This window comes from Allobosea sp. P2_B12 (assembly GCF_056404835.1).
In genome coordinates this window covers 112053-168106 of sequence record NZ_JBFUDG010000010.1, presented here as the reverse complement: position 1 = coordinate 168106, position 56054 = coordinate 112053, and the positions used below count along the sequence as shown (strand labels likewise).

Sequence of the window (56054 nt, the reverse complement as noted above, 5' to 3'; positions counted from 1 at the left end):
TTCTGACGAGAACCGGTCAGATGTGCAGCGAGGAGCGGCAGGAGTTCATCCTGCTGTCCGACACGCTCGGTTTCTCGATGCTTGTCGATGCCATCAACAACCGCCGCCCAGCCGGTGCCACCGAGAATACGGTGCTCGGCCCCTTTCATGTCTCCGGCGCGCCCGTCCGCCGGATGGGTGACAGCATTACGCTCGACGGCAAGGGCGAAAGTTGCCTCTACGAGGGCCGGGTCCTCGACCTCGACGGCAATCCGATCGAGGCCGCGCGGATAGATGTCTGGTCGGACAATCCCGACGGCTTCTATGACGTGCAGCAGCCCGATGTCCAACCGAAGTGGAACAACCGCGGCATCTTCACCACGGGCCCGGATGGGGCGTACCGGTTCATTGGAATCAAGCCGGTTTCCTATCCGATCCCGAATGACGGGCCGGTTGGCCAAATGCTCGGCCATCTGGGGCGCCATCCCTACCGGCCCGCCCACATGCATTTCATCGTTTCGGCCGATGGCTATCAGAAGGTCATGACGCATACCTTTGTCGGCGGCGACCCCTATCTCGATTCCGATGCCGTATTCGGGGTCAAGGAGACGCTCATCGCTCCTTTCGAGCGCGTCTCCAATGGAGGCGCCCTCTGGCGTTCGCCGTTCGATTTCGTGTTGACGCGCTCCTAGCGCATGCGCTGCCGCAGGGCGCGACGGCATCGTGCGAGCCCGCCGCGTCATCTGCAAGTTACCCGACCAAGCCGCGTCGGCCGCGCTCCGATCAAAGCCTTGATTTGAGCCGGACGGGTAGTTTTCAGCTGAAGTCCATTGTCGCGTTCAGGGTTAGGGCAACCGCCACCCTCAGCTCGCGTGCTTTATCGAAGGAAGATGCGCCCGGCGCGGCGATGATCCGCGCTGGGCGCTTCGCACTCTCGCTACTTGCTGCTGTACTCGGTCACGAGCGAGCGCGCGTCCTTCAGGAGCGTCTCGCCATCCGCGCCTTTGGCTTTTACGTCCTTCAACCACTCGGCGATCACCGGTTCGGTGGCGCTGATCCACCGCTGGTACTCCTCGTCCGACAGCGACGTGAAGGTATTGCCGCGCGCCTTCGCGAGCTGGCGTGCCGGCTCGATCGTGCTGTCCCAGACCTGGCCGGCCTGCCTAGACAGCACCGCGCCGCTGTTTCGGTCGATGATGGCGCGCAGATCGGCCGAAAGGGAGTCGTATCGCGGCCGGTTCATCGCGAGGATGAAGATGGCGTTGCTCAGCTTCGCCCGGCCGGGCGGTGTCTCGGTATGCTTAGTGGCGATTTCCTCGAGCTTGAGTGTCGGCATCACTTCCCAAGGCGTGGAAAGCCCGTCGATCACATTCTTCGCGAGCGATTCCGGAACCTGCGGTATCGGCATCTGAATCGGGACGGCGCCGAGGGCAGCCAGGGCCTTGGCGCCGATGCGGCTTGGAGCGCGCAGCTTCAACCCCCTCAGGTCCTCCATCGTCTTGATAACTTTCGCGATGGTGTGGACGTGACTACCGTCATGGACGTGAGCTGCGAGCAGGTGCAGGCCGCGGTACTCGTCGAGCGCGTGGCGTTGCACATATTCCCAGAACGCCTCGCTGCTGCCGGCCGAATTCTTCGTCATGAACGGAAGCTCGAACACTTCGGACTTCAGGAAGCGCCCAGCCTGATAGGTCGGCAGCGTCCAGACGATGTCCGCAATGCCATCCTTCGCCTGGTCGAAGAGCTGGGGCGGTGAACCTCCTAGCTGCATGCTGGGATAGATCTGGCACTTCAGGCGGCCATCGGACTCCGCCGAGAGCTTGGCGCACCAGGGCTCGATCAACTGCTTCTGTACAGTCGAGTTGGACGGGAGGAAGTGATGCACCTTCAATGTCACGGTCTGCGCCTGCGCCAGGCCGCTCAAGGTTGCGACGGCCAGCCCGAAGGACGCGGCCAGTAGTGAACTACGGCGTAACATCTGTTTGTTCTCTCCCAGGTTAGCCGGCGTATCGCACGAGAAAGAGCGAGATCGCCGGGAACAGTACGAGCGCCACGATGCGGATGAGGTCGGACGCCAAGAACGGAATGACTCCCTTGAACGTCTCTGAGAGCGGGACGTCCTTGGCCATCCGGTTGATGATGTAGACATTCAGGCCCACGGGTGGATGGATCAGGCCGATCTCGACGACCGTCAGCGCCAGGATTCCGAACCATACGGATTTGTCGGCGGGCGACAGTCCAAAGAAGTCCAACCCCATCACCACAGGATAGAAAATCGGAATGGTCAGGAGGATCATCGCGAGCGAGTCCATGACGCACCCAAGGAAGAGGTAAATCAGCAGGATGCCAGCCATCACCAGCAACGGGGGCAGGCCACTTGCGGAGACTGTGGACGCCAGCTCCGCTGGGAGTTGCGAGACCGCAAGAGCCGTGTTCATCATGTCGGCACCGAGCAGGATCAGCATGATCATCGCGGTCGACTGGGCCGTGCCGAGCAGGCTGTCGGCGAAGGCGCGCCAGCCGAATCCGCCCTTTGCCACGGCGATCGCTCCGCATGCCGCGGCTCCCACAGCGGCGGCCTCGGTGGCGTTTGTCCAGCCGGCATAGATGCCGAAGATGACGATCACGAAGACAAGCAGGATAGGGATGACACCAAGCAGGCTGCTCAGGCGATACGACCAGCTCGCCTTCGGTCCCGCTGGACCGGCTTCCGGATCGCGGCTGACGATGATGCGCACGACGGTCATGTAGCCGAGCGTCGCCAATAAGCCCGGCACGACCGCAGCGGTGAAAAGCTTGCCGATCGATTCCTGGGTCAGGATCGCATAGATGACGAGCGGGATGGACGGCGGAATGAGGATGCCGAGCGTGCCGCCGGCGGCCAGCGCGCCGGTGGCGAGGCTGCCCTTGTAACCGTGGCGCCTGAGCTCCGGCAGAGCCACCTGTCCCATCGTTGCCGCTGTTGCGACCGACGAGCCGCAGATCGCGCCGAAGCCGGCGCAGGCGCCGATCGCCGCATAGGCGATGCCGCCGCGGCGATGGCCGATGAATGCGCCGACGAAATTGAACAGCCCGCGACTGAGACCGCCCTGGGTGGCGAACTGCCCCATCAGCAGGAACAAGGGAATGACCGCCAGATCGTAGTTGGAGAGGCGCGCATAGGCGAGGTTCTTCAGCGAAGCGAGAAAAACCGTCCAGTTCCAGTCGATGAGATAGCAGTAGCCTGCGGCGCCTGCCGTGAACATCGCGATGCCGATCGGTGTTCGCGCTGCGATGAGAACGAGCAGGCCAACGAAAACAAGATACCCGATGCTGGTGTGGCTCACGCGCCGCTCCTATCGTCGCAAACGAACGGCCGGACGGCCATGTAGACGCCGGCAACGGCCTGCAAGACGAAGCCGGGGACGACAAACGCCTGGGACAACCAGATGGGCCATGAGAGCAGCGCCGAGGTCTCGCCGGCTTCGTGCAGCGCCACCGCTCCGACTGCCGTTCGCCAGGCAATCAGAGCCGCAACGAGCCCGAGCAGCAGAGAGCCGAACGCGTCGAATCTTCGCGACCATGCCGGACCGAACTGGTCGGCAACGATGCCGACGCGCACATCACCGTTGGACAGGTGGCAGAAGGCGAAAAAGCAAGCGAGCGCGGGCGCCGCCAGCAACTGCACAATCTCGACATCGCCGACGATCGGCGAGGCCCAGAGTTTGCGGCCGATCAGCGACGCCAGAGACATGGAAACGACCGTCACCATCACGAGGCCGCCGATGATGGCCAGGCCTTGCGAGACTCTGAAGATCAGCCGCCCGAATGGGTCGAAATGGTGGAATGCCGGCTCGTGCGCTTCCATGCGCGCTCTCCCTACGCGTGTTGGTTCGGATTTTTAAGGGCAACCAGGTCGCGCATGCGGACCAGTTTGAGCAGTGTCTCGGTAACCGGCACGCTTCGGCCAAGCCGAACCGCTTCCGCGACGACGGCACCGTTGATCGCCTCGATTTCGGTTCTTCTGCCGGCGAGAATGTCCTGCAGCATCGAGGGCCGATGTGAGCGGTGTGACTGGAACGCGTGTTGCAGCATCGTCGCCACCTTCTGTTGGTCGGCTCCGAGCCCTTTCGCCCGGGCAACCCCGACGACTTCATCTGCTACGGTGCCTGCGAGGCTACGCCCGTTTGCATCGTCGCCGATCTCGCCGACCGTCAGCCCGGTCATCGCTGCGACCGAGTTCATCGCGGCATTGAAGGCAACCTTTTCCCAGATCGCGGCTTCCACGTTTGGGTCGGCCGTGCCGCGCAGTGTCGCACGATTGAGTACGTCTGCGATTGCGCGGACTGCGGGCTCGTCCCGGCCGCTCATGTGCCAGATCCGGATCTCTCCCTGGCCGACGCTGCGAACATGCGCCGGTCCGACCGAATCCACGGCCCAGTTGGTCATCCCGACGACGATCCGATCCGAATCGACATATCGGGCGAGAAGCGCGGCATTGCCGAGGCCGTTCTGAAAGGTCAAAAGATGGCTGGCGGGGCCCAGCAGATGGCGGCAGCTTGCGATGGCCGGTTCGGTATGGGCGGCTTTCGTCAGGATGATCAGCAAGTCGAAAGGCTGCGTCAGATCGCTTGCGAGACTGGCGGGAACGGTAATTTCCAGCGTCACCTGGTCGCTCTCTAGGCGCAGGCCCGCGTCGTTGATGGCGCTCACCCGGGCTGGATCGTTGTCGATCAGCGTCGTGGCGTAGCCGGCATGGGCCAGCCGCGCGCCGACGAAGCTGCCGAGTGCGCCTGCCCCGATGACCGCAATGCGCTCCGGTGCCATTGCTTGCGGCTGTTCGGCGGTATCCGGGTGAGGTTGAGACGTCACGCTGATGCGCCTGCGAACGCGTCGTCGAGAAAGGCGTGTGTCAACAGATAGCTCGTGCGCGTCGCCGCGGCTTCATACTTGGCGATCCCGGGCACATCGGCGTCGGGATCGGTGAAGGCATGGATCACGCCGCCGAAGACCATCAGTTGCCATCGGGCGCCAGCGTCCTGCATCTCGGCTTCAAATACATCGCGCTGCGCTTTGGGTGCGATGGGGTCCTCCGAGCCGTGCAACGCCAGGATCGATGCGACGAGGTCGCCACGGCTTGCCGGCAGGGATGAGGTGAGGTCGCCATGGATCGAGACGACCGCAGTGATGTCGGCACCGCTTCTTGCAAGTTCGAGCACGCTTTTGCCGCCCAGGCAGAACCCGATGGCAGCCCGCCGTTTCGGGTCGCCGACACCGAGCGAAGCGGCTTCCTCGGTCGCGACCCGGAGAGCTGCTGCCATGCGGCGGCGGTGCTCTTTCGGATCGTCCTTTAGCGCTTCGGCCAGTGGGCCAGCCTCCGCCACCGATTTCGGGCGACGGTCGCGGCCGTAAAGATCCGCGACGAAGATCGCGTAGCGATCTCCTGCAATCAGCTTGGCTTGCTCAACAGCCTCTTCGGACACTCCCATCCAGTTCGGAGCCATCACCACGATCGGCCGGTGAGCAGCGGATGAGGCGTTGAATACGAGCTTGCCGAGATAAGGCTGGCCGTCGATCTCGTACGGACAATCGTTCACATGCATCGCGGGGCCTTTCAGAGGAGAGCGGACGGCGCGGCTTCCGCCTGCCTCAGCCGGGTCGGAAGCGCTTCCCAGATCTCGCCGGCGTCGAAGGCGCTGAAGAAGATGCGATTGCTGGAGGTCGCCATGATGCAACGCACACCGCCACCCGCGGTAGGCAGCGGGAATTCGGTGATCGTGGAGCCGTCGGCCGATGCGCGACCGATACAGCTCGTTGCATTCTCGGTGAACCAGAGGTCGCCGGCTGTCGTCGTGACGATGCCGCGAAGCGAGGCCTCTGGGCTCGGCACGGCATATTCCGTCATTTCGCCGTTGCAACCGATGCGCAGCAGCGCATTCGCATCGGTGAGCACGGCCCAAATCGAGCCGTCAGGATGGCAGGCGAGGGCGCGCGGCGCGCTGCTCAGACTTGGCGTCCGATATTCGCGCAAGGTGCCGTCGAGGTTCAATCGGCCGATTTTGCCGGCGCCGACCTCGCTGAACCAGATCTCGCCGTCGCGAACCACCAGCGAAAGCGGGCGGCTGGTCGTTTCGAGATGTGCGGCCTGTACGACCTCGCCGTCCGGCGTGACGTAAGAGATGCGTCCGGCCTCCACCTCCGAGAACCAGACATTGCCGTCCGGTCCAAGGATCAGGCCGGTCGGCCCGGAATGAGCCGGGAGGGGAAACTCCGTGATTGCACCCTCTAGGGTGATGCGGCCGATCGCGTCGCTCCCCTGTTGCGCAAACCATAGCGCGCCATCGCCGCCAACGGTGATGCCCACAGGAAACGCGCGCGGGTTCGGTAATTTAAACTCGACGATCTCGCCTGATCTCAGGTCAAAGCGGCCAATGGCCGAAGCCTGACTCTGGCAAAACCAGAGACCTTCATCAGGTCCTTCCACGATGATATAGGGGCCACTCGCATCGGTAGGTGGCCGATAGACGCGAAAGCCGGAAGCGAAATCCGAAGCAGCCGTGCCCGACTTGACCAGAGTGCCGGCGCTGGTCGATCCAATCACATCCATGAGCATGTTCCCGGTGAATGCGGCGTGCCGCAGCAGGATGTCGCGAGCCAGATGGCCTAATGCTCAGCGCCGTAGAGTTGTACGGTGCCTCGATCGACTGGTATGTCGAGAAGGTAGGGGCCCTCTTCTGCGAGGGCTTCGCGCAGTTGCCCGGGAAGGCTCGCGGCGTCGCTGACGCGAGCGGCGCGACAGCCGAGAGAACCCGCAAGGGCAACGAAATCGATGCCGGGCAGGTCGATGCCGGGGGGAGCGGAAATCTGCATGCTGCGGCTGAAGGCGCGCATGGCACCGTAGCCGGCATTGTTCAGAACCAGGAATGTGATCGGGAGGCGGTGCTGCGCTGCCGTCCAGAGCGACTGGATAGAATACATGGCCGAGCCGTCGCCGACGAGACAGACAATCCGCCGCCCGGGCCGGGCCAGTGCAACTCCGATCGAGGCCGGCAGGCTGTAGCCCAATCCTCCGCTCGCCATCGTGTAGAAGCTGTCGGCGCCGGCCATCGGCAGATAGCGTTGGATCGCAGGGCGGTGCGATGGTGCCTCTTCGACGACGATGGCGTCTTCGGGGAGCAGTCCCGACAGCAGGTCGAGCGCAAAGGCTCCGGGGATCGGATCTGCCGGTGCGGGAGCCGGAGGCACGAGGCGCGCCGGGGGCGGTTCCCTGCTGCTCGGTGCGAGCTGCTCCAGCAGCGCTGCCAGCGAGGGGCGCAGCGCGCCGATGATGCTTTGGGCTCCATAGGCGACCGCCGCCTCGGTCGGGTCGTCGGTCAGTTGCCAGATCGTCGTTCCGTCGTGGATCACCGCGCAATGACCCTCGACATGGAAGGTGAAGACCGGCGCTCCGAAGACGACGATCAGGTCGTAGGGTTCCAGTGCCGCCGACAGCGGCTCGGGCGCCGCCTGGAGAAAGCCTGAGAATAGCCTGTGCCGCTCGGGGAAGCTTGCCCGGCTGGACATCGGGCTTGCCCAAACCGCGGCGTTGGCGCGCTCGGCCAGCGCGACCATCGTCTCGACGGCTCGAGCGCGATCGACTGCAGGACCGACGACGAAGGCGGGTCGCCTGCTGGCGCTGATCGCTTCAGAGAGCCTGACTGTCGCTTCGGCGTCCGGCCCGAAATCATAGGCGATGGAACGCGCCGGAAATGGCGAAGTGGCGTGCGACCAGTCATCCGAGGGCACCGATACGAAAGTCGGCCCGCGAGGATGCTGCATTGCCGTATAGTATGCGCGCGCTATTGCGGCTGGCACATCCTCGGGCCGTGCGGGTTCGGCGCTCCATTTCACGTAGGGCTTCGGAAATTCAGCCGCTTGCTCGGCATAGAGATAGGGCTGCAGCGACAGCAGGCTGCGGGCTTGCTGGCCTGCCGTGACGACGAGCGGCGTCTTGTTGCGGAATGCGGTGAACAGGTTGCCCAGCGCGTGTCCGAGACCAGCTGCCGAGTGGAGGTTCACGAAGGCTGCGTTGCCGGTGGCCTGAGCATAGCCATCGGCCATGCCGACGACGCAGGATTCCTGCAAGCCAAGGACGTAGGGAAGTTCGTCCGGCCATTCGCGCAAAAAGTTGAGTTCCGTGGATCCCGGATTGCCGAAGACCCGGTCGATCTTCAGCGAGCGCAACAGATCGAGCGTTGCCTCTCTGACGGAAAGACGCACGCTTGCGGTTGAGTTTCTGCTGTTCATGCTGTGATGTCCGGCACTGATCGACAGCTGTCGAATGTTCGGGTTGCGTCCGTTTGCCCGGCCCCGGTCAAAGGGAAGATAGGCATTCCGGGGCGTGGCGTTCCGGGGCGGAGGCCGTGCGCTGCGGCGCGCCTCAGAACGGGTAATGCTTCGGGGCGGTCTCGATGGTGATCCAGCGCAGCTCGGTGAATTCGTTCACGCCTGCCTTGCCGCCGAAGCGCCCATAGCCGCTACCCTTGGTCCCGCCGAATGGCATCTGTGCCTCGTCATGGACCGTGGCGCCGTTGATGTGGCAGATGCCGCTTTCGATGCGCTTGGCGACCGACAAGGCACGAGCGATATCGCGGCTGAAAACGGATGCCGCGAGGCCGTATTCGGTGTCGTTAGCGACCTTGATGGCCTCCTCTACGCCATTGACCCGAATGACGGAGACGGAGGGACCGAAGGACTCCTCACCATAGATCCGCATTGCCGGCGTTACGTTGTCGAGAACCGTTGCGGGCATAATGGTCCCAGCGACGGGACCGCCGGCGACGCGCGTAGCGCCCAGACGTATCGCATCGTCGACGAGCTCCTCGGCGCGGCGAGCGGCATCCAGCCCGATCATCGAGCCGATGACAACGTTTCCAGTTCTCGGGTCGCCGTGCGGAAGAGACTGCGCTTTCGCTGCCAGCTTGCGCACAAATTCGTCGGCGACACTTGCATCGACCACCACCTTCTCGGTCGACATGCAGACTTGGCCCTGGTTGATAAAAGCGCCGAATGCGGTTGCGTTCACGGCGGCATCCAGGTCTGCGTCGTCGAGCACCACCAGCGGCGCCTTGCCGCCGAGCTCAAGAAGGACCGGCTTGAGATGCCGCCCGGCGGTCTCGGCAATCAGCCTCCCGACGCGCGTCGAGCCTGTGAAATTGACCCGCCTGACCGCAGGATGCGCGATCAAAGCCTCGACGATCTCGGCAGCATCGGCCGGCGCGTTTGTGATCACGGTGATCGCGCCCTCAGGCACGCCTGCCTCACGGAGGACCTCGCCGATCAGACGATGCGTGCCCGGGCAAAGTTCGGAAGCCTTGAGAATGACCGTGTTGCCGCAAGCGAGCGGCATCGCAACAGCTCGAACGCCGAGAATGATTGGCGCGTTCCAAGGCGCAATACCGAGGCAGACGCCAGCCGGTTGCCGGACGGCCAGGGCCAGGCAGCCCTTTTCGTCGGACGGGATGACTTCGCCGGTTATCTGCGTCGTCATCGCAGCGGCCTCACGAAGAATGCCGGCAGCGAGCTTGGCATTGAACTTGGCCCAGATCGCGGTGGTGCCGATCTCCGCGACCATGGTCCGGACGAATTCATCCTGCCGCGCCTCTAAGAGATCAGCCGCCTTTAGCAGAAGCATGCGCCGCTGGCTTGGCCCAAGGCTGGACCAACCGGCCAAGGCTGCCTGAGCGGCCTCGACGGCGGCAATCGCCTCCGCCACCGTAGCCGCCACGGCGCGCGTCGCCACCTCGCCGGTCAGGGGGTCTAGGCGATCGAAGGTCCGCGCTGGTCCGGCGTCGATTTCGCGCTTGCGGATTGCAATCTCAGCTTCCATCAAAGTCTCTCCCTTCTGATTTTTTTCACACCCCGGGTGACCAGCCGTCGCAATGATCGGGAGCGCGCATTCGCCGATCAGCCGCAAGCCGGGCCCAAGGGCCTTTCCGAAAAAAGGAAGGTAACCTGACTAAAATGTCAAGCGTGGTGCAGGCATCATTGGCCGACACGTCGGCCAATGGCCCGCCGACCACGGTTCGCAGTCGCTACAATCGGTGGCCGCAGCGCCGAATCTGGCAACGCATCATTGAGACGACAGAGGCGGTCGGCCCCCGTGCCGACGGAACTTTCATCGACAGCACCTGCGTGAAGACGGATCGCTCGGCTCAAGGCTAAAAAGGGGGCCGCACGCAAGTAATTGGGACGTCGCGCGGGGCCGACAAGGCCTATGATGCCGACAGGCTGGGCAACTGGCTGAAGCGCACCAAGATCAGAGCCATCATCCCGTCTACCCCTGCGCGAAGAACGTCCTTATCCGCTCGACCGAAAGGCCCAATCGCCGATGCAATCTCATCGAACGGATGTTCTGCGAGTTCGAGAACTGGCGACGCATCGCAACCCGATTTGATCGCCTCGCATAGAACTACCCCTCTCAGGCTTGGCCTTGGCGGCCGTCGTATCAAAGTGGATCTGATTGAGTCCTCAAGCTAATTTTGTTGACTGGCCAAATGCCGTCCGGCGATGAAGCCGAACGTCATGGCGGGGCCGAGATTGATTCCGCCGGCCGGATAGTGACCGCCCATCACACTCGCCATGTCGGTACCGGCCGCGTAGAGGCCTTGGATTGGCGCATCGGATGCACTGAGCACCCGCGCGCTGCCATCTGTCTCGAGCCCCGCGAACGTACCGAAGCTGCCGGGCAGGACCTTGACCGCATAGAACGGCCCTTGATCGATTGGAGCGACGCAAGGGTTCGGCTTGTTGGTGGCATCGCCCTGAAGTCGGTTGTAGGGCGTAGAGCCCCGGCCGAACTCAGGGTCAGCTCCTTCTCGCGCGTGTTTGTTGAATTCTGCGAGGGTTTTTTCGAGACCCGTGGGATCGATGCCACAGGCCTTTGCGAGCTCGGCGATCGTCGCACCGACCTTGATGTAGCCGGACCTGGTGTAGGGCTCGACCGGCAGCGGTCTCGGTCGGGCGATGCCCAGCCCATACCGGCGCTGGAAAGCGCGCGTGCAGACCAGCCAGGATGCGACCTCCTCTCCATCCGGCACGGCTGCGAGCATGGCGGCGACATAATCGTGGTAGCCATCGCCCTCGTTACAGAAGCGTCTGCCGTTGCCGAGCACCCCAATGATCCCCGGCTTGCCGCGCTCGATGATGTGGGGAAAGCGACCAGTCGTGCCATCGGGAAAGGGAACGAGCGAGACCGGGCACCAGGCACCGGGCGCAGCGAGCATGGTGTCGACGGTACCGCCAGCCGACTCGCCCAGCCGCAAACCGTCGCCCGTCGCGGATGGAACGGCAAGCGTCCAATGCTGCCCATCGGCCGGAAAGGTGTCGCGGCGCCGCGCGGCATCGTGCGGGAACCCGCCGGCTGCGAGCACGACACCACGGCGCGCCCTGACTTCAAGCTCGCCGTCCCGTCTGTTCAAGATCGCGCCTCGAACTACACCGCCGTCGATCAACAGCCTGGTCGCGGGGGACGCTTCACGCAGATCCACACCGAGATCGGCGGCTGACCGGAGCAGCCGGCCGACGAGCGCCAGGCCGTTGCGGAGCTGCATGCCCCTGCCGTGGACGGCGAGGTCGATGGCGTGCCGGCCGAAGCGCCGGGCGACATGAACCAGAGCTCTCGGCGATCGCGTCACGTTCATGAAGGCGGCCAGGTCCGAACCGGCCTGGATGGTCATGCCCAGGAAGGTCGTCTCCCGCATTGGATGGCGAAGCCGCTTGATAAGATCCCCCAGGCGACGGGCGTCATACGGAGCGGCGATGACCGAGCGCCCTCCCGTCCCAGCGCCTGGAACAGCGCCGTAGGTGTCGCATATCCTGTTGCCGTCTTCGAATTGCAGAGCGGTGTTCTCCGCGAAGAAGGCCACCATCTCCGGCCCGGCGGTGAGGAAGGCCTCGACGCGCGCCTCGTCGAATTTATGGCCGAGGACATTCCGAAGATAGGTTCTTGGTGCGTCGATGTCCTCGACGATGCCGGCACGTTTGGCCAGCGGGTTGAGCGGCGCCCACATCCACCCGCCCGACCACGCGGTGGTGCCTCCGAAGACCGGCTCCTTCTCGGCCACGATGACCTTGAGACCATGCCAGGCAGCTGTGACAGCGGCAGACAGGCCGCCGGCACCGGAGCCGATCACCAGAACATCGCACTCTTCTACGTTCATAATATCAGGCCTGCGCCAGCTGTTCCTGGAAGAAGGTCTCGGCGTTCTTGGCCGCAGCCATAAGCCGCGCCTCGACCGACCAGGCAGCCTCGGCCGCGACGGGCGTTTCGATCACAAGCGGCGTGCTGTCAGGCAAGAGCTCAAGAATCTCGCCGAGCGGTATAATCCCGTCACCCAAATGAAGCCGTGAGGTGCGTGCCTCGACAGCCAGCTCTTCGAGCGCGGGAGAGCGGTCGGGGGCATCGCACAACTGGGCGTAAGCCATGCGGTGGGCCGGAATCTTGGCGAGATCGGCCGGCGCCGTCCTCGCGCGCTGGATGTGCAGCAGGTCGAGGATGAGGCCGGCATTGGATCGACCGGCCGCCTCGATCATAGAGAGGGCCTCGTCATATGTCCGGATGTCGCGGTAGAGCATGAACTCGACGCCGACATGGAGGTTAAACTGCGCCGCCTCGTCGCAGAGGCGGCCGAACAGATCGATGCGCTGCGCGGGGTCCAGAAACACGGTGTTGCCGATGAATTCGGTGCCGATGGACGAAATATGGGTCGCGCCCAGTTCTGCTCCGGCGGCGAGAGCCGGGCGCATCCGCTCGAAATCCGTCTGCGGGGACAGGATGAAGGCTTCGATGTCGAAAACGCGCATATCATGGGCGGCCAATGCCGCCTTCACCGCCCTCATCATGTCGGGGTGGCCGACCACCTCGTGCTGAAGCGGTTGCGCCGTCGCGCTCATCATCAGCAGGCCGACCGCACCGAACCCGGCTGCAGCGGCCTTCTCGATGAACTCGACCGGGCTGATGCGCCCGATCGTAAGGTTGGCAACCGAGACTTGGCGCAGATCGATGGCTTTTCTCATCGCACGGACTTTCACTGTTTAGGGTCCCGGTCGTCGTCGCCTGCCAGCGGATGGGCTCAGCGGTAGCTGAAGCCCGTACTGGTCGCCCACCAGTTCAGGATGGTCTCGCGGTCCTTCAGAGCCTTTTCGAGATCCAAATCCATCAGCTTGACCTCCGTCAGGACGGGCAAGCCCTTAGGCGAGGCGACGCCGGTCCTTACCGGATAGACGCCAGCCTCGGAGAAAACCGCCTGCATCTCGGCCGTCAGAGCGAAGTCCGCCAGCAGACGGGCCGCGTTCGGGTTGGGAGCTTTGGCGCTGATGCCGATGGCGTTGAACTGGGCGACGCCGCCAGATGCCGGAATTGCCATCGTGACAGGCGCCCCCTTGGCGATGATGCCCGAGACCGCTGTGGTGATGTTGAAGAAGTCGAGCGGCCGTTCGCCCGTCTGGAGCTTCGTCGCCATCACGCCCATCGACGGATTCAGTTCGCCCTTGGCGCTCCGGAAGCCTTTCAGGATCGCGCCACCCTTTTCTGGCCCATAGGTCTGGTAGAGCGCAGCGACCGTGGCGAATGTCGCTGAGGAGGAACCGGGGTTCGACATCGCGCCCAGACCTTCCCATTCCGCTGGCGGAGTGATGTAGTCAGTCCAGTCCTTGGGTAGTGGCTTCTTGGCCATGGCCTCGTGGTTGTAGGCGAACATGATGAGGTTGCCGTTGCCGCGAACGTAGCCACCGCCAGCAGGAAGGCCGAGCTTGGTCAGACTGCCCGCTTCGCTGCTGGTGAAGGTGGCGAGATACCCGGACGTCTTGGCGGTGATGACGGTGTCTTCCGCCTGGTACATGACGTCCATCAGCGGACGGTTGGCCGCGTTCTCGGCCACGAAGCGGTTATAGATCTGCCACGCATCGCCAGTCGCCGACGTGACTTTGATCTTCGGATATTTGGCGCCGAATGCTTTCAGCAGCAGCGGGACGGTGAAGGGGTCGCCATAAACGACGATCTGTCCTTCCTTTTCGGCTGCAGCGATCAAGGCGGCATCGGCAGCCTTGACCGATTGCGTGACGGGCAAGGCCAGCAGAGCAAGCGCGCTCGCGGTGGCAAATCCGCGCAGCACGCCGCGCCGGGTTTTGGTGAATGTCATCGTATTCCCTCCGATTTTCGCTTCTGACGAAGTCTGTTGTGAGACCGCACACGTCCTGCATCCGAACGCTCCACCGCGGTTCCATGGAGCGCCGAGTTCTTCAGGCCTGCCCTTCGAAGAGGTGAGCCAAGTCAGGCGCGACGGTCAGCGACAGACGGTCGCCGACGGTGAAGCGCTGGTAGCCATAGGTCACGACGATCTGGGCCCCGATGGGTGTGTCGACGCGGAGTTCCCGTCGATCTCCGACAAACATCACCTCTCGGACGAGGGCCGGCAGGCCTGCTTCCCCTCCACCAGAGACCCTCCACGATTCAGGACGGACCATGCAGAGCGCCTCTCGCTCCGTGGCGCCGCCCTGGATGCTGCCTCGCGTGATGACCTCGCCGGACGGCAAGGCTGCAACGCTGGCGCCGCCCTTGTCGGGCCGGATCGCAACATTGAAGAGATTGGCCTTCCCGAGGAACTCGGCCACGTAACGAACGACGGGGCGGAAGTAGAGATCCTCTGGAGGCCCCTGCTGAACGACGCGCCCCTTATCGAAGAGGAAGATCTCATCGCCCAACGACATCGCCTCTTCCTGGTCGTGGGTCACGAATAGGATCGTGGCGCTAATCCGCTCCTGGAGATGCCGGATCTCCTGACGCATCTCGACACGCAGCTTGGCGTCGAGGTTGCTGAGAGGCTCGTCCATCAGGATAAGACGGGGATTGCCGACGAGACAGCGCGCGATCGAGACGCGCTGCTGCTGCCCGCCGGACAGTTTCATCGCACTCTTCTCGGCCTGGTCGCTGAGGCCGACGATCGCGAGCGTCTCCTTGACGCGCCTGGCGATCTCATCCTTCGGCACCTTCTGCGCCTGAAGCGGCATCGACACATTGCCCGCTACGGTCAAATGCGGCCAGATCGCGTAGGATTGGAAGACCATGCCCAGCCGACGCTTCTCGGGCGGCTGGTCCACGCCGCGAGCCGAAGCGTAGACGACCTCGTTCTCGATCAGGATCTCGCCCCCGTCGGGGGTCTCCAGCCCAGCGATGCAGCGCAATGTCGTCGTCTTGCCGCAGCCGCTGGCGCCCAGCAGCACGGAAATCTTGCCGGACTGAAACGTCACGCTGAGATCGTCGATCGCGCGCAGGGCCCCGAATGATTTGGTCAGTCCTTCAACTCGAACGCTCATGTCAGTTTCTCCTGGCGCTGCACGCTCGGCTCAAGTTGCCGCGATCTGCCGCTGTTTGGTGATGTGCGTGACGAACCACATGACGCCCACGCCCAGCAGCAGTTGCAGCAGCGAAAGCGAGGCGACGAGGGAGAATTCCCCGACCGCCCAGGTGTCGAAACTCAGGATCGACAGCGTGCGCGAACTCGTCGTGTAGAGCGGGAGCACCATCGACAGTTCGGAGATGAAGATCGAGTACACCATCACCCAGCTGGAGATGATCGCCGGCAGGACGAGCGGCAGCGTGACGCGCCACATCGTGCTGCCCCACCCGAAGCCCGAGATGCGGGCGCTCTCTTCAAGCTCGGGATGGATCTGGATCAGGCTGCTGGTGATCGACCGCACGGAATAGCTGATGTAGCGCCCGATTAAGCCGATGATGATGATCCAGACCGTGCCGTAGACGCTCCACGGCACCCATAGCCAAAAGAAGCTGACCCCCAGCGCGAAGGCGAGGCTCGGCACCGACATCGGCAGAAGGACGACGTGCTCGAGGAACTGCCTGCCGCGCATGCGCGTCCGTGCCGTGATCCACGACACGATCAAGCCGAGAACTGTGGTCGCGCTCGCTGCGAGAATCGTAATGAACAGGCTGTTCCAGAGCGTGGAGCGCACATCCTGGGATTCCCAAAGGAAGGCGATGTTGTTCCACGTAAACTTCCCCGACCAGGTGTAGGTCGAGACGGACGCCGCAATGATGATGAAGATCGGTCCGACCACCGTCAGCAGCAGGTAGAGCCAGATGATGCCTGCTACGACATAGCGCCCTGCGGCCAGCTGGATGATGCGCGGCCGAAAGCCCTTGCCGGTCACCGTGACGAAGGACCGCCCGCGCAAGGCCCAACTCTGAAGGAGGTTGGCGATGACAGAAAGGACCATCAGGTAAATCGCGAGCACGGCGACGATACCGAAGCTCGGCGGAAACTGTTGCAGTTCGAGATAAATCCGCGCCGTGATGAGGTAGATTTCCTTCGTCATCCCAAGGAGGACGGGCGTGCCGAACAGGCCGATGCTGATCACGAAGGCGAGCACCGAGCCCGACAGGATTGATGGCGCAACGACGGGAAGTGTGATTTGGAACATGGTCCGCACACGGCTGAGGCCGGCGACTTGCGCCGCCTCCTCGAGGCTGGGATCCATGTTGCGCAGCGCCGAAGCCACGATCATCATCACATAGGGCGCGATGTAGATGCCAATCGTCCAGATGAGGCCCGTATAGGTGTAGATGTCGAGCGGTTCACCCAGCCCAAGCCCCTTGGTCGGCAGATTGAACAAGCCGATCCGCGGGGCGCCGATCAAGACCCATGCGAAGGCGCCGATGAAGGGCGGGATGAAGATCGGCATCGTCGCGAGCTGTTCCAGCAGCCGCGCGAAAGGCACGTTGGTGCGCACCAAGCACCAGGCGAGGATGACACCGATGACGGCGGCGAGGATCATGGATCCGATCGAGACGACGACCGTGTTCCAAGCGGCGAACCAATAGCCGGACTGGCTCATGACTGTCTTGACGGCGCTCAATGTGAGGACAAGACGCCCGCCCTCGGTCTCGACGAAGCCGCGGACAACGAGAGCGATCAAGGGCAACAGGGAGAAGACAGCCAGGACCATGCACGCAAGCGTCAGCCAACCGGCCTGCCTGAGCGACCGCGACGGAGAATGCTTTAAAAACGGCGGCATCCCTCCCCGGGGCGGCGCCATCTGAGCGATCGTTTCAGTCGACATGACACCTCCCATCGTGCTTTTTGCCGAGACCTTGTTGGGCTCTGGCTTTGTCGCGAGACGGCTGCCGCCGCGTCGGGATTGGCCTCTCTCAATACGTCGCGCGGCCGCCCGTCAGGTCGAATGTGAAGCCCGTCGTGAAGCTGCAGGCGGGGCTTGCGATCCAGGCGACCATCTCGGCCACCTCTTCGATCCGGAGGAACCTGGCCATCGGGATCTTTGCGCGAATGGTCGCGATGAATTCGGGCGTCATCTCCTGGAGGAGCTCGGTCTCGGCCATGGTCGGCGCGATGCAGTTCACCAGGACGCCCGACGTGGCGAGCTCCTTGGCGAGAGATTTGCTGAACGCGATGACGCCGCCCTTTGCTGCGGCGTAAGCGCTGCCTCCGGGGTTGCCTTCCTTGCCAGCGATCGATGCCACATTGATGATCCGGCCATATCCCCTTTCACGCATATGGGGGACGGCGCTCCGGCAGCCATGAAAGACGCCGTTGAGATCAATCGCCAGTACCCTCTGCCACGCTTCAATCGGGTAGTCCGACACCGTGTGGATAGGGCCGTTGATTCCGGCGTTGTTCACCAGAATCTCGACCTGGCCAGCCTTGGCGACGACTTCGGTAAAGGCGACATCGACAGCCGCAGCATCCGAAACATCGACCTTCTGCTTCAGGATAGGGGCAAACCCGGCATTGTCTTCATCGAAGCTGCTGAAATTGACGTCCCACAGCGCCACGCGGCAGCCGGCGACGGCCAATCTCTGGGCGATGCCCAGACCCAAGCCTCGCGCACCGCCGGTCACGATGGCCGTTTGGCCGGCGAGATCTGTCAGATTGCCGGAGATGGACATACGCTTTCGTTCTCGCTTTGCCGGTTTTAAGCATAGACACAGTTGATCGATCACGAACGCACTGCTCGCGGTCGCGAAATTCGACTCGGCTGAAAACTGTGCTGCGAGCAAACGCAGCTTCGTGTTCCTCCATTCAACTTCAGGCGCCTCTTCTTAAATTGGAAGCGCTTCCATATTGGTTATGTCGGGTAGATGAGGGTGTCAATCGTAAAGTTTGGGCTTGGCCGCGATCGTCGGCTGAAATAGGAATCAGCTTCGGCAGATGTCCGTGGGAGAGTTCCGTGCGCGTAAAGATCGCCGATGTTGCAAGATTGGCGAATGTTGGTGCCGGCACAGTTTCGCGCGTCCTCAACGGCTCCAGGAACGTCTCGCCGGAGACCCGCGAGAAGGTCGAGGCCTGCATCCGCGAGTTAGGCTACATGCCCAACCTCGTCGCCCGTGGGTTGGCTGCAAACAGGACCGGTATGATCAGCGCGATCATTCCAGCCATCGGTTACACCCAGCACGCCGAGGTCATGCAGGGTCTTAGTGACGTGCTGCATGAGAACGGCATCCAGCTGATGATCGGCCACTGCGGCTACTCGATCGAGCGCGAAGAGCAGATCGTGACCGACTTTCTGGAGCGACGGCCAGACGCGTTCTATCTCACGGGAGCCTGGCATACCCCGCAGACGCGACGCTTGATCGAGGCCAGCGGTCTTCCGGTGGTTGAGTGTTCGAACCTGACCGATAACCCGATTGATTCCGTCGTCGGTTACGACAACTACGAAGGCGCACGGCAGATGGTGCATCTGCTTCACAGTCGTGGGCACCGACGTATGGCCATTGTCACCAACGCCGTCGATCCCAACGACCGCATGGCGGATCGTCTCAAGGGCTATCTGGCTGCGTCGCGCGAACTTGGTCTGGACATGGACGGCCTCGTCTTCCGCTACCAGAATAGCTTTCTGGGTGGGGGCGAGGCTGTCGGTCGTGCTTTAAGTCTGTCGAAGCCGATCGACCTGCTTGTCTGTTCCACCGACGTAATGGCTGTCGGTGCCATCTTCGAATGCCAAAGGCGCGGCGTGTCGATGCCGGATCGGCTTGCGATCTGTGGCTTTGACGATCTACCAATCGCCACGTCGATCAACCCTGCGCTGACGACCGTGAGCGTCGATCGGGTTGAGATGGGCAGGCAGGCTGGACAGGTGCTGCTGCAGAGGCTCGCTGGCGAAGCTGCACCTCACAAAAAGATCGATGTTGGGTTCGCACTTCGTGAGCGCCAAAGCACTTATCCTGCGTCCACAGACGACAAGAGCTCGACTACTATCGCGGTAGAGCCCGTAACGTTGATCTAAGCAGAGTAAAAGACAGGTACGTCGGGCGTTGTCACGTTAACCGCGGGCGGGCGCGAAGAGGCGCATTTGGCCCGGCGACAGGCTCAGGCAGCAACACTGGCTATGGCTTTCCAGTGCGACATGGCGTCGAGACGATGCAGATGGATGGCCAGGGCGGAGCGACGGGAGCGGGGCGGGACGAGAAGGTTACGGACGGCGGAGAAGATCGCGACGAACCGCTGCAAGCCTCCTGGGATCGAAAGCCCTGCATCATGCACTCCGCGCTTTCGGAGTGGCAGGTGTGAGCTCTCGGCGCGGTTGTTGAGGCCCTTGTGGCACGGCGGTGACAAGACCATCCAATGAAGCGCCGTCGTTTGTGCTGGCTCGGGCGGCGCAAAAAATCCATTTGGATCGGCTGATCCCCTTTGGGGCAGGGCGTCCGAACGCACTGAATAGAAATGCATGATGCATATTTGGTTGCTAGGATTGGTTGGCTCGCGCGAGATTGAAGCGATACATGTGCGGCCGCGCAGGTGAAGGCCCGCAATTTTGACAGGCAAGCCATATTGTGCATGATGCACAATATGGCGCCACATAACCAGGCACTTAGAAATATGGATGTCGGTAACCACCGCCCGCGGCGATAAAACGAAGTTTGGGGAAGAAATGGCCAATCGCAGCTGGACCGCGCCGGGCGCGGAAAGCGCCTCTTTCGCAGGCCGTCGTCCGCGCGACAAGCGTGGGCCCCGATACTGTAATTCGAAGTGACCGGACCCGCGTGCTCGGCCCGGCCGATGCGAGCCTTTCCACGCGTTGCATGCGCTCGACGGCGATTGATCACCTGCTCCCATCGGCCGTGACAGGTGAACCTAAACGATCTCGCGCTCCTCAAAATGCCTTATGGAGTTTCCCATGCGACTACATTTTCGCGACGCGCTGACGGGTGTGGCACTGGCTGTGTCTACGTTGGCCTCTTCCATAAGTGTTGGTCAAACGTTCGATCCGGTGAAGCCGATTACGATCATTGTGCCTTACTCAGCGGGGGCAGCCTCCGATATTCTCGCCCGAAGGCTCGCCGAGGGCATGGGGAAGTCGTTCAAGAATTCCATCGTAGTCGAGAACACCGTCGGCGCCGGCGGCGTAGTTGGCTCGCTCCGTGCCCAGAAGGCCCCGGCAGACGGTCACACCCTGATCATCGGGACGCAGGGGACTCACATGATGAACAAATACATCTATAAGAGCCTCAAATATGATCCGGACAAGGACTTCACTCCCATTGTGAACCTCGTGTCGTTTCCTAATCTCATCTTGGTTTCGAAATCGCTGAACGTGAAAACGATCGCCGAATTTGTCGCGTTGGCCAAGAAGCGCACGGCCGAGAAGCGGCCGCTGACTTACGGTTCAGGCGGCATCGGCTCCTCCTCACATCTTTCTGCCGAACTGCTGAAACTCGAAGCGGGCATTGACCTCGTCCACGTGCCCTACAAGGCGATCACCGATACGACGTCGGACATCCTCGGCGGACGCCTTGATGTCATCTTCGGCAGCATCGGCACGTTCGCGCCCTTCGCCGAGAAGGGCGAACTGGTCGCTCTCGCCGTCACCTCGCCGGCGCGTTCGGCGATCCTGCCGCAGGTTCCCACCGTCGCCGAGAAGGGCTATCCGCGCTCGGAGTTCGCGGTCTGGCTCGGCCTGTTCGCGCCGGCCGGCACACCGCCCGCGACCGTCGAAAAACTGCGGGATGCTGCCGTTCAGGCGATGACGACGCCGGTCATGCGGGCGAGCTTCGCGGCCGAGGGGACCGACATCCAGGCCGATGCCAAGAGCGGGTTCAAGGAGTTCATCCAGGCCGACGGCCAGAAGTGGGAGCCTGTAATCCGCAAGCTGGGCATCGCGCTCGAGTGACGCCGCATGGCGCCGGCTTCCCGGCCGGCGCGAGCGCCCCTTCTTGGGAGGCCATGAACGCGGGCTGCTGGGCCGAATTTACGCGCCGCGATAGACGATGTAGCCGAGCCACAGCACGAAAAGCCCGAAGCTGACATACCAGACGCAGTAATAGAGACGCATCAGCGCCGCATCGTTCCCGAGCGCGGCTTCGAAATCCGCCGCCTGCGTGGCGGCCCGATCGAGCGGTTTCAGCATCGCATCCTCCCAAGATGCCGGCGTCTGATTTTCTGATGTCCGGCAGCCAAGGCTGTCGGGCAGCGCCGTTGCACCGCGGTGTCGATTATGCACAATGCATATCGATGATAAAGGGCCTTAAGTGAGCCTGGGGCCGCTAATAGGCGGCGCAGACGCAGGAAGAGACAGACGATGACCAGCATGCTTCTCGTGATGGACATGATCAACGACCTGGTGCATCCCGACGGCCCCAACGCGAAGACCTATGTCGCCTGCGGCAATGCCAAGGGCCTGTATCACGGCACCATCAAGGCGATTGCCAAGGCCCGGGCGGCCGGCGTCCCGGTCGGCTATGTCCGGGTCGGTTTCTCGCCCGATTACCGCGAATGCCCGCCGGGCTCGCCAGTGTTCTCGCGCGCGAAGGAACTCGGGCTCTTCAAGCTCGGCACCTGGGGCACGGAGGTCTACGACCAGTTTGCACCTCAGCCGGGCGATTTCGACATCGTCAAGCACCGCGTCAGCCCGTTCTACGGCACTAATCTCGAACCCATCCTGCGCGCCAACGCGATCCAGCATCTGGTCCTGTGCGGGGTTTCGACAAACGGCGTGATCCAGGCTGCGGTGCGCGAAGGCCATGATCGCGACTATGCCTGCACGCTGATCGAGGATTGTTGTTGCGGTGCCACCGAGGACGAGCACAATTTTGCGCTGGCCGGCTTGAAGCGTTACGCTGCCATCACGGATTCCGAGGCCCTGGCGTTTTGAACATCTCTCGCCGCGATTGCAGGAAACGTGACAGACAACCGCTTGTCCATTAAGGGCAAAGTCGATGCGTTTCCCAAGATTTCCGCGCGACCGGCCTTCGGGCGCGCTGCACATGGCCGGACCCGATGGATTACCGTACCAAGGAAGAGCAGGTCGCCGATTTCCTTAGGGAAGGCATTCTGTCCGGCCAGTTCCCTCGCGGCGCCAGGCTGAAACAGCTCGAAATCGCCGAGATGCTGAAGACCAGCATTACGCCGGTGCGCGAGGCCCTCAAGCTGCTGGAAGCGGAGGGCTATATCACCGGCGGTTCATACAAGGGGGCGACCGTCGTCCCTTTCGATGTTTCCGGATCGTCCGAGATTCTGAACCTGCGGGTTTTGCTGGAAGCGCAACTGGTTCGCGGCGCCGTCGACAAGCTGCAGACCGAGGACATCGACAAGCTGCGCAGCCTTGCCGCCGAATTCGAAGCGGCGGCGAAAGCCGGCGACAGTTCGGCCGCGCGCGCGATCAATTACCGCTTCCATCGCCGAATCTACGATATCGCCGAAATGCCGCAGACCATGCATTTCGTCCAGATCCTCTGGGCGCGCTATCCGTTCGACCTGATCAACCGGATCGGCGGGCGCGCGGAGCGCGCCGCCCTGGAACATGCAGAACTCCTCAACCAGATGATCGCAGGCGATGTGACGGGCGCGACGCTGACCACGCGTCGCCACATCGAGAGCGGCTGGGCCGAGTTGCGCGCCGCGCTTTGACGTAAGAGACGGCAGGCGCGACATCGTAGCCGGCTGGCGACGCAAAACCGGTTTTCCCCGGCGTTTCTCCTGAAACGACTCTCTGCCCGAGGGCCAAGGATGGCCACGCCGCGCCTGAGCCGTACGCATCGCCGTCATATGCATTGTGCATTGTACATTAAAGCGAACTACGCTAGCCTCCTCGTCAACAATCAATAATCAGGGGAGGATGACATGAGCTACCTCAAGACGCTTGCCGCTTCCGCGGCGCTTGCCTTCGCCGCCTCGATCGGACCAGGCGCTGCGCAGGAGGTGTCGCCTGGCATCGACATGGCGACAAAGACCGTCACCGTCGGGGCCTTCACCCCGGTGACCGGCCCGGTGCCGTTCTACGCAATCTTGACACGCGCCGCAGAATCGTTCTTCCGCAACCTCAACGAGAATGGCGGCATCAAGGGCTGGAAGGTGAATTACGTCACCTTCGACGATGGCTACGAGCCCGCCCGCAGCGTGGCGGTGACCAAGCGCCTGGTCGAGGAAGCGAAAGTCTTCGCGCTCGCCGCCCCGGTTGGCACGGCGACGACGGTCGCGGTCATTCCCTATGCAAAGGAAGTCGGGCTGCCGGTCATCGGCCCGATCGGCGGGGCAAGCGCCTTCTTCTCGGAAAAGATGCTCTTTCCGCTGCTGCCGGACTATGGCTGGTCGGCCGCCTCGAACGCCGAATACGCGATCAATGATCTCAAGCTGAAGCGCGTGGCGCTGCTATGGGAGAACGACGAGCTCGGCCGGTCGGCCAAGCGCGGCTTCGATCGCTTCATGGCCGACAGGAAGCTCGAGATCGCCGAGTCCGTGCCGTTCGAAGTCAAGACGACAGACTTCACGCCGCATATCCGCCGGCTTGCCAATGCGAATGTCGATGGCGTCATCCTCTTCGGCTCGAACGCCAATCTGGCTGCCGCCCTCAAGACGGCTGACCGCAACGGGTTGAAGGCGACCTGGTTCGCGCCGTTCTTCACCGCCGACCCCTCAACGCAGAAGCTCGCCGGCGAATTGCTGGACGGCGTGTACTTCTCATCCTGGCTGCTGCCGGTCTCCGGCGACACGCCCCAGGTCAAGGCCTATCGCGACTCGATCAAGAAGTATTACCCGAACGACCCGGTGGGCGTGTTCGGTCTGAACGGCTGGAGCAATGCGGCCCTGTTCGCCGCGGGCTTCGAGAAGCTGCTCGACGGCGGCAAGCCATTGACGCGCGAGAACCTCGTCGCCGCGCTCGATACGCTGACTGATGCCGATGTCGGCGGCTCTCGCAAGGTCAGCTTCAAGCCCGGCGACCACCGCGGCACGCGCCAGGAAGCGATCATCCGCGCCAAGAATGGCGGCTTCGAGCTCGTGCGCGATTTTCGCCCCTATCCCGCCGTCGTCTTCGACGCCAAGGCCGAATAACCTCGCCTTCAGGCGAGGATGCATGGGCCGGACGGGCCGGCCCCAGGAGTCAAGATTTATGTCGAATGCTCATTTGAGCGGGGCCGCGCGCCTCGATGGCCAGATCGCGCTCGTGACCGGCGCAGCAGGCGGTATCGGCAGCGCCACCGTCACGGCCCTGGCGGAGGCAGGGGCAACGGTGATCGCGACCGATCTCGCCGATGGCGCCCGGGAGTGGCCCGCCGGGGCGCATTTCCGGCGCTGCGACGTTACCTCGTCCGACGATACCGGCGCCGTCATCGATGCTGTCATCGCCGAGCATGGCCGCATCGACATCCTGATCCTGTGCGCCGGCACGATCTCGCATGCCTCCCTCGGCGACTCCACGGATGAGGAGTGGCGCTCGATCCTCGACGTCAACCTGTTCGGCGTGGTCAATCCCGTGCGCAAGCTGTTCCCGATCATGGCGGAGCAGGGTTATGGTAAGATGGTCGCGCTCGGATCGGTCGCGGCCAAGATCGGCGGCGTCGCTTCCGGACCGTCCTATGTCGCCGCGAAATCGGCCGTGCACGGGTTGATGAAGTGGGTGGCGAAGGCCGGAGCCGCGAAGGGCGTCTACGCCAACATCGTCGCGCCCGGCCCCGTCGAGACGCCGATGTGGTCAAAAGTGACGCAACGGGCAGCGCCGTCCGCCCATGGCAGCGTCCCGCTCGGTCGATACGGCCAGCCGGAGGACATCGCCCAATCCATCCTCTTTCTGGCCTCGCCGGCGTCGAACTGGATCACCGGGACGGTGCTCGACGTCAATGGCGGCATGTTGATGGATTGATGACGATGAGCGCGCATCCCACCATTGGCTTCATCGGCCTCGGCGTCATGGGCGGTCCGATGTGTCGGAATATGGCGACCAAGCATCCAGGCCGCCTCGTCGCCAGCGACATCCACAAGGCGAGCTTCGACGAGGCGCTGGCCGGAACCAGGGCGGAATGGGCAGCTTCCACCGCTGCCGTTGCCGGCCAGGCCGACATCATCTTCCTATCCCTGCCCGGCGGAAAGCAGGTCCGGCAGGTCTGCGTCGGTGAGGGCGGTATCGCCGCCCATGCGAAACGCGGCACCATCGTGGTGGATCTCAGCACGACCGCCGTCGCCGAGGCCCGCGAGATCGCCGAGGCGCTCGCTGGCTTCGGCATCGACTTCGCCGACGCTCCCGTCGCCCGGACGCGCGAGGCCGCCCGCAAGGGCGCGCTCAGCGTCATGGTCGGTGCGCCCAACGCGCTGTTCGAGCAGGTTCGACCGCTGATCGATTATATCGCGACCGACATCACCCATGGCGGTGATGTCGGGACAGGGCAGGTCCTCAAGCTCGTGAACAACATGCTGGTGTTCGAGCACGTCGTGGCGCTCGCCGAGATGATCGTCGTCGCCGAGCGGGCCGGGGTCGCACCCGAGGTCATGCTGGACGCGGTCTCGAAAGGCTCGGGCGACAGCTTCGTGCTGCGCAATCACGGCCGCAACGCCATGTTGCCGCGGAGTTTCCCCGACAAGGCCTTCCCGCCCGAATATGTGCTCAAGGACATCGGCTACATGCTGGAACTGGCGCGCGAGGCCGGTGTCGACGCACGCCTCGCCGAATTGACCCGGCGCTACTATGCCGCCTCGGCCGCCGGCGGCGGCAGCGGCCGCTACTTCCCAGCGGTGATCGAACTGATCGAAGCCGGCAGAGCCTTTCCTGCTGCGCCCGCCGATGCCGCCGTGGGTATGATGTGATGGGCGGGCTTTCCGCCATGCTCGGGGATCTGACGTCGCTCGCCTGGGCCGGGCTCGTCGCGGGCTGCCTCTACGCGCTCGGCGCGCTGGGCCTCGTGATGATCTTCAAATGCTCGCGCGTGGTCAATTTTTCGCACGGCAACGTGGCAGGCCTCGCAGCCTTCCTGGTCTATGGCTTTTCGACCGGCTCGCTGCTCAGCCTGTCCTGGGGATCGGCCGTCCTGCTCGCGCTCGTCGTCATCATCACCTTCGCGGCGCTGACCTATGCGCTGATCGCGCCGCTGGTGTTCGAATCGGACCTCACCAGCACGATCGCGACGCTGGGAGTCGGGCTGATCGCGCAAGGCCTGATCCAGCTCGTCTTCGGGGCTGACATCGTCAATCTCGACCTGCCGATTCCGCGCTGGCACATGGTCGTGCTGGGCCAGCGCATCACGGCCTATGATGTGACGATCATCGCCGCGACGCTCGTCATCGTCGCCGGGCTGTTCCTGATCATAGACCGCACGCGGCTCGGCATCGCCTTTCGGGCTGTCTCGGCCAATCCCTTCGCCGCACAGATCTGCGGTCTGAACCTGCGCTCGGTCCATCTCTTCGCCTGGATGGTCTCGGCCGCGCTCGGGGTCACTGCCGCTCTCCTGATCGTCCCGACGACGTTCCTGAGCTCGACGACCGTTTCGTCCTTCATGCTGCAGGCCTTCGCCGCCGCTGTGGTCGGAGGCTTCAGCAGCCTGCCCGGCACCGTGCTGGGGGGCATCCTGGTCGGCGTTCTGGTTAATCTCTTCACGTTCTACGTCTCGCCCGAGTTCAGCAACACCTTCCTACTCGGCCTGATCCTGCTGACGCTGAACCTGTTCCCCAACGGACTTCTCGAAAAGGCGATCGGCTCCCGTGTCTGACGAAGCCCTCCCTGCCACCGCCCAGCGCGCGCCGCGCAGCGGCATCGACGTCGCGCGCGCCTGGCCCGCGCTTGCGACCGCCGCGCTCGCCATCGTGCTCGTCGCGCTGCCGCTCGGTCTCCAGGGGTTCTGGCTGTACAGCCTCGGCGTCTGCTTCGCGAACGCGCTCGGCGTGCTCGCGGTGACCGTCCTGGTGCGTTATGGCGGCGAGGTTTCGATCGGGCACAGCTTCTTCGTCGCCGCCGGCGCTTACGTCGTCGCGATCGCGGACCGGTGGTACGGAATCTCCGCGCTGATCAGCCTCTTGCCCGCCATCGCCTGTGGCGTGTTGCTGGGGATCGCATTTGCCTATCCGTCGCGGCGGCTTTCGGGAATCTATCTGGCGGTCACGACGATGGCGCTGGCATTGGCCCTGCCGGAGCTGATCCTGCAGGCCGGCCCGTGGACCGGGGGCTTCGAGGGCCTTTACGTCTCCGCGAACCTGCTCCCGGGCGCGCCGAAGCCGCTCCAACAGTACTATTTCGCGCTGGCCGTTCTGGTGGTCGCCACGGCCCTGGTCGCGAGGTTGCGTAATTCGCGTCAGGGCCTGTCGCTCCTGACGGCGCGTTCGCACCCCGCCGCCGCCGAGGCCTTCGGCACGCGGCGCGACTGGGCGCGGCTGGTGGTGATGGGCATCAGCGGCGGCCTCGCCGCGGCGTCGGGCGCGGCGCTGGCGTTCACGAGCTCGACGGTCTCGCCAAACAGCTTCACGCTCTGGTCTTCGATCTTTATGCTCGTCGGCTCCGTGGTGAGCGTCTATGGACTCAGCCTCCCAAGGGCCCTCATTGGCGGCGCCTTCATTACGCTCGTACCGCAATTGCTTGCCGGCTCAGGAAACTGGATTCCGATCTTCTACGGCCTCGCGCTGCTCGGTTTCATCCTCGCCGGCCACTATCTGCCGCGCTGGCGTGTGGCCATGGGGCGCGCGTCATGAACCCGCAGGCGGCGGCGCGACTGGAAGCGCGCGATCTCTCCCTCAGCTTCGGCGGCGTCTCGGTCCTCAAGGGGCTTGAGGCGGTCTTCGAAGCAGGCCAGGTGACGGGCCTGATCGGCCCCAACGGCGCCGGAAAGACCAGCTTCTTCAACTGCCTCGCCGGACTCTATCGCCCCCAGACGGGCAGCATCCAGTACGGCGACGTAGATCTCCGCGCCTTGCGGACGACTGAGCGGGCCCATCACGGTATGGCGCGAAGCTTCCAGCATGTCGCCCTTTGCCCTGACCTCACCGCGATCGAGAACGTGATGTTCGGCCTGGCACGACGCGGCCGCAGCGGCTGGGCCGGGGCGCTGCTCGGCCTGCCCTCCGCCCGAAGAGAGGAGGGCGAGGCGCACCATGCCGCCACTGAGGCGCTGCGGCGCCTCGGCATCGCCGACGCGGCTGACCTGCTTCCGGCCCAGTTATCGCCGGGTGTGCTCCGGCTGGTCGAGATCGCCCGGGCGATCGTCGGCTCGCCGCGCATCCTGCTGCTGGACGAGCCGGCTGCCGGCCTCAATGCGGCCGAGACGCGGGAACTGACCCGCGCGCTGCGGCAATTGATGACGCCGAACCTCGTGATGGTCGTCGTCGAGCACGACATGGATCTGATCATGGCGATCTGCGACCGGATCTATGTGCTCAACTTCGGGCAGTTGATTGCTCACGGCACGCCCGACGAGATCCAGCGCGATCCCGAGGTCGCCCGCATCTATCTCGGAGCCGACGATGAGTGACCTGCTCGATGTCGCCGGCCTCACGGCGCGCTATGGCCGCTATGTCGCGGTCAGCGACGTCGCGCTCGGCGTGCGCACCGGCGCCGTCGCGGCTTTGCTAGGGGCCAATGGCGCAGGCAAGTCGACGACACTGAAAGCGATCGCAGGGCTCGTGCCCGCACAGGGCTCGGTGAAATTCGACGGCGAGGAGATCGGCCACCTCAACACCCAGCAGCGGGTCAGGCGCGGCATTGTCTACGTGCCCGAGGGCCGGCAGATCGTGGCGCCGCTCAGCGTCGGCGAGAATCTCACGCTCGGTGGCTATCATGTTGATGCGGCTACCTGCGCGCGACGCCAGGCGATGGTGCTCGAGCTGTTTCCCGAGATCGCCAACCGCGTCGACGGCCCTGCCTGGATGCTCAGCGGCGGCGAACAGCAGATGCTCGCGATCGGCCGCGCGCTGATGGCGGGTCCGCGTCTCCTGCTGCTGGACGAGCCGTCGCTCGGCCTCGCCCCCCTGCTGGTGAAGCGGGTGTTTGAGCGGCTGGAGGTCGTGCGCAGTCAGACCGAGCTTTCGGTGGTGCTGGTCGAGCAGAACTTCAGGATGAGCGTGCAGCTCGCCGAGGAGGTCTATTTCATGCGCGGCGGCAAGATCATGAACCGACAGGCGGCGAGCGAGCTGCGCAGCCTGGCCGCGCGGCAGGATGCGATCAACAGCTATCTCGGCCCGGCCCAGCCGGTGGAATAGCCGGGGAGAATGGCGCCTCCGATTTCGCATGACATCAAACGCATTGTGCCTGATGCATTTATATTCAAGAGGCTATGCCATGCATGACACCGCCGAGCCGGCGCCCTTCGAGCTCTACGCCATCCGCTACGCCACCAACAGCAAGCGCCGGCGCGGGCAGAACTTCATTCTCGAGGCGCGCCCGGACGATCCGTTGACGCTGGATTTCTATAGCTGGGTTGCCATCGGGCCGGCGGGGACATTCGTGATCGACACCGGTATGGCGCAGGCCAAGGCCGAGAAGTACGGCCATGAATTCCTGCATTGCCCTATCAAAAGCCTTCGTGAACTGGGCGTCGATCCGGCTGCGCAAACCCGGCTCGTCATCACCCATCTGCACTATGACCACATCGGCAATATCGACGCGTTCCCGGCGGCAGTACTGGAGCTCCAGAAGGTCGAGATGGACTATGTCGTCAGTCCGTTCATGCAGAAGTCGTGGTGCCGAAGAGCCTATGAAACCGATGAAATTGGTCGCTTCATAGAGCTTCTGCACCGCGACCGCCTCGTCCTGCACGGCTCTGACAAGGAGATCGCTCCAGGGCTTTCAGTGCATCTGGTCGGCGGGCATTGCGCCGGCCAGGAAATTGTCCGGGTTTGGACAAGGCGCGGCTGGATCGTCCTCGCCTCCGATGCCCTGCACTACTACGAGGAGTTCGAGCGGGGCGTGCCTTTCGCCGTGGCCTACAGCCTCGCGGAGATGGTGACGGCGCATGATCGCATTCGCGAACTGGCCGATTCAGACGCCCATGTCGTCGCCAGTCACGATCCCAGGGTGATGGAGCTTTATCCGGCGGCCTCGCCGGCGCTGGCCGGCCGGGTCGTCCGGCTGGATTAGCACGACGGTCATCGTGCGGCGCGGCGCTGGATCCTGCGGCCGCCCATTGACGCCTGCAAATATAAATGCATTGTGCATTCTTAGAGTTTGCGATGCGTCGGCCGACGGGTGCCGGGCGCCATCCTCAACACCGGATGCAAAGCGGCCTCTCAGGCCGGCCAATTCAAAAAGGAATATGCCATGAGCGCCGTTGAAGCCTTGAAGCCGAACGCAAGCGTCGGAGATGCTCCGGCCGAGGGCATGATCACCGACGCGTCGGTCGCTGAAGCGCGCAAGATGATCGGGCTGCAGCTACGCCCGGAAGGGCCCTATCTGCAGGACGCGACGGCCGACACGCTGCGCAATTTCTGCAACGGCATCGGCGATCTCAATCCGATCTTCCGCGAGGCCGACTATGGCAGCAACAGCCGCTACGGCACGCAGCTCGGCCATCCGATGTTCCCGATGGCGTTCGGCTGGGTCGGCCGCACGCGCTGGGGCCTGCCCGGCGTCCACGGCTTCTATGCCGGCAATGACTGGGAGCTCTTCCGCCACATCCGGCCGGGCGACCGGATCAACGCGATCGAGCGCGTCGTCGGCGTCGAGGAAAAGGAGAGCAAGTTCTCCGGCCGGCTGGTGCTGCAATATGTCGAGGCATCCTACAGCAACCAGCATGGCGAGCTGATCGCTCGTGCTTTGGGAACCTGCACGCGTCACGAGCGCAAGGCGTCGCGCGACGCCGGCAAGTACAAGGACATCGTCACCTACGAATACACGCCCGAGGAGTTCCAGCAGCTCGACCAGGCGATCATGGACGAGGAAAAGAACATCCGCGGCAGCAATGTCCGCTATTGGGAGGATGTCGTCGAGGGCGAGTTGCTGCCCCCCATCGTGCGCGGTCCGCTCTCGCTGATGGACACCATGGGCTTCCTCGTCGGCTGCGGACGCGGCCATACCCATGGCGTCGTCTTCAAGGCGGCGATGAAGCATCCAGGCCATTTCTTCCGCAACCCGGAAGCAGGCGGCGGCATCGAGTACACCGGGATCGGACATCATCGCGAGTCCGTCGCGAAGGAGGTCGGCGTTCCCGGCACCTATGATTACGGCCCGCAGCGCTCGTCGTGGATGTGCAGCCTCGTGACCAATTGGATGGGCGACGCCGGCATCCTCAAGCGCGTTCGCACCGAAATGCGCCGCTTCAACACCATGGGCGATTCGACCTGGTGCAAGGGCAAGGTCGCACGGAAATACATCAAGGACGGGCACGCCCTCGTCGATCTGGAGATCTGGGGCGAGAACCAGCGCGGCGAACTCACGACGCCCGGCCTTGCGACCGTGATCCTTCCGGCGCGCGACGTGAACATCCGCGTCGCCTTCGACGGATCCGGGCTCGATCTCGATCTTCCGGTCGTTCGTTAAGAAGGCGTCGCCCGTGCCCATGAACGTCAGCCAGAAGCCACTCGCGGGAATTCGCGTGGTCGAGCTCTCCCAGGGCGTTGCGGCCGCGTATTGCGGACGGATGCTGGCGGTTCTGGGCGCGGAGGTGACGCTGCTCGAACCTGCCGGGGGGCATCGCCTGCGCGCGGAGCCTCCGTTCCTGCCTGGCACCCAAGGGACCAGCGCTCTCTTCGCTTACTTGGCGGCAGGCAAGCACAGCTTCATTTTCGAGGCTGAAGCAGGACTAGGCGCAGTTCCCGATGAACTGCTCCAGGATGCGCACATCCTCGTGCATGACACGCCGGTCTCGGAGGCCTGGGCGCAGGCTCTCGACAGCGAGACGCTGGCGAAACGGTTTCCTGGGCTGATCAATCTTTCCGTCCTGCCCTTCGGCGCATATGGCCCCAAGGCCGATTGGCGGGCCGAGGAAATCAATGCGATCCATGCGGCCGGAGAGGGCTTCCTGCTTCCGAACGGGTTGTCGATCGAGCTGTTCCCGGATCGCCCGCCGCTGAAGATCTACGGCCATTTCGCCGCCATGCAGGCCGGCGTCGCTGCCGCGCTCGGCGCTCTCTCGGCCCTGTGGATCGGCAAGGGGCAGGCGGTGGACGTTTCCGTGCAGGATGCCGCCCTGGCCGTCGGCTGCTTTGCGATCCAGCGGCTCGGCGACGGCTCGGTAGAGCATCGCGCCGAGCGATCCTTCAAATATGGCGGCGTGCTGGAATGCCGTGACGGCTTCGTCGAAGTGCTGACGCTGGAAGAACGCCAGTGGCGGGCCATGGTTGAGCTGATGGACAGGCCAGCCTGGGCCACCGATGGAACCCTGGACGATCCGCTGGAGCGCAGCCGTCGCGGCACCGAGCTCAACGCCCATATCCGGGCCTGGGCGCGCGGCTACGAGGTCGCCGAACTTGTCGGACGGGCGCAGGCGCTCGGCGTACCGATGGCGCGCTACAACACGCCCGCCGATGTGCTGAACGACCCGCATGAGCGCGCTCGCGGGCTGTTCCAGAGCGTCGAGATCGATGGAGCCGGCCCAACTCCGATGCTCGTGTCGCCATTTCATTTTGGCGGCGCTCCGCTTCGACTGTTCGGAGGGCCGCCGACGCTGGGCGATGCCGCTGGCCTGCCCTCGCAGGACGCCATCCCATGGGCGAGGGCCGCACGATGAAACCGCTCGCCGGCATCCGCATCGCGGACTTCACCGTTCATGCGGCGGGCCCGTTCTGCACGCATATGCTGTCGCAGCTCGGCGCCGAATGCATCAAGATCGAGAGCGCGCTGCGCCCCGACATCTTCCGCAAGCCGCATCCGGTCTATGGCCGCAACGGCCCGGCGAGTTTCGACCAGGTCGCGTCGAACAAGCTGTCGATCCGCATCAACCTCAAGCAACCCGAGGGCGTCGCCCTGGCCAAGCGCCTGGTCGGGGCGTCCGATGTCGCCGCCGAAAGCTTCCGGCCCGGCGTGATGAAGCGGCTCGGTCTGTCCTACCAGGACCTTCGGAAGGTCAAGCCGGACATCGTCATGGTCTCCGTTTCATCGTCGGGCCAATCGGGGCCGGATTCGCATTTCGCGGGCTACGCGCCCCTCTTCGGCGCCTGGGGCGGGCTTGGCTATCTCACCGGGTATGCCGACGGACCGCCGGTCGAGATGCGGCATGTGATGGACCATTCCGTTGGCCTTAACGCTGCGATGGCGACGGTCGCCGCGCTGCTGCAGCGCAGGCGAACCGGCGAGGGCACCTATGTCGATGTCGCCGCCCGCGAAGTCGCGTCCGCTGCAATGGGAGAGGCCCTGCTGGAAGCCGCGTCCGGCGCGACGCCACGCCGAATGGGGAACAGTGACATGCGCATGTCGCCTCACGGCGTTTTTAAGACGCGCGATCCCGATCGTTGGCTGACCATCGCGATCGGCGACGACAGGCAATGGCTTGCACTTGCTGCGTTGATAGAGCAGGCGGGCCGATCCGTCGATCGGAGCTTCGCGGCAGCTTCTTACCGGCAAGCGCACTGCGCGCTGGTCGAGGAACTGGTCGCGGGCTGGACCGTCCGGCAGGACGCCGACGAAGCCGCAGGATTGCTGCAGAGCCAGGGCATCCCCGCCCATGTCTCGTGGACGACGCAGGACATCGCAGCCGACCCGCATCTGCGGGCGCGCAAGGCTATCATCGACGTCTCCGAGCCGGATGGCCGCAAGCGCGCGGCGATCGGCGTGCCGATCCGCTTCTCCGAAACCTCCGATGTCGGCATCTCCCGCGGCACGCCGCGCCTCGGAGAAGACGAGGAATACGTCTTCGGCGAGCTGCTCGGCATCGGCTCGGTGGAGCGCCAGCGCCTGGCCGACGCACAGATCATCTACTGAAACGGGCCCATCGCCATGCACAGCGCCTCTTCCACCGCCACCGCGGAGCCCGACTGGTCAAGTTGGGTCGGCAATCGCCAAACGCAGACGGATGTGATCGCTCCCCAGCGCGTGCACGACCTGGCGGCGACGCTAGGCCATCCCAATCCCACCAGGACGGCCTCGTTGCCGTCCGGCTGGCACTGGATCTTCTTCAACAGCTTCGTGCCTCGCGCCGAGGTCGGCGCCGACGGGCATCCCAATCGCGGCGGCTTTCTGCCGTCTGTGCCGCTGCCACGCCGCATGTGGGCCGGCGGACGGATCGATTATCTGGCGCCGCTGCCGCTCGGATGCGAGGCGACGAAAATCAGCGAGATCGTGCGGATCGAGAGCAAGTCGGGCCGCCGTGGCAACCTCGTCTTCGTAACCGTGCGCCACACGATCGGCTTCGGTTCCGAGAGCTGCATCGTCGAGGAACAGGACATCGTCTATCGCGAGGCCTCGCAGCCCGGCGCCCCGACGCCCGTTCCCGAGCCGGCGCCGACGACCGCGAGCTGGGGCTTCGACGTCGTCCCCGACCCGGTGCTGCTGTTTCGATACTCGGCGCTGACCTGCAACGGCCACCGCATCCACTACGATCGCAACTACGCCCGCGACGAGGAGGGCTATCGCGATCTCGTCGTGCACGGACCGCTGCTCGCGACCTTCCTGCAGGACCTCGCACGCTCGTCGCGGCCGGCCGCGCGCATGCGGCATTTCAGCTTCCGCGGCCTGGCCCCGGTCTTCGTCGACGGCACCTTTCACGTCGAGGCCAGGACCGGCGGGCAGGACAACGAGCTGGCGCTCTGGATACGCGACGCGGCCGGCGGCCAGGCCATGCAGGCGAACGCGGTGTTCGACTGAGTCCACGCCACTTTCCGCCCTTCCCATCAATTTATCAGCCCCTTCTCAGGGAATGTCGCATGAACCGCTCCATCCTCGCCGGAAAGACCGTCCTCGAGATCGGCTCGATGCTGGCGGCTCCGTTTGCGGCTCATATCCTCGCGCAGCTCGGCGCCGAGGTGATCAAGCTGGAGCCGCCCATCGGCGACCCGACCCGCAGCCTCGTCCGTGGCGGCCCGAGCGGCACCTATATCGCCTATAGCCGGGGCAAGCGCAGCCTTTGCCTCGACCTGGCCTCGGAGCACGGGCAGGAGGTGTTCCGCAGGCTCGTGCCGAAGGTCGACATCATCCTTCATAATCTCGCGCCCGGTTCGGCCCGGCGTCTCGGCATCACCTATGAGGATTGCGCGAAACTCAACCCCTCGATCGTGTTCTGCCACATCCGGGGCTATAACGACGGTCCGCAAGCCGACGACCTGGCGTCCAACCCCATCGCCGAAGCTGCGACGGGCGTGATGCACGAGCACCGGATCGATGGCCGCCCGACCCGGCTCGGCCCCTCCTATCACGACCAGTTTGCCGGCTGCTACGCGGTGATCGGCATTCTCGGCGCGCTCCTCGACCCCGAGACTGGTCCCAAGCACAAGAAGATCGAGGTGGGTCTCTATGAGGCGGGCCTGCATGTCGCGGCGCGCGACTTCGCCGGCATCCAGTTGAAGATGTACCTGACCGGCCGTCCGGACCCGGAACCCTCGGGGGAGTTCAGCATGCCCGGCTACGGCGCCTACCGGACCAGCGACGATCGCTGGATCTATCTGGTAATGTTGACCGATCGGCACTGGAATGACTTCTGGGCCGCAATGGGCGAGCCTGTCGATCCCGCCCTGGCGACCCTGCGCCAGCGCAAGAAGGCGCGCGAGCGCGTCGAGGCGCTGATGTGCGGTCTGGTCGAGCGCTGGACCTATGCGGATATCTCGGTGCGCCTCACTGCGGCCCGTTTCGGCTTCACGGAAGTCCTCGCGATGGACCGCGTCCTCAATACGCCCCAGGCGCGCCATGGCAACAAGCTCGCCCAGCTCGACTTCCAGGACTTCACCTTCGATCTGCCTGACCTGCCGTTCCAGACGGATGGCGAGAGCGCCACCGACCTGCCGCCGCCGCTGCTGGGCGAGCATACTGCGGCCATTCTGAGCTCGCTGGGTTTCAGCGATGGCGAATGCCGCGCCGCGATCGATTCTGGCGCCGCCCGGGTGCCGACCCCAGGCGTGCCGGTCTGGGCGCCGTTGCGGGCGCCTGCGGCGTGACCGCGATGAACAGCTCCCAGCGGCACAAGGCGTAGCGATGGTCAATGAACGCAGTCTCCTCTTCGTCCCCGGTGATCGTCCGGAGCGCTTCGGCAAGGCTTTGGCCGTCGGGGCCGATCGGGTCGTGATCGACCTAGAGGATGCCGTCCTTCCCGCGGCCAAGGACGGCGCCCGCGATCATATCGCGAACTGGCTCTCGCAGGCCGGATCGGCTGAGATCGCCATTCGCATCAACGGCACCGATACGAGCTGGAGCAGCGACGACCTGGCGCTGGCTGTCTCGTCACCGCGGGTGGCTGCGATCATGCTGCCGAAGGCCGAGAAGAAGGCCACAATCGAGGCCATCGCCGCGCGGCTTCGACGTGGCCAACGCCTGATCGCGCTTGTCGAGACGGCTGCGGGATATGTCGATCGCCTCGACATCGCGCGAGCGCGAGGCATCAGCCGGATCGCCTTCGGTTCGGTTGATTTCTGCGCGGAGACGGGAATCGGCTCGATGGGCGACGAGCTCAACGGCGTCCGGATGGAACTGGTGATTGCGAGCGCCGCCGCAGGCCTGCCCGCGCCGATCGAGGGCGTGACTCTCCAGGTCAAGGACGCCGTCATCCTGGCCGAGGATGTCGCAACAGCGCGACGGCTAGGTTTCGGTGGCAAACTCTGTATCCATCCTAGCCAGGTCGCCGCGGTGAATGACGGCTTCTCCCCGAGCGAGAACGAACTCGATTGGGCGCGCCGCGTCCTGGCGGCCGCCAGCACTCAGGGGGCCGTCGTTGTCGATGGCAGACTCGTGGATAAACCGGTGCTTGATCGCGCCAAGCGTCTGCTCGCGGCCGCAGTCTAGGTCAAAGGCTCGCCGTGCCGGCGACGTCGTCCAGTGCGGCTGGCGACCGCAGCAGTTTCCAGACACCGCTGGCCATGGCGACGATCCTGCCATCGACCAGCAAAGTGCCGCGCAGGAACATGATGCTCCGGGTCCGGCGGATCAGTTGTGGTTCGAGCATGACGACTTCGCCGATCTGAACCGAACTGACGAAATGGACATCGAGTTGCGCCGTGGCCTGCGCCTGGCCGCCGGTCGCGTGGCGCGCGTGCATGCCGAGCGCCCTGTCAGCATAAGCCATGAGAACGCCGCCTTGGACCACGCCGCGGCGGTTTTTATGTTTCTGCTCGGCTCGAAAGGCCAGGACGGGTCCTGTCTCCGTCATCTTCTCCCAAAATGGGCCAATCAGTTCAATGAACCCCTCATCCTGATGCGGCGCCCAGTCAGCATTAGGGAATTCGTCGCGACCCATTGTCTCTCGCTCCTCCGCACCGCGAAAAACCGGCGCGTCCTATCAAGGGTATGTTCTTGAAGACGATTCTTCACAGCCGGCGTCGACGCGCGAACTGGCGATGCACTTGGTCCGAATGCCGATTGCTGGCCTTTTGCTGGTCTGGGCGGAAGAGCGACCTTGATGGACAAGGTACCGGTTCTTGCCAGCATGTTAGACGCCCTCGCGGGGGATCAGATGCGGATGTTCCTATGCGAGGTCAAAGCGGGAGTTTTTCGGCGGCTGCCGAAGCAGCTGCTTCGCTTTCTTAGCACTTCGATGATCGCGGTAACAATGTACCGGTCGATGCAAATATGGCGCCCTGCCTACCAAGCGGCTCGATGGTCGCGCGGTCGCCACCACCACGTGTTCAATACTCACGACATGAGCGTTTCGTCGGACTATCTACGTGCCGCTTGCGAGCGGGCGGTGGCAAGGGAAGCTGCGCCGCGGCTAGCTCGCCGCGCCCTTGCCACCTTCGCTTTTCGCGGCGGCTGGGGATGGCCCCGCAATGCGCGGGAAAAGTAACCTGCACAGGAAGGCCGGCCGCTGAAGAGGCGGCCCGGGAGAGAACATGAAGAGGAATGAGGTTGAAGAGCTGAGGGACCGCGTTGCCTGTGGAGCCGTGCTGTCGTAGTCGATCTGGAATTTGCGGTTGGCCTTTGGCGGGATGCAGGGCGTGATCCCGCGTTCGATCAGAGCCTGGCGGAACCAGTCGGTGTCGTAGCCCTTGTCGCCGAGCAAGGTCTTGGCCTTGGGGAAGGCGTCGATCATGAGGGCGGCGCCCTTGTAATCGCTCACTGGCCCTCACTGAGCAGCATGATCAGCGGTCGCCACTGGCCATCACAGCGTGCAGCTTGGAGTTCAAGCCGCCCTTGGTGCGTCCGATACGTTGGGGAACAGCTCCCTTTTTGAGCAGGCTGGCCGCCGTCCGGTGAGCCTTGAGGTGAGTGGCGTCGATCATCAGCTGATCTGGCTTGCCGTCCGTGGCCGCCAGCGCGGCGAATATCTTGTTGAACACATCCAGCCGGCTCCAGCGGATGAAGCGCACCGGTTCGATACAGTCGGCGTCGAGCCGCTGCTCGACGAGATCGCGTCGGCGGCCTGATCGCCGATAAGGCTTGCGACAGCAACGCCATTGTTGCCGGGCTCGACGCACGCGGCGCAAGATCGTCATCTCGCAGCATTCACGGCGCGCCAAGCCGCTGCCGCTCGACCGGGACATCTACAAATGGCGTCATCTCATCGAGAACTTCTTCTGCAAGCTCAAGGAGCTCAAGCGCATCGCCATGCGTGCCGACAAAACCGACCAGAGCTTCTCCGCAATGATCTACCTGGCCGAGCCGTCATCAATTCACGATGAACCCCACAGGCCTCAGAGGGAGGTGCATGCGGTCCATATCTTTCGACGGTTTACACGCCCTTCCACCCGGGCCATCCTGTCGTAAAGGCGACAAGAAGCCGTCAGGGAGGTGTACCATGTGCCGAATCTTTTCGGCCCAGACTGCGGACCGCTATGCCTATCAGACGCGCTCGATCCGCCTTGGCGGGCATGCGACCTCGATCAGGCTCGAGGCAGCGTTTTGGGACATCCTCGAAGAGATCGCGCTGATGCAGGGGGTTACCCTCGGGCGCTTCCTGAGCAAGCTCCATGACGAGGTGTTGGAGTTCCAGGAGGAGACGATGAACTTCACCTCCCTGCTGCGCTGCGCCTGCCTGACCTATCTCTCCGACGTGCGCGGCCAGGAGGATGATTGTGAGCGGGTGAGGCGCGACGCGGTGCAGGATTTCCACACCGCCGCCGAGTAGGGGGAGAGACTCCTCTCACTCTTTCGAATTGTAGTAGTCCCATACTACCCGCGCCTTGCGGGACTCGCCTAAGCTCTCTCGACCTTAACGGAAAGGCCGAGAGCATTGCCTTCAGCGTCCGTCGACCGCTCGCCGCTTTGGTGTCGCGCGCCTGCCTGCCGACTGGCCGCCATCGCGGTGCTGGGATTTTGCGGCCTTGCGGCCCTTGCGCCCCTCGCCGCGCAGGACGCCGACGCGGCCAAGGCCAAAGCGCAGTTCCTGTCGAGCTGCGGCGTCTGCCACACCGCCGAGAAGGGCGGGGCCAATCGCCAAGGCCCAAACCTGCATGACGTCGTCGGGAAGCCGGCAGCTACTCGCGCCGATTTCAAGTTTTCCGAAGCGCTGAAGAGTTCCGGCTTCGTCTGGGACGAGGCGATGCTCGACCGCTGGATCGAGGATGCCGCCGCCGTGCGGCCGGGCACGATCATGGCCTATCGACAGCGCGACGCCGAGCGGCGCAGGCTCGTCATCGCCTATCTCAAATCCCTCTCCGAGCCGAAATAGGAGCCGCATGTGGCCAAAGCCATCCACATGATGATCCGCGTGCTCAACGAGGGGCGCTCGCTCGCCTTCTACGAGTCGGCGTTCGGCCTGAAGGTCGCCGATCGCCTCGCCTTCGACGACTTCACGCTGGTCTATCTGCGCAATGCCGAGGCGGATTTCGAGGTCGAGCTGACGATCAACCACGACCGAAAGGAGCCTTATGCGCTCGGCGATGGCTACGGCCACACCGCCTTCGCGGTGGAGGATCTCGACGCCGAGCATGCGCGGGTTGTCGCCGCCGGCCTCAACCCCAATCCGATCAAGGAGTTTCACCGCGACGGCGCGCTCCTCGCCCGGTTCTTCTTCATCCAGGACCCCGACGGCTACAAGATCGAGGTCCTTCAGAAATACGGCCGCTACCGCTAGCGCAGGCACCTAACCGGCGCTGCGGACAAACGCGCCGGGAAAACGGGAGGACACCATGGCCAGACTGCACGAAGCCGAACCGGCTGCGACGATGGATCGTCGCCGCTTCATCGCCGGGACGGGCGCCGCCGCGATCGCGATTTCCGGTGGCGCACTGATCCATGCCGGCGAGGCCTGGGGGCTCGAGGTCAAGGCGCTGAAGCCCGAGACCATGCTGACCTTGATCAAGCTAGCGCGCGACATCTACCCGCATGACCGGCTGGCCGACCGCTTCTACGCCGTCGCGATGAAGCCCTATGACGAGAAGGCGGCGAAGGAAGCGGCCGCCAAGGCCGATACCGAGCGCAATGTCGCCGAGCTCGATGCGCTCGCGCAGAAGCAGCACAAGCTCCCTTACGCGCAGGTCGGCTGGGAGAGCCAGCGGGTGAACCTGCTGCGTGCCATCCAGAAGGGCAAGTTCTTCCAGGGTGTGCGCGGTGGCCTCGTCGTCTCGCTCTACAACCAGCCCGCGATCTGGCCACTGTTCGGCTACGAGGGCGAGAGCGCCTCGAAGGGCGGCTACATCGCGCGCGGCTTCGGCGACATCACCTGGCTCTGAAACCATAAAATCGGGAGGAGACAGCCATGGCTGCAACATTCGATCTGAATGACGATACGGTCGTCGTGGTCGTCGGCTCCGGCGCCGGCGGAGGTACGCTCGCCACCGAGCTGGCGCTGAAGGGCATCAAGGTGGTCTGCCTCGAAGCTGGCAAGCGCCACGAGATGGAGGATTTTCTCAACGACGAATGGAGCTCCTTCGCGCAACTGGCCTGGACCGACATGCGCACGACCTCGGGCTCCTGGCGGGTGGCGCGCGACTTCGCCAACCTGCCGGCCTGGATCGTCAAGGCTGTCGGCGGCTCGACGACGCATTGGGCCGGCGCCTCGCTGCGCTTCCAGCCGCACGAGTTCAAGGCACGCACCACCTATGGCGGCCTCAAGAGCGCCAACCTGCTCGACTGGCCGGTCGATCTCGCCGAGATGGCGCCCTGGTACGCCAAGGCCGAGGACCGGATGGGCGTGACGCTGACCAACGGCATCCCCGGCCTGCCCGGCAACAACAACTTCAAGGTGTTGGAAAAGGGCGCAAAGAAGCTCGGCTACAAGCAAGTGCATACCGGCCGGATGGCGATCAATTCCGAGCCGCGCGACGGGCGCGGCGCCTGCCAGCAGATCGGCTTCTGCTTCCAGGGCTGCAAGTCCGGCGCGAAGTGGTCGACGCTGTATGCCGAGATCCCGAAGGGCGAGGCCACCGGCAAGCTCGAGGTCAGACCGGAATCCTTCGTCCAGAAGATCGAGCACGACGCCTCGGGCAAGGTCACCGGCGTCGTCTACCTTGACGGCAAGGGCGTGCAGCAGCGCCAGAAGGCGCGGATCGTTGCCGTCGCTGGCAATTCGATCGAGAGCCCGCGCCTGCTGCTCAACTCGGCCTCGAACCTGTTCAAGGACGGGCTCGCCAACTCATCCGGCCAAGTCGGCAGGAACTATATGCGGCACATGACCGGCTCGGTCTATGGCGTCTTCGACAAGCCGGTCAGGATGTGGCGCGGCACGACCATGGCCGGCATCGTCCAAGACGAGGCGCATCACGACACCAAGCGCGGGTTCGTCGGCGGCTATGAGCTCGAGACGCTGTCAATCGGCCTGCCGTTCATGGCCGCCTTCCTCGATCCCGGTTCCTGGGGGCGCGAGTTCACCACTGCCCTCGATTCCTATGAGAACATGGCCGGTATGTGGATCGTCGGCGAGGACATGCCGCAGGAGAGCAACCGCATTACCCTCTCTGACAAGAAGGACAGGGGGGGCATGCCAGTCGCCAATGTCCATTTCGACGACCACCCCAATGATCTCGCGATGCGGGCCCATGCCTACAAGCAGGGCGCGGCGATCTACGGCGCGGTCGGGGCGACGCGGACCTTCCCGACCACGCCCTATCCCTCGACCCACAATCTTGGTACCAACCGCATGTCCGAGAAGGCGAGGGACGGCGTCGTCAACAAGTTCGGCCAGAGTCACGACGTGAAGAACCTGTTCGTCTCGGACGGCAGCCAGTTCACCACCGGCGGCGCCGAGAATCCGACGCTGACCATCGTCGCGCTGGCGCTGCGCCAGGCCGACTACATCGAGAAGCAGATGGCGCAGAAGACGGTCTGAGCGCTGTTTGTGCTGACCTAGAGGCTGTTGGCGACTGCGGGATGGATTTGATGAGGTGAAAAGGCCGGCCTGCCGCGTCGCATCACTGGCCAATGCGTAGGAGACTGTCCGAGTAATGACTTCGTCGGCTGGTTTGGTGGGGCGCTGCTGCGCGAGCACTCCCGCAATGCCCGGTCTTTGCGAGCTTCAAGAGGCTGTGGACCATACGACGCGCATCATGGCCGCAGCCTCCGCGCCAGCAGAAATAAAAAGAAGGGTCCGCCGATCAGGGCCATGACCAGGCCGAGCGGGATCGCGGCCGGCGGCAGCACGGGCGGGCGATGCCGTCGCAGAACGCAACCCCACGCTTAACGCCGAGGGGAGTGTGACATTCCTAGTTTGCCACGATGAGACATTTTAACTTTGCGCTGTGAGTTCTCGCTGAAGCGCGACTTGCGGCTGGGCGATCCTATCCGACGGCCCGCATCTGGGCGAGAAGCTTCTGCCGGAAGACTTCTGCCGGCGTTTTATAGCCGAGGCACTTTCGCGGCGTGGTGTTCAAGCGATCGCAAATGTCCTTCAGCTCCTGGTCGGTGAGGGAGAGGGGATCGACGTCTCTCGCGAGCCATTTCCTGGCTCGTGCGTTCATGTTCTCGACGGTGCCCTTCTGCCAGGGCGATTGCGGGTCGCAGAACCAGGTCTGGGCCCCGATCCCGGCTTGGAGATAGGGCCAGTCGGTGAACTCCGTGCCGCGGTCGAAGGTGATCGAGCGGCGTGCGCGATGGGGCAGGGCGCGCATCACGCTGATGAGCCGCTCCATGATGGGCCGCGATTGCCGATCGTTGTTGCGTAGCAGAACGGCGAAGCGGCTGACCCGTTCGACCAGCGATGTCACATTCGCCTTGCCGAACTTCTGACGGAACTGGATGAGATCGCACTCCCAGTGCCCAAACTGCTTTCGGTCGGCGACGACGTCCGGGCGGCGCAGGATGTTCAGCTCCGGGCTGAAGCGCTGCCCATGCCGGCGCCTGGCATGCCGCGGGCGGCGGCGCGCGCGGTGTTCCGGCAGATGCCGCCAGAGCTTGATGGCCTGACCGTCCGCCGAATAGGCGAACTTGTAGATCGTCTCGTGGCTGACCGAGATCGGATGACGCTCGAGCCGCATCCGGCCCGCGATCTGCTGTGGCGACCAGCCGTGCTGAATCCGTTCGATGACCGATTGGCGCACATGAGAGAAGCGCGCAAGCTTCCTGAGCCTGGTGCGCCGCTCGCGGGCCATGTCATGCGCCGTTACGCAATGGTAGCCGTCGAGCTCCGGCCATTCCTTGTCAATGAAGGCGTTGCGCCGCAGCTCCCGGAAAATCGTCGAGCGATGCCGGCCGAGCTTCTCCGCAATGACATCGACGCTCAATCCCATGCCGCGCCATCGGGCGAGCTTGCGACGGTCGTTCAAGTCCATCTGGGAGTAGGTGCGTTGCATCGCTGCGTTCCTGCGGCTGATAACCCATTGGGATCATTCGCAAGTCGCACTTCAAACTTGAACCCACCCCGCGTCAAAACGCGATTCGCATAATTTGGATTATGGAACTTGGATTGAGCCGTCGTGTGCGGGCGTTCATGCGACGGGACTCAAACGGCCAACGTAAGCCCGCGAACGGGAAAGTCTGGCCCTTAGCAGACTCTGCCAACGTCCGGTTTCGGGCAGCCTAGCTCGGCGACTGGGCGGCAAGGTCGAGGCTGGCCCTAGGCCGACGTCAAGGACGTCCGCTTCGGGCCGCCCAAGTCGATGATGAAAAGCGTAGCTCGTGTCGGCGCATTTCATCTGGCCGGAGGATTGGGTCTTTGACCGTGCTCTTGATATCCCGTTACTGCTCCGAACTAAAATTTGTCCCAGCCAGCACTGATACCGTGTGCGTTAGCTACGCTTTTTTGCCGAACGGCTCGGACAGGCGCGTTCGCCACGGCCTTTTTGGCAAAGGCTACCTGAGCCAGATGCTGGAGACGGGCCGGTTCCGCGGCAGGGCTCGCCAAGCGCGGGATATCGAACAGCGGACCCAGAGCCGCTTCGCCACCCGTACGGAAGTTCGCCACCAGCGCATTGAGCTGGGAAATGCGATCGGTCAGCGAACCGGCGGAGGCCGCACTCTGCTCTGACAACGCCGCGTTCTGCTGGGTCATCTCGTCGAGATGGGCGACTGCCTGGCTCATTTCGTCGATACCGCTGGCCTGTTCGCCCGACGCCGCCGAAATCTCGGCAATGGTGGCGGCGACCTTTTGCGAGGCGCCGAGGATCTGGGTGAGCGCCTCGCCGGCTTGGCATACGAGTTTCACGCCCTCGCCGACCTCCATGTTGGAGGAGGAAATCAGCGCTGAGATGTCCTTGGCTGCGGCACTAGAACGCTGCGCGAGCGCGCGAACCTCCGAGGCGACGACGGCGAAACCCTTGCCGGCGTCACCTGCGCGAGCTGCCTCTACCGCTGCGTTCAGCGCGAGCAGGTTGGTCTGGAAGGCGATGTCGTCGATCACCCTGATGATGTCGGAGATCTTGGTCGATGCGGTTTCGATCCGGGCCATCGCGTCAACAGCCAATCCAGCGATCTCACCGCCGTTCTGAGCCGCCTGCATCGCTTCAGTTGCGATCGCCGCAGCCCGACGCGAGGCTTGGGCCGTCGCCTTCACGGACGCCGCGAGTTCTTCGGTTGTCGCTGCCGTCTCCTCCAGTGAAGAAGCCTGTTCTTCGGTCCGCTTCGAGAGGTCGTCAGCACCGATGTTGATCTCACGCGCCGCCAGGCCGACATCGGCCGAGGTCACCTGGATCGTGCGGACGGTGGAGGCAAGATGCCCAACAGTAGCATTGATGCTGGACTTCAGCGAGCCCAGCACGCCGCGATAGTCTCCCTCGACGGTGTGCGTCAGATCGGCCCGGGCGACCGCGTCCATCACCTCGGCAAACTCGCCGGTCGCCTTCTCGACCAGAGCCGAGACATTGTTGAGACCAGCGGCGATCTCGCGAACGAAGCCCTCCTTGTTATCGAGCGGCAGCCTGCCCGAGAAGTCACCTTGCTGTGCTGCGCTGACCACGGATGCGACCTCGGCCTCGCCCAGCAGTTCGGCGGTCACGTTGCGCCAGATCAGGGTGTGGCCGATCTTCGATCCGTCATTGGCGCAGATATAGGCCATATCGACCATGATGGTCTCGGCTGCGATGTCGTAGCGCGCCTTGCGAACCTCGCCGTTGTCGAGCAGCAGCTTGCGCGAGAGATTCGGGTTGGCGCGAAAATAGTCGATATGCTGGCCGAGCAACGCCTCGACGGAGAAATCCGGCCTCGCAGCACGAAACGTTGGTTCAAGGCGCATCAGCAGTTCGGTGAGCGAAGCGCTAACGAACGAAATCTTTTCGTCGGGATCGGTGATCATCAGCATCGTCGGTGACTGGTTCATCGCCGCGATGGTCAGCGCTGTGCGCTCTGCCTCTGCCTTGCCGCGATCAACTGCTCGGGCGATCTCGCCGATCTCGTTGCGTAACCCCCGATGCGGGACGCTGCCGGAATAGTCGTTGAGCTGGAACCGCCGGAGCGTCGCGATGATGTCGGCGATCGGATTGCGGATCGTCCGGACGAACACCAGGGCGACGCCGATGGCCAGGAGTGCGCCGAAGGCCGCGATGACCAGGTCGCGCCACGCCTTGCTCTCGAAGCCGTCGATACGAACCTCAATCAGGCGGATGAGCTCCGTCTGGACGGCCTGCCAGAGTTCCTTCGCACTGCCGGCGAAGGCCGAGGCGGCGCTGTCGAGTTCGGCCTTGCGCGCCGGGGCCGGCTTGTCCTGCGCGATGGCAAGGCGCAGTTCGCCCACCAACTGCGAGATGCGGCTGGATGCCGCCTCGAAGCGGTTGACCATCGGCAGGAGCGACCTGCCCAGCGATCCGTCCGGATTGCCGTCGATGCCCGATTTGAGGGAGCCATGCGTCGCCGCCAATGCGATGTCGAAGCGGGTCGCGGCCTGGACGAGGGCATCGTGAGCGGACGCGGGAGGCCGGGCGCCGCCGGCCAGATAGGGCAGGAGGGCGGTTTCGAGGGCAGCCCTTGCGATGATCAGCTCGGGCAGGCGCACGGTGACCGCATCCATCATGTAGTAGGAATCGACATCGGGATCGAGCGTCAGGTTCGAGCCGTCGGCGATCTTCTGGATTGCGATCTGCCCGGCGTCCAATGCCTTTGCGGCGGATCTCGGATCGGCCAGTGCCCTGATGAAGGACGCGACCGTCTCGCTTGCCTTCAAATCGGCGGCGGTGGCACGAACCGCGCCGACCTTTTCGACCGCGGCCTTCAGCGCGCCTGGCTCGGCAAGGGGCGAGGCGCTGATCGAGAGGGCCTCCCAGACCGGTTTCAGGACGTTGGCGCCCTCGATCTCGAGCGACGAGAAGGCGACATCCTTGCGGATCTGCTGCACGAAGAGCAGCGTCAGATGCCCGATCGGGAACATCAGCAGCGCCATGATCGCTGCGATCTTCGCACCGACGGTGAAGGAAGCTATCCGCGTGATGAGCGGCGACATGATCGTTCCCCTGAACCCTGCGTTCTTTTTTGGGAAGGTGGCAGCAACTCCTTAATTCGGAATTGATGAATTCAAATATGCAGACGACTATTGATATAGATCAATTTTATTAGCTTGCGCTCGGCCGCCCCGTCGGCAGCTGCAGTCCGCTGCACGGCCGCATCCCCGGCCGCTCCGAAAAGCGGCGGGTTGCCGCCAGGCGGGCCGGCTTGTCGCTTGGCGCCGCGACGATCATCCCCCTATGATATGACCTAATGCACCATACGGTTTTGTCGGGCGCCACTGATCTTCAGGAGGCGCTCGCTCACTTTGGCATTGATCAAACGTTCTGATCGATCCTGGAATCTGTCATCAGCAGGCCGTATTCCTTGCCGCAGGAGCTTGGTCGCCTCTCAGGCTGCCAAAACAACGGAAAGTTCGACCGAGAGCCGCATGCCAGAAGCCGTGATTCCGATATTGAAGACGTTCCCGATGTTCTCCGATGCCAAGGAGAGCACCTTGCGGGCGCTGGTGCCGAGCTGCATTTTTCAATCCTTCTCCGCAGGCATCACCATCAACAAGACGGGTCGGGTGCCGGCATTTATCTATTGCCTGCGTTCCGGCTCGGTCGAAGGCTGGGCGCGCCTGAACGACGCGGAAACCATCGTCGCGAGCTCGTCTGCGCCGATGGTGTTCGAGGTCTCGACGGCGATCCAGAACCATCCGAGCGTGCTCGCCATCGTAACGCGAGAGCCCTGTGAGACGATCGCGATCGAAACGAGCGCTTTCCTGCAGGCGATCCATGATGACCAGGCGGTCTGTCATGCCGCGCTGGTGCATGCTTCGCGAGTCAACATGTTGATGATCGACCGGCTGCTCGACCACAAGCTGCGAACGGCCGAGCAACGTCTTGGCCAATGGATTCTCGGCGCGATGGCGAAGGACGGCAACTCTGCGACGGTGAGGATCGGTTTTTCCAAACGCGCTCTGGCCTATGAGCTCGGCATGTCGCCTGCCAATCTCTCGCGGCTGTTCAACGTGTTTCGGGAGCATGGCGTCGAGATCTCGGGCATGAACATGACGATCACGGATCTTGATAAGCTCCGGCAGCTGTCGCGCGATTGAGCGATTACCAATTTGCCGAACAATAATCGGTCAAAAAACCCAAGATTGATCCAAATCAAGGACAGCTATCGGCCGATTATGCGGTTGGCAGTGACAGGAGGATCACTGCTTGACGGACAAAGAGAAACTGGACCGTTGCCGTGCTGCTCTTACCGAAATCCTAGCCGAGCACGCCGGTAACGCGGCAAAATTGCGGGACCAAGTTACCGGGGCAACGACGACAGCATTCTTAGCTTCGGCTAGGATTGCTGCCATTGCCATCCGGGGGTTACACGATACTGGCGATGTCCCTGCCGCTCAAGCGATCAGGGTAACGAACGATGCCCTGGAGGCTGCCCAAACCGCCATGGCTATCGTTGATGCCGATCGTGCTGAGTGGATGTTAACACGAGATAATCGGTGACCAATCGGCCGTAACAGCGAACCGACCTTTGTGACGCTAACCCGTAGGCACTGGGTAATTGGCTGCTCAGCCCGACCGAGCGCGTAAAGCAGGGGACGAATCGGCATAGTTTCTTTCTACAGGTGTCGCAGCAGATCCGCGTCCGCTTCAGGGCAGTGGCTGAAAGACCGCAACTGGCGCGTTGCCGTCGCCGGCGTTGCGGCCGAAGGCGCCGTAGCCCTGGCCCCAGACCGCGAAACGCTCGGTCGGCGCCAGCCGCGGCATAGCCCTCTCACGCTTGGGGCGAGGTCAGCGGAAAAGCCGTGGTTCACCGAACGGCGGCGCGTCAGGCTGCGCGGCGGGCAGCGGGAATCGTTGCAACACGGCTATCCTGCGTTCGGAAGGTCGCGATCAGCCCATTGAGCTGCGCGATCTGGTCGAGCAGCGTCCGGGCGGAGGCGGCGCTCTGCTCTGCCAGCGCCGCATTCTGCTGGGTGATCTCATCCATGTGGCTGACTGTTTGACTCATCTCGTCGATGCCGTTGGCCTGTTCACCCGATGCGCTGGCGATTTCCGCGACGGTGGTGGAGACGGCCGCGGAGGCATCGACGATCTGTTCCAGGGTGTCGCCGGCCAGCCGAACGAGCTTCACGCCTTCGGTGACCTCCGCATCGGACGATGCGATCAGCCCGGTGATGTCCTTGGCCGCGTCGGACGAGCGCTGGGCGAGCGCGCGGACTTCCGCCGCGACGACTGCGAAGCCGCGCCCGGCATCGCCGGCGCGGGCGGCCTCGACGGCTGCATTCAGTGCCAGCAGATTGGTCTGGAAGGCGATGCCGTCGATGACGCCGGTGATCTCGGAGATCTTCTTCGAGGCTTCCTCGATGCGCGCCATGGCTTCGGTCGCATCCTTGACGATGGTGCCGCCGGTGCGGGCGATCCGGGTTGCGTCGTCGGCAAGAGCCACGGAGCGGCGCGAGGCCTGGGCCGAGGTCTTGACCGATGCGGCCAGCTGCTCGGTCGTGGCGGCGCTTTCCTCGAGCGCCGAGGCCTGCTGCTCGGTGCGCAAGGACAGGTCGTCGGCACCGGAGTTGATTTCCTGTGAAGAGGCGGCGATGGCGGCAGAGCTCGTCTTGATGGTCGCGACCATCTGCTCGAGGCGGTCCATGGCATCGTTGAAATTGTCGCGGATCAAGCCGTATTCCTGCGGAATATCCTGGCCGATGCGGAAGGTCAGGTCGCCCTTGGCGAGCGCGGCCATGCCTTCACTGACATAGCCAACGGCCTTTTCGCGTTCGCTGGCCAGCGCCCGCTCGACGGCTTTCGCCTGATCTTCGATCTTGAGGCGGGCGGCTTCCGACGCCTGGAGATAGACCGAAATGGCATAGTCCATGTCGAGCAGCGCCGCCTTGACGATCGCGCTGATCTCGGCGGCGCGATCGGCTGCCCCATCGACCTTTCCGCCAAAGCGATGCTTGGGCCAGCGGGCCGCGAGTACATCGGTGATGATCTTCTCGAGGATCAGGGCATAGCCGCCGATATACCATCGCGGCTCCAGCCCGATGCGGGCATGGATCTCTCCGACCGTTGTGACGGCGGCGACATAGTCCTGATCGAATTGGCCCCTCGCGATGCGGTCCCAATGCGAGGACTGGCGCCGCTTCGCGGAATCGATGTGTTGCTCGCTGCTGAAGAAGCGCCGTGTTTCCGGGCAGTTCCTGAGCTGCGTGTAAAAGGCTTCGAGCGCGCCAGGCAGGGCAGCGACGACGTCGTCATGGATGCCATTGATCCGTTCGAGCGCCCGTGCATCGAGCTGCATGAATGACAGGCGGCTGTCGAGGTGATCCGAAGACGACATGTGAGGCTCCAAGGCCCGCAACGCCGAACTTGGGCGCCGGAACCGATAAGGCGCCTGTTTGGTTAACTTCCAATGAATACCACAGTTGCCTCGTGTGAAATGAACACGGGATGGTTGTGCGTTGCACACTCGATGGCTGTCGGGTCAAGCCTCCGTCTCCTGGCGCTCAAGAAAAGCCTCGACGGAGAGCGCACGGAAATCCTCCAGCGCGGCGCGCAGGCGGTCATGCTCCCAGTCCCACCAGGCCAGCGCGAGGAGCCGTTCGGCAATGTCTTCCGAGAAGCGGCGGCGGATCGGCCGGGCCGGGTTGCCGCCGACAATGGTGTAGGGCGCGACGTCCTTGGTGACGACCGTGCCGCCGGCCACGACCGCACCGGTGCCGATGCTGCGGCCGGGCAGGATGATCGCACCATGGCCGATCCAGACATCATGGCCGATGATGACGGGGGTCGAGCGTCGCCAGTCGAAGAAGGCGGCATCATCCTCCGCGTCAGTGAAATAGGCGCTGGCGCGATAGGTGAAATGCGATTGGCTGGCGCGCTGCATCGGGTGGTTGCCGGGGTTGATCCGGGTCATTGCCGCGATCGAGCAGAACTTGCCGATGGTCGTGTAGATGATGTTGGAATCGTTCACGACATAGGAGTAGTCGCCCATCGTCGACTCGATGAAGGAGGTTCGCGCGCCGATCTCGGTGTAGCGCCCCAGCGTGGCATCCCGCACGTTCGCCGTTGGATGGATCGCAGGCTGAAGGCCCAGATTCTTGGACGCCATGTCGTTGTCTCCGAGGTCTCGCGCGGTTGCGTGGCTCAGCGGCCGAGCACGAAGCTGTCGAGCAGGTGGAAGCGGCCCTCGCGGTCGGGCTGCTTGAACAGGGCGAGCCGGTCGATCGCGAAGGATTCGGCTGGGACTGCGACGGCATAGGCGGCGGCGAGCGCCGCGGCGGTGCCGGCGACGGCGTCCTGCGGCAGCGAGCCGGTCAGCGTCATGTGGAAGCGAAAGGCGTCGCCGACATACGGATAGCCATAGGCTTCGAGATAGGCGCGCTGCGCCGGGGTCAGCGGGCTTGCCAGCCTGCGCGCCAGATCGGCCGCACCCAGCGGCGCCCGGAAGGGCTCGAAGACCTGGACCATGTCGAAGGCGAGCTTCTGCAGGGCCGGGCTCGGCTCCGCCGGCGTCAGCGCAATGAAGCGGCCGAGCGCGGTGACGCTCAGGCCCGCCAGCGGCACGGGCGCGAGGCCGGCCGCGATCTGATGGGCGAAGGCGCGCAACTGCCCCTCGCTGCGGCCGTTGGCCAGGCTGAAGGGCGCCTTCAGCGTCGCGTGGAAGCCGTAGCGGCGCGGCTCGGCGGTGGCTTGCGGCCAACCGTCTGCATCGCAGCCGGAGGGGACCGCGAAGGCGACATCCTGCGCCGTGAAGGCGTCATAGCCCAGCGTCGCGCAGCCGAAGCGCCAGAGCGGGCTGTCGGAGGCGGGCGCGTAATAGAGGGCGTAGCGCGGTGTGCTCAAAAGGCGCGCGCCCCTTGCGACCAGACGGCGGCGAGGACCGGGGTCGGACCGAGCGCCTTGAACCGGACCAGATCGGCGCGCAGGCCGGTGCGCAGATGGCCGCGATCCTTCAGCCCGAGGATATCCGCCACCTTCCAGGTCACCATGCCCATCGCGTCCGGCAGCCCGAGGCCGTGATCGGCGTGCAGCTTCAGCACCGCCTGGAGCAGGCTGGCAGGCACATAATCCGAGGAGAGCCCGTCGAGCAGGCCCTTCTCGGCGAGTTCCGACACCGAAACGCCGCCCGAATGCGAGCCGCCGCGCACGACATTGGGCGCGCCTGCGACGGTGGCGAGCCCACGCTGCTTGGCGGCCTGGGCGGCTTCGACCGTGGTCGGAAATTCGGAGATCACGGCGCCGGACGCAATGCCCTCCTCGACATGCTCGACCGTGGTGTCGTCATGGGTCGCGATCGGGATGCCGCGAGCGCGGAACAGCTCGACGACGGCGCCCCAGTTGCGGCCGACATTGGCGGCGCCCTCCTGCTGGCGCACGACGACGTCTTCCTCGAACTCGGCCACGGTCTTGCCGTTGCCGACCGCATAGGTCTTGAGGTGTTCGAGGTTGCGCCACTGGCGCTGGCCCGGCGTGTGGTCCATCAGAGAGACGAGCTGGACCAGTTCGTCGTTCTGGTAGGGCTCGATATCGGCCAGCAGGTCGGGGCTGGTCAGTTCGCAGCGCATATGGATGCGGTGGTCGATGCGGAAGACGCCCTCGCGCCGGCCCTCGGCCAGCGCCAGCATGACGTCGGCGAAAATGTCCTTGCGGTAGTCCTTGGCCGAGAAGGGCGTGCCGGCGCAGATCGCGTCATAGACGGTGGTGACGCCGGCCGCCGCCATCTGGGCGTCATGGACGAGCGCGGCCGCCAGCCCGTTCGGCCAGAAGACCTTGGGCCGCGGCATGAAGTGCTTTTCCATATTGTCGGTGTGCATCTCGACGAGGCCCGGCGCGACATAGTCGCCGCCGGCATCGATGGCGGATGGCAGCGAGGACAGGCCCTGATCGACGGCCGTGATGCCGGTCTCGTCGAAGGCGATCGTCCCTGTGACGATCTCGTCTTCGAGGATCAGCTTGGCGTTGGTGAGAACGGTCTGCATCAGGCGGCCTTCCGGAAATCGGTGATGTCGAGATAGCGGGTCGCGACCGTCTCGCGCACGGCCTCGTCGTGGAAGATCCCGACGATGGCGGAGCCTTTAGCACGGGCTTCGGCGATCAACTGGACCACGACGTCGCGGTTGGCTGAATCGAGCGAGGCGGTCGGCTCGTCGATTAGCATGATCGCCGAGGGATCGACGAAGGAGCGCGCGATGTTGACGCGCTGCTGCTCGCCGCCGGAAAAGGTCGCAGGCGCAAGGTTCCAGAGCCGCTGCGGCAGGTTGAGGCGGGCGAGCATGGCCTTCGCCCGCTCGCTGGCCTCCTCCGGCGTGGCGCCGCGCGCCAGCAGCGGGTCGCGTACGATGTCGAGCGCGCTGACACGCGGGATCACGCGCAGGAACTGCGAGACGAAACCGAGCGTGCGGCGGCGGATGTCGAGCACGGTGCGTGGCACGGCCGCGACGATGTCGACGGGCTTGCCGCGATGGGTGATGTGGATCGTGCCCGAGGTCGGCCGGTAATTGCCGTAGAGGATGCGCAGCAGGCTCGACTTGCCGGCGCCGGAGGCGCCCGCAAGCACCAGGGCCTCGCCGGCCTCGACCGAGAAATTGACGTCGCCGAAGACGGGCAGCCGGACGCCGCCCTGATTGTGCAGGGTGAAGGCCTTGGCGACGTTCTCGACGCGAATCATCGTGGTCATGGGATCAGTGCCTTGTCCGGGCGCGGTGACGCGGGTGTGACGGGGGCGGGCCGAGAGACGGCATGTTCGACCCGCCGGTGCCGTGGGCCGAGGGCCGGGGTGATCAGGGTGAGCGCGATACGGTCCAGCTCATGCCCGGGCTTGCGCCGGGTATGACGCGCCTCCTCGAAGGCGCTAGCGTCGGGCATGGAAAAGCCCGACCATTGTGGCTGGACGAAGCCGCTCATACGGTCAGCACTGCCGAAGTCAGGAGCTGCGTATAGGCGTGGTGCGGGTCGTCGAGGACTTGGTCAGTCAGGCCCTGCTCGACGACATGGCCGTCCTTCATCACCATCAGCCGGTCGGTGAGAAGGCGGGCCACCGCGAGATCATGCGTGACGATGATCGCAGCGAGGCCGAGATCGCGCACCAGCACGCGCAGCAGGTCGAGCAGCTTGGCCTGGACCGAGACGTCGAGCCCGCCCGTCGGCTCGTCCATGAAGACGAGGCGCGGCTCCGAGACGAGCACGCGAGCGATCTGGAGGCGCTGCTGCATGCCGCCGGAGAACTGGCGCGGGCGGTCGTCGATGCGCGAGCCGGCGATCTCGACACGGGACAGCCAGTCGAGCGCGCGCTCGCGGATCTGCCCGTAGTGACGATCGCCGCGATCCATCAGCCGTTCGCCGACATTGCCGCCGGCCGAGACGTCCATGCGCAGTCCGTCGCGGGGGTTCTGATGGACGATGCCCCAAGCGGTGCGCATCAGCCGGCGGCGCTCCTGCTCGGGCACGGAGTAGATATCGAGCGGCTCAGCTCCGCCCCTGAACAGCACCTCGCCGGCATCGGGCTTGTCGATGCCGGCAAGGCAGCGCAGCAGCGTCGACTTGCCCGAGCCGGATTCGCCGACGATGCCGAGCACCTCACCCGGCCAGAGGTCGAAGGAGACGTCCCTGCAGCCGATGCGCTCGCCATAGAAGCGCGAAACGCCGGCGGCGGAGAGCAGCGGGGCGGGATCGAGCGCGGTGTCGGGGAGGGAGACGTGGACTGTCATGACTTGCTCTCCTCGACCAGCCCGCTCGCCGTGGCGTCGCCGAGCATCGTGCCGCGATGGCCATCGGCCCGCCGCGTCTCGCAATGATGGCTGTCGGAGCAGACGAACATGCGCGAGCCCTGGTCGTCGATCACGACCTCGTCGAGATAGGAGTCGGTCGCGGCGCAGAGCGCGCAGGGCTGCGTCCAGCTCTGGACGCGGAAAGGATGGTCCTCGAAATCGAGGCTGCGGACGGATGTATGCGGGGGCAGCGCGTAGATGCGCTTCTCGCGGCCGGCTCCGAAGAGCTGCAGCGCCGGCGACATGTGCATCTTGGGATTGTCGAATTTCGGGATCGGCGAAGGCGCCATGATGTAGCGACCGTTGATCATCACCGGGTAATCATAGGTCGTCGTCACCTCGCCGAAGCGGGCGATGTTCTCGTAGAGCTTGACCTGCATCAGCCCGTATTCGGCCCAGGCGTGCATCTTCCGGGTCTCGGCCTCGCGCGGCTCGAGCTTGCGCAGCGGCTCGGGCTGCGGGACCTGATAGACCATGATCTGGCCGGCCGTGAGCGGCGCCTCGGGGATGCGGTGGCGGGTCTGGATGATCGTCGCCTGTTCCGTCGCCTCGGTGGTGCGGGCGTCGGCCGTCTTCTCGAAGAAGCGGCGGATCGAGACGGCGTTGGTGGTGTCGTCGGCGCCCTGGTCGATGACCTTCAGCGTATCGGCCGGGCCGATGATCGCGGCGGTGACCTGGATGCCACCGGTACCCCAGCCGCGGGCCAGTGGCATTTCGCGCGAGCCGAACGGCACCTGATAGCCGGGCACCGCGACAGCCTTGAGCAGGGCGCGACGGATCATCCGCTTCGTCTGCTCGTCGAGATAGGCGTAGTTATAGGCGGGGGTCGCTTCGTCGCCCGGCAGTGCCTGATGCATGGTCATTCCGCGGCCTCCGGCAGGACTTCGTTTTCACCGGCAAGGCGCTGTTCGCGTTCGGCCCGGATGCGGCGGATCAGTTCGAGCTCGCCCTGGAAATCGACGTAATGCGGCAACTTGAGATGCTCGACGAAGCCCGCCGCCTCGACATTGTCGGAGTGGTACAGCACGAACTCGTCCTGCTGGGCCGGATACTCCGCCGCCTCGCCGAATTCGCGGCATTTCAGCGCCCGGTCGACCAGCGACATCGACATCGCCTTGCGCTCGCTATGGCCGAAGCTCAGTCCGTAGCCGCGGGTGAACTGCGGCGCGACATCCTTTGAGCCGGCAAATTGGTTGACCATCTGGCACTCGGTCAGGGTGATGTCGCCGAGATCGACCGCGAAGCCGAG

At 64.1% G+C, this 56054-nt stretch carries 55 protein-coding genes and 1 pseudogene (2 of these 56 cut by a window edge); 27 read left to right on the top strand and 29 right to left on the bottom strand.

All coding sequences use genetic code 11. The annotated features are described in order from the left end of the window. A protein-coding gene (locus AC1DYU_RS21215) for a dioxygenase family protein (protein WP_476793352.1) crosses the window boundary here: on the top strand, positions 1-671 show its 3' portion. It extends 169 nt beyond the left edge of the window; only the last 671 of its 840 coding nucleotides appear in the window; the start codon falls outside the window, past its left edge; the stop codon is at positions 669-671. Positions 672-916: 245 nt separating this feature from the next. On the opposite strand, the gene AC1DYU_RS21210 is transcribed toward AC1DYU_RS21215, so the two are convergent. The 14 genes from AC1DYU_RS21210 to AC1DYU_RS21145 all read right to left on the bottom strand — a co-directional run bounded on the left by AC1DYU_RS21210 (position 917) and on the right by AC1DYU_RS21145 (position 17917). Beyond that, on the bottom strand, positions 917-1957 hold the full coding sequence (locus tag AC1DYU_RS21210) for a TRAP transporter substrate-binding protein (protein WP_476793351.1): 1041 nt from the start codon (positions 1955-1957) through the stop codon (positions 917-919). Positions 1958-1976: 19 nt separating this feature from the next. Beyond that, complete coding sequence (locus tag AC1DYU_RS21205) at positions 1977-3305, bottom strand: TRAP transporter large permease (RefSeq protein ID WP_476793350.1); 1329 nt, start codon at positions 3303-3305, stop codon at positions 1977-1979. Continuing rightward, a complete protein-coding gene (locus AC1DYU_RS21200; protein ID WP_476793349.1) occupies positions 3302-3826 on the bottom strand; it encodes a TRAP transporter small permease in 525 nt (174 codons plus the stop codon). The genes AC1DYU_RS21205 and AC1DYU_RS21200 overlap by 4 nt, the downstream gene beginning before the upstream one ends. A gap of 11 nt (positions 3827-3837) precedes the next feature. Beyond that, positions 3838-4830, bottom strand: a complete 993-nt coding sequence (locus tag AC1DYU_RS21195) for a ketopantoate reductase family protein (RefSeq protein WP_476793348.1) — start codon at positions 4828-4830, stop codon at positions 3838-3840. Beyond that, on the bottom strand, positions 4827-5561 hold the full coding sequence (locus AC1DYU_RS21190; RefSeq protein ID WP_476793347.1) for a dienelactone hydrolase family protein: 735 nt from the start codon (positions 5559-5561) through the stop codon (positions 4827-4829). The genes AC1DYU_RS21195 and AC1DYU_RS21190 overlap by 4 nt, the downstream gene beginning before the upstream one ends. Before the next feature lie 11 nt (positions 5562-5572). Beyond that, on the bottom strand, positions 5573-6565 hold the full coding sequence (locus tag AC1DYU_RS21185; protein WP_476793346.1) for a Vgb family protein: 993 nt from the start codon (positions 6563-6565) through the stop codon (positions 5573-5575). A gap of 56 nt (positions 6566-6621) precedes the next feature. Further along, the gene (mdlC, locus tag AC1DYU_RS21180) at positions 6622-8244 is read right to left on the bottom strand and encodes a benzoylformate decarboxylase (RefSeq protein ID WP_476793345.1); all 1623 of its coding nucleotides are present in this window, start codon (positions 8242-8244) and stop codon (positions 6622-6624) included. A gap of 133 nt (positions 8245-8377) precedes the next feature. After that, entirely contained in the window at positions 8378-9826 is a 1449-nt protein-coding gene (locus tag AC1DYU_RS21175) for an aldehyde dehydrogenase (protein ID WP_476793344.1), read from the bottom strand. Positions 9827-10472: 646 nt separating this feature from the next. Further along, entirely contained in the window at positions 10473-12158 is a 1686-nt protein-coding gene (locus tag AC1DYU_RS21170; RefSeq protein WP_476793343.1) for an FAD-dependent oxidoreductase, read from the bottom strand. A 4-nt stretch (positions 12159-12162) separates the two neighbouring features. Beyond that, positions 12163-13029 carry a sugar phosphate isomerase/epimerase family protein gene (locus AC1DYU_RS21165; protein WP_476793342.1) on the bottom strand — a complete coding sequence of 289 codons (867 nt, stop codon included), beginning with the start codon at positions 13027-13029 and terminating at the stop codon, positions 12163-12165. A gap of 41 nt (positions 13030-13070) precedes the next feature. Beyond that, positions 13071-14027, bottom strand: coding sequence for an ABC transporter substrate-binding protein (locus tag AC1DYU_RS21160; protein ID WP_476793341.1), 957 nt, complete (start codon positions 14025-14027; stop codon positions 13071-13073). A gap of 211 nt (positions 14028-14238) precedes the next feature. Then, entirely contained in the window at positions 14239-15312 is a 1074-nt protein-coding gene (locus tag AC1DYU_RS21155; protein ID WP_476793340.1) for an ABC transporter ATP-binding protein, read from the bottom strand. Between the two features lie 30 nt (positions 15313-15342). Beyond that, positions 15343-17049: an ABC transporter permease gene (locus AC1DYU_RS21150; RefSeq protein ID WP_476793339.1), complete on the bottom strand. Its 1707-nt coding sequence runs from the start codon at positions 17047-17049 to the stop codon at positions 15343-15345. Positions 17050-17161: 112 nt separating this feature from the next. Beyond that, complete coding sequence (locus tag AC1DYU_RS21145) at positions 17162-17917, bottom strand: SDR family NAD(P)-dependent oxidoreductase (RefSeq protein WP_476793338.1); 756 nt, start codon at positions 17915-17917, stop codon at positions 17162-17164. Positions 17918-18198: 281 nt separating this feature from the next. Between AC1DYU_RS21145 and AC1DYU_RS21140 the strand changes: the two genes are divergently transcribed. Next, positions 18199-19254: a LacI family DNA-binding transcriptional regulator gene (locus AC1DYU_RS21140; RefSeq protein WP_476793337.1), complete on the top strand. Its 1056-nt coding sequence runs from the start codon at positions 18199-18201 to the stop codon at positions 19252-19254. A gap of 83 nt (positions 19255-19337) precedes the next feature. Here the strand turns inward: AC1DYU_RS21140 and AC1DYU_RS21135 are convergent. Then, positions 19338-19568: pseudogene (locus AC1DYU_RS21135) on the bottom strand (DDE-type integrase/transposase/recombinase); the annotation flags it as partial. A gap of 577 nt (positions 19569-20145) precedes the next feature. On the opposite strand from AC1DYU_RS21135, the gene AC1DYU_RS21130 reads away from it, so the two are divergent. Further along, entirely contained in the window at positions 20146-21138 is a 993-nt protein-coding gene (locus AC1DYU_RS21130) for a Bug family tripartite tricarboxylate transporter substrate binding protein (RefSeq protein WP_476793336.1), read from the top strand. A gap of 78 nt (positions 21139-21216) precedes the next feature. On the opposite strand, the gene AC1DYU_RS21125 is transcribed toward AC1DYU_RS21130, so the two are convergent. Next, positions 21217-21375: a hypothetical protein gene (locus AC1DYU_RS21125; RefSeq protein WP_476793335.1), complete on the bottom strand. Its 159-nt coding sequence runs from the start codon at positions 21373-21375 to the stop codon at positions 21217-21219. Between the two features lie 171 nt (positions 21376-21546). Between AC1DYU_RS21125 and AC1DYU_RS21120 the strand changes: the two genes are divergently transcribed. From AC1DYU_RS21120 to AC1DYU_RS21045, 16 genes are all read left to right on the top strand, one after another. Next, the gene (locus AC1DYU_RS21120) at positions 21547-22119 is read left to right on the top strand and encodes a cysteine hydrolase family protein (RefSeq protein WP_476793334.1); all 573 of its coding nucleotides are present in this window, start codon (positions 21547-21549) and stop codon (positions 22117-22119) included. A 125-nt stretch (positions 22120-22244) separates the two neighbouring features. After that, entirely contained in the window at positions 22245-22874 is a 630-nt protein-coding gene (locus AC1DYU_RS21115; protein WP_476793333.1) for a GntR family transcriptional regulator, read from the top strand. Between the two features lie 213 nt (positions 22875-23087). Continuing rightward, positions 23088-24296 (top strand): ABC transporter substrate-binding protein, encoded by a 1209-nt coding sequence (locus tag AC1DYU_RS21110; protein ID WP_476793332.1) that lies wholly within the window; start codon positions 23088-23090, stop codon positions 24294-24296. A 58-nt stretch (positions 24297-24354) separates the two neighbouring features. Further along, on the top strand, positions 24355-25104 hold the full coding sequence (locus tag AC1DYU_RS21105; protein WP_476793331.1) for an SDR family NAD(P)-dependent oxidoreductase: 750 nt from the start codon (positions 24355-24357) through the stop codon (positions 25102-25104). Between the two features lie 5 nt (positions 25105-25109). After that, on the top strand, positions 25110-26042 hold the full coding sequence (locus tag AC1DYU_RS21100) for an NAD(P)-dependent oxidoreductase (RefSeq protein WP_476793330.1): 933 nt from the start codon (positions 25110-25112) through the stop codon (positions 26040-26042). Continuing rightward, entirely contained in the window at positions 26042-26941 is a 900-nt protein-coding gene (locus tag AC1DYU_RS21095; protein WP_476793329.1) for a branched-chain amino acid ABC transporter permease, read from the top strand. The genes AC1DYU_RS21100 and AC1DYU_RS21095 overlap by 1 nt, the downstream gene beginning before the upstream one ends. After that, entirely contained in the window at positions 26934-27914 is a 981-nt protein-coding gene (locus AC1DYU_RS21090; protein WP_476793328.1) for a branched-chain amino acid ABC transporter permease, read from the top strand. Before AC1DYU_RS21095 ends, AC1DYU_RS21090 begins: the two co-directional genes overlap by 8 nt. Beyond that, on the top strand, positions 27911-28690 hold the full coding sequence (locus AC1DYU_RS21085; RefSeq protein WP_476793327.1) for an ABC transporter ATP-binding protein: 780 nt from the start codon (positions 27911-27913) through the stop codon (positions 28688-28690). Before AC1DYU_RS21090 ends, AC1DYU_RS21085 begins: the two co-directional genes overlap by 4 nt. Continuing rightward, entirely contained in the window at positions 28683-29417 is a 735-nt protein-coding gene (locus AC1DYU_RS21080; protein WP_476793326.1) for an ABC transporter ATP-binding protein, read from the top strand. The genes AC1DYU_RS21085 and AC1DYU_RS21080 overlap by 8 nt, the downstream gene beginning before the upstream one ends. Before the next feature lie 79 nt (positions 29418-29496). After that, on the top strand, positions 29497-30294 hold the full coding sequence (locus AC1DYU_RS21075) for an N-acyl homoserine lactonase family protein (RefSeq protein WP_476793325.1): 798 nt from the start codon (positions 29497-29499) through the stop codon (positions 30292-30294). A 180-nt stretch (positions 30295-30474) separates the two neighbouring features. Continuing rightward, positions 30475-31692 (top strand): FAS1-like dehydratase domain-containing protein, encoded by a 1218-nt coding sequence (locus AC1DYU_RS21070; RefSeq protein ID WP_476793324.1) that lies wholly within the window; start codon positions 30475-30477, stop codon positions 31690-31692. 19 nt (positions 31693-31711) lie between these two features. Continuing rightward, positions 31712-32881, top strand: a complete 1170-nt coding sequence (locus tag AC1DYU_RS21065; RefSeq protein WP_476793369.1) for a CoA transferase — start codon at positions 31712-31714, stop codon at positions 32879-32881. Continuing rightward, positions 32860-34071 carry a CaiB/BaiF CoA transferase family protein gene (locus AC1DYU_RS21060; RefSeq protein WP_476793323.1) on the top strand — a complete coding sequence of 404 codons (1212 nt, stop codon included), beginning with the start codon at positions 32860-32862 and terminating at the stop codon, positions 34069-34071. Before AC1DYU_RS21065 ends, AC1DYU_RS21060 begins: the two co-directional genes overlap by 22 nt. A gap of 93 nt (positions 34072-34164) precedes the next feature. Further along, a complete protein-coding gene (locus tag AC1DYU_RS21055) occupies positions 34165-34953 on the top strand; it encodes an HTD2 family dehydratase (protein ID WP_476793322.1) in 789 nt (262 codons plus the stop codon). A 59-nt stretch (positions 34954-35012) separates the two neighbouring features. Then, positions 35013-36236 (top strand): CaiB/BaiF CoA transferase family protein, encoded by a 1224-nt coding sequence (locus tag AC1DYU_RS21050; protein WP_476793321.1) that lies wholly within the window; start codon positions 35013-35015, stop codon positions 36234-36236. Then, entirely contained in the window at positions 36142-37077 is a 936-nt protein-coding gene (locus AC1DYU_RS21045; RefSeq protein ID WP_476793320.1) for an HpcH/HpaI aldolase/citrate lyase family protein, read from the top strand. Before AC1DYU_RS21050 ends, AC1DYU_RS21045 begins: the two co-directional genes overlap by 95 nt. A gap of 1 nt (position 37078) precedes the next feature. Here the strand turns inward: AC1DYU_RS21045 and AC1DYU_RS21040 are convergent, their stop codons facing one another. The 3 genes from AC1DYU_RS21040 to AC1DYU_RS21030 all read right to left on the bottom strand — a co-directional run bounded on the left by AC1DYU_RS21040 (position 37079) and on the right by AC1DYU_RS21030 (position 38723). Then, positions 37079-37528 carry a PaaI family thioesterase gene (locus AC1DYU_RS21040; protein WP_476793319.1) on the bottom strand — a complete coding sequence of 150 codons (450 nt, stop codon included), beginning with the start codon at positions 37526-37528 and terminating at the stop codon, positions 37079-37081. Positions 37529-37999: 471 nt separating this feature from the next. Then, positions 38000-38347, bottom strand: a complete 348-nt coding sequence (locus AC1DYU_RS21035; RefSeq protein WP_476793318.1) for a transposase — start codon at positions 38345-38347, stop codon at positions 38000-38002. Positions 38348-38369: 22 nt separating this feature from the next. Further along, on the bottom strand, positions 38370-38723 hold the full coding sequence (locus AC1DYU_RS21030; RefSeq protein WP_476793317.1) for a hypothetical protein: 354 nt from the start codon (positions 38721-38723) through the stop codon (positions 38370-38372). 302 nt (positions 38724-39025) lie between these two features. On the opposite strand from AC1DYU_RS21030, the gene AC1DYU_RS21025 reads away from it, so the two are divergent. From AC1DYU_RS21025 to AC1DYU_RS21005, 5 genes are all read left to right on the top strand, one after another. After that, the gene (locus AC1DYU_RS21025; protein ID WP_476793316.1) at positions 39026-39355 is read left to right on the top strand and encodes a ribbon-helix-helix domain-containing protein; all 330 of its coding nucleotides are present in this window, start codon (positions 39026-39028) and stop codon (positions 39353-39355) included. A gap of 105 nt (positions 39356-39460) precedes the next feature. Next, entirely contained in the window at positions 39461-39898 is a 438-nt protein-coding gene (locus tag AC1DYU_RS21020; protein ID WP_476793315.1) for a c-type cytochrome, read from the top strand. Positions 39899-39907: 9 nt separating this feature from the next. Continuing rightward, positions 39908-40303: a VOC family protein gene (locus AC1DYU_RS21015; protein WP_476793314.1), complete on the top strand. Its 396-nt coding sequence runs from the start codon at positions 39908-39910 to the stop codon at positions 40301-40303. Positions 40304-40358: 55 nt separating this feature from the next. Next, entirely contained in the window at positions 40359-40901 is a 543-nt protein-coding gene (locus AC1DYU_RS21010) for a Twin-arginine translocation pathway signal (RefSeq protein WP_476793313.1), read from the top strand. Positions 40902-40927: 26 nt separating this feature from the next. After that, on the top strand, positions 40928-42496 hold the full coding sequence (locus AC1DYU_RS21005; protein WP_476793312.1) for a GMC family oxidoreductase: 1569 nt from the start codon (positions 40928-40930) through the stop codon (positions 42494-42496). A gap of 448 nt (positions 42497-42944) precedes the next feature. Here the strand turns inward: AC1DYU_RS21005 and AC1DYU_RS21000 are convergent, their stop codons facing one another. Both AC1DYU_RS21000 and AC1DYU_RS20995 read right to left on the bottom strand, forming a co-directional pair. After that, positions 42945-43955: an IS30 family transposase gene (locus tag AC1DYU_RS21000; protein ID WP_476793311.1), complete on the bottom strand. Its 1011-nt coding sequence runs from the start codon at positions 43953-43955 to the stop codon at positions 42945-42947. A gap of 398 nt (positions 43956-44353) precedes the next feature. After that, positions 44354-46375, bottom strand: coding sequence for a methyl-accepting chemotaxis protein (locus AC1DYU_RS20995; RefSeq protein WP_476793310.1), 2022 nt, complete (start codon positions 46373-46375; stop codon positions 44354-44356). Positions 46376-46438: 63 nt separating this feature from the next. Here AC1DYU_RS20995 and AC1DYU_RS20990 point away from each other — a divergent pair, with 63 nt between their 5' ends. The 3 genes from AC1DYU_RS20990 (at position 46439) to AC1DYU_RS20980 (ending at position 48539) form a co-directional block, all read left to right on the top strand. After that, on the top strand, positions 46439-47098 hold the full coding sequence (locus tag AC1DYU_RS20990; RefSeq protein ID WP_476793309.1) for a hypothetical protein: 660 nt from the start codon (positions 46439-46441) through the stop codon (positions 47096-47098). Between the two features lie 315 nt (positions 47099-47413). Next, complete coding sequence (locus tag AC1DYU_RS20985) at positions 47414-48136, top strand: helix-turn-helix domain-containing protein (protein ID WP_476793308.1); 723 nt, start codon at positions 47414-47416, stop codon at positions 48134-48136. Between the two features lie 109 nt (positions 48137-48245). Continuing rightward, positions 48246-48539 carry a hypothetical protein gene (locus tag AC1DYU_RS20980; protein WP_476793307.1) on the top strand — a complete coding sequence of 98 codons (294 nt, stop codon included), beginning with the start codon at positions 48246-48248 and terminating at the stop codon, positions 48537-48539. A 325-nt stretch (positions 48540-48864) separates the two neighbouring features. Here AC1DYU_RS20980 and AC1DYU_RS20975 read toward each other — a convergent pair whose 3' ends face one another. The 8 genes from AC1DYU_RS20975 to AC1DYU_RS20940 form a co-directional block, all read right to left on the bottom strand. After that, entirely contained in the window at positions 48865-50376 is a 1512-nt protein-coding gene (locus AC1DYU_RS20975) for a methyl-accepting chemotaxis protein (protein ID WP_476793306.1), read from the bottom strand. A 144-nt stretch (positions 50377-50520) separates the two neighbouring features. Next, complete coding sequence (locus AC1DYU_RS20970) at positions 50521-51147, bottom strand: DapH/DapD/GlmU-related protein (RefSeq protein ID WP_476793305.1); 627 nt, start codon at positions 51145-51147, stop codon at positions 50521-50523. Positions 51148-51182: 35 nt separating this feature from the next. Further along, positions 51183-51881, bottom strand: a complete 699-nt coding sequence (locus AC1DYU_RS20965; protein ID WP_476793304.1) for a DUF1045 domain-containing protein — start codon at positions 51879-51881, stop codon at positions 51183-51185. Continuing rightward, complete coding sequence (locus tag AC1DYU_RS20960; protein ID WP_476793303.1) at positions 51878-53017, bottom strand: alpha-D-ribose 1-methylphosphonate 5-triphosphate diphosphatase; 1140 nt, start codon at positions 53015-53017, stop codon at positions 51878-51880. Before AC1DYU_RS20960 ends, AC1DYU_RS20965 begins: the two co-directional genes overlap by 4 nt. Next, complete coding sequence (gene phnL, locus AC1DYU_RS20955) at positions 53017-53715, bottom strand: phosphonate C-P lyase system protein PhnL (RefSeq protein WP_476793302.1); 699 nt, start codon at positions 53713-53715, stop codon at positions 53017-53019. The genes AC1DYU_RS20960 and phnL overlap by 1 nt, the downstream gene beginning before the upstream one ends. Positions 53716-53938: 223 nt before the next feature. Continuing rightward, positions 53939-54745, bottom strand: a complete 807-nt coding sequence (gene phnK, locus AC1DYU_RS20950; RefSeq protein WP_476793301.1) for a phosphonate C-P lyase system protein PhnK — start codon at positions 54743-54745, stop codon at positions 53939-53941. Beyond that, the gene (locus AC1DYU_RS20945) at positions 54742-55668 is read right to left on the bottom strand and encodes an alpha-D-ribose 1-methylphosphonate 5-phosphate C-P-lyase PhnJ (RefSeq protein ID WP_476793300.1); all 927 of its coding nucleotides are present in this window, start codon (positions 55666-55668) and stop codon (positions 54742-54744) included. Before AC1DYU_RS20945 ends, phnK begins: the two co-directional genes overlap by 4 nt. Next, positions 55665-56054, bottom strand: partial view of a carbon-phosphorus lyase complex subunit gene (locus AC1DYU_RS20940; protein WP_476793299.1) — the 3' end only. It continues 804 nt past the right edge of the window; 390 of the gene's 1194 nt are visible here — the last part of the coding sequence; the start codon falls outside the window, past its right edge — the gene reads right to left on this strand; it ends in the stop codon at positions 55665-55667. Before AC1DYU_RS20940 ends, AC1DYU_RS20945 begins: the two co-directional genes overlap by 4 nt.

What these genes read in the sequence shown, in the direction of transcription:
- AC1DYU_RS21060 (WP_476793323.1), top strand. Translation starts at nt 32,860, where the DNA reads ATGGGCGAGGGCCGCACGATGAAACCGCTCGCCGGCATCCGCATCGCG.
- AC1DYU_RS21210 (WP_476793351.1), bottom strand. Translation starts at nt 1,957, where the DNA reads ATGTTACGCCGTAGTTCACTACTGGCCGCGTCCTTCGGGCTGGCCGTC.
- AC1DYU_RS20975 (WP_476793306.1), bottom strand. Translation starts at nt 50,376, where the DNA reads ATGTCGTCTTCGGATCACCTCGACAGCCGCCTGTCATTCATGCAGCTC.
- AC1DYU_RS21145 (WP_476793338.1), bottom strand. Translation starts at nt 17,917, where the DNA reads ATGTCCATCTCCGGCAATCTGACAGATCTCGCCGGCCAAACGGCCATC.
- AC1DYU_RS21130 (WP_476793336.1), top strand. Translation starts at nt 20,146, where the DNA reads ATGCGACTACATTTTCGCGACGCGCTGACGGGTGTGGCACTGGCTGTG.
- AC1DYU_RS21125 (WP_476793335.1), bottom strand. Translation starts at nt 21,375, where the DNA reads ATGCTGAAACCGCTCGATCGGGCCGCCACGCAGGCGGCGGATTTCGAA.
- mdlC (WP_476793345.1), bottom strand. Translation starts at nt 8,244, where the DNA reads ATGAACAGCAGAAACTCAACCGCAAGCGTGCGTCTTTCCGTCAGAGAG.
- AC1DYU_RS21120 (WP_476793334.1), top strand. Translation starts at nt 21,547, where the DNA reads ATGACCAGCATGCTTCTCGTGATGGACATGATCAACGACCTGGTGCAT.
- AC1DYU_RS21050 (WP_476793321.1), top strand. Translation starts at nt 35,013, where the DNA reads ATGAACCGCTCCATCCTCGCCGGAAAGACCGTCCTCGAGATCGGCTCG.
- AC1DYU_RS21065 (WP_476793369.1), top strand. Translation starts at nt 31,712, where the DNA reads ATGAACGTCAGCCAGAAGCCACTCGCGGGAATTCGCGTGGTCGAGCTC.
- AC1DYU_RS20960 (WP_476793303.1), bottom strand. Translation starts at nt 53,017, where the DNA reads ATGCAGACCGTTCTCACCAACGCCAAGCTGATCCTCGAAGACGAGATC.
- AC1DYU_RS21100 (WP_476793330.1), top strand. Translation starts at nt 25,110, where the DNA reads ATGAGCGCGCATCCCACCATTGGCTTCATCGGCCTCGGCGTCATGGGC.
- AC1DYU_RS20990 (WP_476793309.1), top strand. Translation starts at nt 46,439, where the DNA reads ATGCGTCGCCGCCAATGCGATGTCGAAGCGGGTCGCGGCCTGGACGAG.
- AC1DYU_RS21005 (WP_476793312.1), top strand. Translation starts at nt 40,928, where the DNA reads ATGGCTGCAACATTCGATCTGAATGACGATACGGTCGTCGTGGTCGTC.
- AC1DYU_RS21105 (WP_476793331.1), top strand. Translation starts at nt 24,355, where the DNA reads ATGTCGAATGCTCATTTGAGCGGGGCCGCGCGCCTCGATGGCCAGATC.
- AC1DYU_RS21085 (WP_476793327.1), top strand. Translation starts at nt 27,911, where the DNA reads ATGAACCCGCAGGCGGCGGCGCGACTGGAAGCGCGCGATCTCTCCCTC.
- AC1DYU_RS21175 (WP_476793344.1), bottom strand. Translation starts at nt 9,826, where the DNA reads ATGGAAGCTGAGATTGCAATCCGCAAGCGCGAAATCGACGCCGGACCA.
- AC1DYU_RS21200 (WP_476793349.1), bottom strand. Translation starts at nt 3,826, where the DNA reads ATGGAAGCGCACGAGCCGGCATTCCACCATTTCGACCCATTCGGGCGG.
- AC1DYU_RS21010 (WP_476793313.1), top strand. Translation starts at nt 40,359, where the DNA reads ATGGCCAGACTGCACGAAGCCGAACCGGCTGCGACGATGGATCGTCGC.
- AC1DYU_RS21000 (WP_476793311.1), bottom strand. Translation starts at nt 43,955, where the DNA reads ATGCAACGCACCTACTCCCAGATGGACTTGAACGACCGTCGCAAGCTC.
- phnL (WP_476793302.1), bottom strand. Translation starts at nt 53,715, where the DNA reads ATGACCACGATGATTCGCGTCGAGAACGTCGCCAAGGCCTTCACCCTG.
- phnK (WP_476793301.1), bottom strand. Translation starts at nt 54,745, where the DNA reads ATGACAGTCCACGTCTCCCTCCCCGACACCGCGCTCGATCCCGCCCCG.
- AC1DYU_RS21040 (WP_476793319.1), bottom strand. Translation starts at nt 37,528, where the DNA reads ATGGGTCGCGACGAATTCCCTAATGCTGACTGGGCGCCGCATCAGGAT.
- AC1DYU_RS20995 (WP_476793310.1), bottom strand. Translation starts at nt 46,375, where the DNA reads ATGGTCAACCGCTTCGAGGCGGCATCCAGCCGCATCTCGCAGTTGGTG.
- AC1DYU_RS21025 (WP_476793316.1), top strand. Translation starts at nt 39,026, where the DNA reads ATGTGCCGAATCTTTTCGGCCCAGACTGCGGACCGCTATGCCTATCAG.
- AC1DYU_RS21185 (WP_476793346.1), bottom strand. Translation starts at nt 6,565, where the DNA reads ATGGATGTGATTGGATCGACCAGCGCCGGCACTCTGGTCAAGTCGGGC.
- AC1DYU_RS21110 (WP_476793332.1), top strand. Translation starts at nt 23,088, where the DNA reads ATGAGCTACCTCAAGACGCTTGCCGCTTCCGCGGCGCTTGCCTTCGCC.
- AC1DYU_RS21075 (WP_476793325.1), top strand. Translation starts at nt 29,497, where the DNA reads ATGCATGACACCGCCGAGCCGGCGCCCTTCGAGCTCTACGCCATCCGC.
- AC1DYU_RS21155 (WP_476793340.1), bottom strand. Translation starts at nt 15,312, where the DNA reads ATGAGCGTTCGAGTTGAAGGACTGACCAAATCATTCGGGGCCCTGCGC.
- AC1DYU_RS21045 (WP_476793320.1), top strand. Translation starts at nt 36,142, where the DNA reads ATGGCGAATGCCGCGCCGCGATCGATTCTGGCGCCGCCCGGGTGCCGA.
- AC1DYU_RS21095 (WP_476793329.1), top strand. Translation starts at nt 26,042, where the DNA reads ATGGGCGGGCTTTCCGCCATGCTCGGGGATCTGACGTCGCTCGCCTGG.
- AC1DYU_RS21070 (WP_476793324.1), top strand. Translation starts at nt 30,475, where the DNA reads ATGAGCGCCGTTGAAGCCTTGAAGCCGAACGCAAGCGTCGGAGATGCT.
- AC1DYU_RS21150 (WP_476793339.1), bottom strand. Translation starts at nt 17,049, where the DNA reads ATGGCGCCGCCCCGGGGAGGGATGCCGCCGTTTTTAAAGCATTCTCCG.
- AC1DYU_RS21190 (WP_476793347.1), bottom strand. Translation starts at nt 5,561, where the DNA reads ATGCATGTGAACGATTGTCCGTACGAGATCGACGGCCAGCCTTATCTC.
- AC1DYU_RS21080 (WP_476793326.1), top strand. Translation starts at nt 28,683, where the DNA reads ATGAGTGACCTGCTCGATGTCGCCGGCCTCACGGCGCGCTATGGCCGC.
- AC1DYU_RS20945 (WP_476793300.1), bottom strand. Translation starts at nt 55,668, where the DNA reads ATGACCATGCATCAGGCACTGCCGGGCGACGAAGCGACCCCCGCCTAT.
- AC1DYU_RS20970 (WP_476793305.1), bottom strand. Translation starts at nt 51,147, where the DNA reads ATGGCGTCCAAGAATCTGGGCCTTCAGCCTGCGATCCATCCAACGGCG.
- AC1DYU_RS21115 (WP_476793333.1), top strand. Translation starts at nt 22,245, where the DNA reads ATGGATTACCGTACCAAGGAAGAGCAGGTCGCCGATTTCCTTAGGGAA.
- AC1DYU_RS21170 (WP_476793343.1), bottom strand. Translation starts at nt 12,158, where the DNA reads ATGAACGTAGAAGAGTGCGATGTTCTGGTGATCGGCTCCGGTGCCGGC.
- AC1DYU_RS21030 (WP_476793317.1), bottom strand. Translation starts at nt 38,723, where the DNA reads ATGACGATCTTGCGCCGCGTGCGTCGAGCCCGGCAACAATGGCGTTGC.